Genomic DNA, 42046 nt, shown 5'->3' with positions numbered 1-42046 from the left:
CCATTAGAGAAATTTGCTCAGCTTGTTGATTATCATAAGACTTTTCAAACTGTCGCACCTCATGTTTGAATTCGCCCCATTTAAAATTAAAAGATCAAAAATAACACCAAAATTATGGAGAAAACTAAAATGCAGACTTTATCTTACGATATTGAAATTAAGGCTTCGAAGCAAAAAGTGTGGGAAATATTATGGCAAAAAGAAAGTTACCAAGCTTGGACCCAATTTTTTCTTGCAACTCGACCATACGATCAGACTAAAAAGTAGGCGGTAAAACCTATTTCTATGATGATAAGGGGGTGGCATGATTTCAACAATCGAACGTTTAGATGAGCCGAATGTGATTATTTTTAAACATATCGGGATGATTCAAGATGGAGAGGAAGATACTGAAAGTGACGATGTAAAATCTTGGGCAGGTGCATTAGAAAAGTACATGTTATTTGATTCTGATGACGTTACTCAACTCTATGTAGAAGTGGATATTCAACCCGAATATATTGAAATGATGAATCAAGGATTTGAAAAAGGGTTAGCTTTGATTAAACAACTCGCTGAGCAATAGAAATCATTTTAAGTACATATTTATTGCAAGATAAAAGTATTATTTTCGCTTTGAAATTGATAAATCTTTGCTTTTTTCACGATTGTGTGACTGAAATGGTGCGAAAATGGGCTTTGATCTGCTATTCTATGCCACTTCAATTTTACTTAAATCGAGGCAGAGATGACGCAACAAAACGCTCAATCGACTTCTGAACAAACACTTTCCGAAAACGATTTAATCGCACAGCGTCATGCCAAGTTAAAGCAAATCCAAGAGACTGCTAAACAAAGCGGTAAAAGTCCTTGGCCGAATACCTTTAAACGTGAGCACTATACAGGTGACTTACAGGAACAATTTAAAGATCAAGATAAAGCACAAATCGAAGGTGCTGAAAAAGTTTATGTAAAAGTCGCGGGTCGTGTCATGTTGAACCGTGGGTCATTTATTGTGATCCAAGATATGACAGGTCGTATCCAACTTTATGTAGATCGTAAAGGTTTGCCAGCAGACGTTTTAGAAACGATTAAAAGCTTAGATCTTGGCGATATTATTGCCGCTGAAGGTTATATCGGACGTTCTGGCAAAGGTGACTTATATGTACACCTTGAAGGATTTGAATTATTAACCAAATCACTTCGTCCGCTTCCAGATAAATTCCACGGTTTAACGGACACAGAAGCGAAATATCGCAAGCGTTATTTAGATTTGATCGTCAACGAAGAAACACGTAAGACTTTTGAAATTCGTGCCAAAGTGGTTGCAGGTATTCGTGCGTTCTTAACCAATGAACGTTTCATGGAAGTTGAAACACCAATGATGCATGTGATCCCGGGTGGTGCATCTGCAAAACCATTCGTAACACATCATAATGCATTGGATATGGAACTCTATTTGCGTATCGCGCCAGAGCTCTATTTAAAGCGCCTTGTAGTGGGTGGTTTTGAGCGTGTGTTTGAAATTAACCGTAACTTCCGTAATGAAGGGGTGTCAACACGTCATAACCCTGAATTTACCATGATCGAGTTTTATCAAGCCTACGCTGATTATAAAGACTTGATGGCATTGACTGAAAACATGCTTGAGAAATTGGCAGTCGACATTTTAGGTTCTACCGATGTGCCTTATGGTGATGAGGTGTATAGCTTCAAAGGTCCATTCAAGAAAATATCAATGTTTGACGCCATTCTTGAGCACAATCCAGACTTTACGCCAGAAAATGTAAATGATCGTGAGTTCTTGGCTAAATTTACTCAAGATGTGTTGAAAGAAAAAGTGAAGCCTGGTTTCGGTTTAGGCAAATTACAAACAATCGTGTTTGAAGAAACTGTTGAAACTAAACTTCGTCAACCAACATTCATTACAGAGTATCCAGCTGAAACCTCACCACTCGCTCGTCGTAATGATGATAATCCACACATTACCGATCGTTTTGAGTTCTTTATTGGTGGTCGTGAGTTAGCCAATGGTTTCTCTGAGTTAAACGATCCGATCGATCAAGCGGAACGTTTCCAAGCACAGGTTGAAGAAAAAGATGCTGGTGATGATGAAGCGATGCATTATGATGCAGACTTCATTGAAGCATTAGAATATGGTTTGCCACCTACAGCAGGTGAAGGAATTGGTATTGATCGTTTGGTTATGCTATTTGCCAATGCACCAAGTATTCGTGATGTATTGTTATTCCCACACATGCGCCGTAAAGATTAATTACTCACTTATTATTAATAAAAGGCCACTTTAAAAGTGGCTTTTTATTTTGTTGGTTAAGAAATGTAATTGTTTGGTTTGATGATTGAAAAAAAAGCATAAAAAAACGATGATGTGCTAATGAATAAATTTGAGAACAGTTAAGGTATGTTTGTAAAAAAATCGCTTTATATCGCATTATTTTCGGCTATTTCAGCTGCTACTTTCGCACAAGGGCTTGTATTGAATGATGCAAACTTACGCACTGACTTAAATTGGTTAAATCAGCAAGGTGTTATACAAATCAGTACTTCAACTTGGCCGTTGAGTGGTGATGAAATTCAACGAGCTTTGTCGCAAGCAAAAGTGGCAAATAATACACAGCAAAAAGTCATCAATTCTGTAAAGAGTGCACTTCAAGCCAATAATGAAACCGTAAAAGTTGGTTTGCATGCGGCTACTGATTTAAAAACTATTCCTCAAACATTTGGTGAGAATCAAAAATCACAATATCAAGCAGCTGTTGAATTTAATGCGGGTGGGGAAAGCTGGGATGCAAAACTACGTGTTAATGCGGAAAAAGATCCTTTAATTGATAATGGTCATGATGCCAATGTTGAAGGTTCATATATTGCAGGAAAGCTTTGGAATCAATGGTTAATTGCTGGCCAAATCCCTACTTATTGGGGTCCTGGACATGATGGAAGTTTGATTCGTGGTGATGCTAGTCGTCCTGTTTATGGGGTGACTGTTCAAAGAGCAAATCAAAATGCATTTGAATCAAAATGGTTATCATGGATTGGACCTTGGCAATATCAGGCTTTTGCAGGCCAGTTAGATGATTACAAAGCTGTACCTGATGCTAAATTAATTGGTTTACGTTTAACAGCTCGTCCATTTCCAGCATTAGAAATTGGTGCTTCACGTGCCATTCAATGGGGAGGTGATAGTCGACCTGAAAGTTTAAGCTCACTTTGGGATGCCATTACAGGAACAAAAGACAATGGCGATACTGGTAAAGAAGATCCTTCTAATCAGATTGCAGGATTTGATGGTCGGTTAATTTTACAACCTTTATTGAACGTTCCAGTCAGTTTGTATGGTCAGTTTATTGGTGAAGATGAAGCTGGTGGATTACCTGCAAAATATATGTACCTCGGTGGTGCAGATTTTTCTTCAATTTATAAAGATATGCCATATCAATTATATGCAGAATGGGCTGACACGCGTACCAATGGCGAGGTAAGACGTATTTCTTATGCCCATACTATTTATAAAGACGGCTATTACCAGCACGGTTTCCCATTAGGACATGCAATTGGTGGTGATGGGCAAACATATTCTGTTGGTGGCGATATTCGTTTTGATGTGATGAATCGTCTAAGTGGGCGTGTACTTTATGCCAAAGTGAATGAATCTAACTTGTTAATTAATGAGGCTTTCCCAAAACAAGACACCTTAAAAGGTTTAGATTTAACATGGACACATTATTTAAAGCCAACGATTCCATTGAAAATTAATGGTTGGGTGAGTGACTCTGATCTCAATGGTAATGATGGTGGTATTTCTGTTGGCGTTGAGATTCCATTGGAAAAAAATATGTTCCGTTTCTAGTCTTAACTAAATACATAAGAAGCCGAATTCGGCTTCTTTTTTGTTTAATTTAATTTCATGTTATTTTTAACAGTCCTTCTTCTCTTTCTGAGCTATGCATATCACAATTTTGCATATTGATATGAAAAAACAAGCTAAAGAAGCCGTTCTAAATTATTATAATGGATAAACTTTACTAGATTGCTCATTTGTCCACTAGTAAGAATATCGATATCACGAAAAATTGGAGTTGTTATGATACTCGTTCCTCCACACGGTCTTCCAAGTGGTGGTTTAATACCACTTATAGATTTTATGGGTAACATTGATAAGGGGGGATATGTACATGACTGAAAATAGATTAACTCACCTCAAGCAACTTGAGGCAGAAAGTATTCATATTATTCGTGAAGTTGCAGCTGAATTTGAAAATCCAGTGATGCTTTATTCAATTGGTAAAGATTCAGCAGTCATGTTACATCTTGCCTTGAAAGCATTTTATCCTGCTAAGCTTCCTTTTCCACTCCTGCATGTAGATACAGGCTGGAAGTTTAAAGACATGATCACATTCCGTGACAACATGGCAAAAACTCATGGCTTTGATTTGATCGTACATCAGAACAAAGAAGGTCGTGATGCAGGCATTAACCCGTTTGATCATGGTAGTTCAAAATATACCGACATCATGAAAACTCAGGGTTTAAAACAAGCATTAGATAAATATCAGTTTGATGCTGCGTTTGGTGGTGCACGTCGTGATGAAGAAAAATCACGTGCGAAAGAACGTGTTTATTCATTCCGTGATACGAAGCATCGTTGGGATCCAAAAAACCAACGTCCAGAACTTTGGAATCTTTACAATGGTAAAGTGAACAAAGGTGAGAGTATTCGTGTTTTCCCTTTATCTAACTGGACTGAGTTAGATATTTGGCAATATATTTACTTAGAAAATATTCAACTTGTTCCTCTTTACTTCTCGGCCGTACGCCCAGTTGTAGAGCGTAGCGGTACGTTAATCATGGTCGATGACGAGCGTATGCGTTTAAAGGAAGGTGAAGTTCCTCAAATGAAATCGGTACGTTTCCGTACACTTGGTTGTTACCCATTAACAGGTGCAGTTGAGTCTGAGGCGGATACATTGCCTGAAATTATCCAAGAAATGCTTTTGGCTACCAGTTCAGAGCGTCAGGGTCGTATGATTGACCATGATGAAGCTGGCTCAATGGAAAAGAAAAAGCAGGAAGGTTATTTCTAATTTCCTTAAGCAAGTCCCTCTGTTAAAAGAGGGATTTAGGGAAATTACAAAATTAGATTTCAAATTTTGTGGAGTTTTGAGCAATGTCTCATCAATCAGATCTTATTAGCCAAGATATTTTGGCATATTTAAAACAGCACGAAAATAAAGACCTTTTGCGCTTCTTGACTTGCGGTAACGTCGATGATGGTAAGTCAACGCTAATTGGTCGTTTACTTTATGATTCAAAGTTGATCTATGAAGATCAACTACAAGCAGTAACGCGTGATAGTAAAAAAGTAGGCACAACAGGAGATGCTCCTGACCTTGCTTTACTGGTTGATGGTTTACAAGCTGAACGTGAACAGGGGATTACGATTGATGTAGCTTATCGTTATTTCTCTACAGAAAAGCGTAAGTTCATCATTGCTGATACGCCAGGACATGAGCAATATACGCGTAACATGGCAACAGGTGCATCAACGGCTGATCTTGCGATTATCCTGATTGATGCGCGTTATGGTGTGCAAACGCAAACTCGCCGTCATACTTTTATTGCAAGTTTACTTGGTATTAAAAATATCGTTGTTGCGATCAATAAAATGGACTTGGTTGAGTTCTCAGAATCTCGTTTCAACGAAATTCAAGTTGAATATGATGCATTCTTAAGCCAGCTTGGTGAGCGTCGTCCAGAGAATATTTTATTCGTTCCGATTTCAGCATTGAATGGCGACAACGTTGTTAATCCATCTGCAAGTACGCCTTGGTACAAGGGTCAAACCTTGATGAGCATTCTTGAATCAGTGGAAATCAAGCGTGATTCAAACAAAAAAGAATTCCGTTTCCCCGTTCAGTATGTGAATCGTCCAAATCTTGATTTCCGTGGTTTTGCAGGTACGATTGCGCTGGGTGAAATCAATGTCGGTGATGAGATTGTTGCATTGCCATCAGGTAAAAAATCAACGGTGAAAGAAATTGTCACTTTTGATGGAAACCTTGAACAAGCAATTGCAGGTCAAGCGGTTACTTTAACGTTAAATGATGAAATTGATATTTCACGTGGTAATGTTTTAGTTCGTGCAGGTGAACAACCGCTTATTTCGCGTAGTGTTCGTGCATCTGTTGTATGGATGAATGAACATCCACTAGTGAAAGGTAAACTATATAACCTTAAAATCGGTACGCAAACTGTTCCTGCAAAAGTCAGTGCGATCAATTACCGTGTCAACGTAAATACACTTGAACATACTCAAGTTGAAGAGCTTGAGTTAAATGCAATTGCAGATCTTGTAATTGAGTTTGATGCTCCAGTGGTATTTGACCAATATCAAGACAGCCGTTATACGGGTTCATTGATCTTTATTGACCGCTTAAGCAACGTTACTGTTGGTGCGGGGATGATTGAAGCTGCAGTTGAATGGACAACGCATAGCAATCCTGTGACTGCGGAAGATCGTGCGGCTCGTTTAGGTCAGAAACCTGCAGTGATTGGTGTTTCTGCTCAGTTGATTGAACAGGCTCAGGCTTTGGAAAGTTTGTTGATTCAACAAGGTGTGGTTGCGATTGCAAAAGTTGGTTTAACGACTGAGCAAACTGTTTTATTGCGAGAAACAGGTGTAGTGGTGATCACGACAACTGTTGATGGTACAGATACCGATATTAATGCTGAAACAGTTGAAGAAGCAGCTGAAAAAATCGTGGAGTTAGTTCGTCTTTAATAGCTTGGACTGACTTCTAAAAGCCTGCTCATGCAGGCTTTTTTATTTTATAAATTCTAAATTTATATCTTTGAAGGTTTTTGATTCTTCGATTTAATTTAAAATAGTGATAAATATATCGGGCTGATATTTTTTTATTCTGTTTTGAAAGGTCTTTTATGAGACAATAGCTCTTTGAATTATTGTCTAAGGACTCCCATGACTGAGCAAACTCCTGAATATTTAAGCGATATCGAAATTTTAGACATTTTACAGTCTATGAAAAAAGATAAGCTTGATGCAGAAGCGAACGAAATCATCCGTAATGGGGGGAAGGCTGGGCGTCAAGAAGCACACAAGCAAGCCTTGGTTGCACTAAACACCAGTTTTGAAGATAAATTTGTAGAAGCAGTAACACTTGCATTAGGTTTAAATTCTGCACAAGCTAAAAAAATTCGTTATAAAAAAGATCGTATTCGTATTTTAAAAGTGCGAGGTATTGATTATCTTGCGATTGATGGAGCTGAAACAGCTCAAGTTCTGTCTCAGGTTGCTCAAGCAATTGTGCGTGAAGATTCCATAGTGACTCATGATCTGCATAACATCTTTCCATTTTGGAAAGAAGGATGGCCAATGGTTCAGTTTGATAATGCTTATAAAATTTTGGCGGAAGATATTGCCATTCATTATCAAGCTACATTAGATCAATTAATTTCACTATATGGTGGAAATTAAATTTTCTACGAAATCAAATAAATTATTATAAATAACAAGGATGTTAAATTTATGAGTTTGAATATAGAGATGCCACATGAGGCTCTAGACGCTTTAAGAGCAGGTCAGTTGATAGATGCAATCAAAATTACTCGTGAGAAAACAGGTCTTGGGTTGAAAGAATCCAAAGATTTGGTCGAACGATATTTAAAAGAGCATCCACAAGAACAAGCGCTAATTCAGAAACAGTTAGCCCAACGCAGTCATGGCGGAATCCAAATCTTTATTTTGATTTTCATCATATTGGTGATTTTGGTTTGGTTTTTGACCAGATAAATTAAGCCCTTTTAAGGGCTTAATTTTTATGAGTTATTCAGTTGTTGTTGAAGGTGGTTCATTTTCTAAGCTGGGAATAATTTGAGTGACCAGTAATTGATCGATTTTATAATGGTCAATATCAACTACCTCAAACTTAAAACCCGCATATTCTACTGCATCAGCTGGACGTGGAATTTTGCGTAAACGATACATAATGAAACCAGCAATCGTTTCATAATTTTCATTTTCAGGAAATTCTTCAATTTCCAATACATGTTTCACATCTTCAATTGGGGTGCTACCATCAATCAGCCATGAGTGATTATCACGCTTAATAATTTGTTGATCTTCTTCCATTGGTGTGACCCAATCACCCATCACAGTAATCATGATGTCGCTGAGTGTAATCACACCAACCACCAAGGCGTATTCATTAATAACGACCGCAAATTTTTCTTTGGTTGAACGGAAGCGATCTAGTAATTCTGAAAGTGTTAATGTGTCTGGAATAATAAGAACAGTACGGATTGTTGATTCATTCAGCTGAAGGAGGGATTGATTGTTTAAGATACGGACCAAAATATCTTTGGTATCAACATAACCAATGACTTGGTCAATTTGTTCATTACAAACTAAAAACTTGGAGTAGGGATATTCGGCTAATTTTTGGCGAATACTGTTCTCATTTTCTTTTAAAGTGAAATAAACCACATTTTCACGTGTGGTCATACTTGATGGTACTGTGCGTTCTTCGAGTTCAAAAACATTTTCAATGAAGTGGTGTTCTTGTTTTTGTAATACACCAGCTTGAGCTCCTGCATCCATAACCGCAGAAATATCATCAAACGTAATATTGTCATCACGAATGGTATTTACTTTAAATAACCGGAACAATAAGTTTGCAATTGCATTGATTCCCCAAGCTAAAGGCTTACAAATCTTGATAAAAACTTGAATCGGCTCAATAACGCGAATAGAAATTTTTTCTGGGGCGATCATTGCCAAACGTTTTGGCATTAGATCCGCGAACAAAATAAAAAGGGAAGTTACCAAAGTGAAAGATAAAGCAAAACCAATCGTTTCTAGCCAAGGGCCTACATAAAACTGTTTAAGCATTTCTACAAAAAATGGACGAAAAGCTGCTTCACCTAAAATACCGCCTAAGATAGCAACAGCATTTAAACCGATTTGTGAGGCTGCAAAAAAGTCCGCAGATTGTTCCTGTAAATCTAAAACTTTTTGTGCTCGAATTTCACCAGATTCAGCCAAAATTTTTAATTTAACTTTTCGTGCGCCAGCAAGTGCAATTTCAGTGAGCGAGAGAAAACCTGCCGCAGTTATGAGCAGAATAATGACAATAATATTTTGGAAGAGACTCACACATCACCTGTGGTTCATCGTTTATTATGAATATGTTGTAACATAAAAAAAGAAGAGAGGTAATTGGGTATTACCTCAGTATAACAATTTTGCTTATGAAACAAGCATATCCGTAGAGGAAATCATATTGTTACAAAGCAATATTTTAGTATTGTGAAAATTGTGAATTATTTAAAAGAAACTCACGATTTTCTTCTTCAATCATTTGGCGTGCAACAAAGAGAATAAGTTGTCTTAACCAACGATGTGCAGGATGATGGTGTAGCAATGGACACCAAGCCATTTTAAGCTCAAATTCTGGAATGTAAAATGGTGGGTCTTTAATAAGAAGACGAGGATTTTGTGCTTGCAAACGTGCCATACGTGTTGGTAATGTTGCAATCAGATCAACATTTTGTGCTAAAAGTGCAGGCATTTGATAGTGGCGAGTAAACACGGAAATTTTACGACGCTGACCAATTCGTTCCAAAGCTTGGTCAATCCAACCGAGTCCTGCTTGTTTGTCTGGATTTACGCCAAAGCCAACACCCATACCTGTTTTAGAAACCCAAATATGTTGAGCATCTAAATAGCTTTTAAGGTTGAGATGGGTTACAGCAGGGTGTTTATCATTTAAAATACAGCTAAAACTATCGCGCCATACCAAAACTTGATGGAAGCTTTGCGGGATTTCATTGAAGCGGTTAATGGCTAGATCAACTTTGCCTTGCTCCATATCTCGATAAGAGACATCACTTGGAGTTAAGAAGTCCAGTACAACATTTGGCGCTTCAGAGCGAAGTGCTTTTACAAGACGCGGTACAAGCGTTGCTTCAGCATAATCGGAAGTCATTATGCGAAAAACGCGCGTACTGGTATAAGGTCTAAATTCGGTACGTGGTTCGAGAATCATCGACAAATCTGATAATGCATCACGAATACGTGGTTGTAATTCGAGTGCACGCTCAGTTGGTGTCATGCCTTCAGAAGAACGAATGAGTAGAGGGTCGTTAAATAAATTACGTAAGCGACGTAAAATATTACTCATTGCGGGTTGAGTGACACCCAGTTGTTCTGCAGCACGTGTGACATTTTTTTCACGAAGAAGTACATCAAGATAAATTAATAAATTGAGATCAACCCGCTCCAGATTCATAAAAAAAATACCGAAAATAAAATTTTTGAATTGTGATGAATTATGACATAACTAAAGCCGTTTGTGTAACTTAAAACGAGATAAAAGGTATAGCAAATAGTTGAATGGTTTGGTCTTATTAAATTTGAATAAGCTTATAACAGATTCATTATCATGAGGAAATGATATTCAATATATAAAACACGATGGCCATTTCTGCATTTATTGGCTTTATTCATTCATATGTTTTGGTATTGGATAGTTGTTTTAAATGTATAGAAATAATACGAGTTAGATTGTTTAATGAATAATTTATGATGAATTTTATTTTTAAAAATATTTATATATCAAAGTCTTGGTTTATTTTTTTGAATATTCTATATCGTTTTATCTGTATATTTCATAAATAAATACTGAAAATTAACCAAGAATATTGGATTAATCTGTTTGCACAGACTAAGCTGTGCAATATGTTGATGAAGTGCTTAAAATCTAGACTATAAAAGCATGGTTTTTTGCGATCATTCGATGCCAATCCCTCTAAAGGAATATATCATGTCTACATATTTAACAGCGATTGATGCAATCCGCGAATTAAAAGCAAAATTCGGCGACACTTGGCGCGATATTAGCCCAGAAGATGCTGCTCGTATGCAAATGCAAAACCGTTTTAAAACTGGTTTAGATATTGCTAAATATACAGCTGCGATTATGCGTCGTGATATGGCTGCTTATGATGCTGACTCTAGCAAATATACTCAATCATTAGGTTGCTGGCACGGTTTCATCGCTCAACAAAAAATGATTGCGAACAAAAAATACTTCGGTACTACTGAACGTCGCTATATCTACCTTTCTGGTTGGATGGTTGCTGCACTTCGTTCAGAATTTGGTCCACTTCCTGACCAATCTATGCACGAAAAAACTTCTGTTCCTGCATTAATCGAAGAAATCTATACTTTCTTACGTCAAGCTGACGCGAAAGAATTAAACGATTTATTCCGTGCTCTTAAAAAAGCTCAAGAAGCTGGTGACACTGCTAAAGCTGCTGAAATCACTGCTCAAATCGATGGCTTCCAAACTCACGTTGTGCCAATTATTGCTGACATTGACGCTGGTTTCGGTAACGAAGAAGCGACTTACTTACTTGCTAAGAAAATGATCGAAGCTGGTGCTTGTGCGCTTCAAATCGAAAACCAAGTATCTGATGCGAAACAATGTGGTCACCAAGCTGGTAAAGTAACTGTTCCGCACGAAGACTTCATCGCTAAAATCCATGCATTACGTTATGCATTCTTAGAAATGGGTCTTGACGACGGTATCATCGTTGCACGTACTGACTCTGAAGGCGCTGACTTGACTCAAAAAATCCCAGTGGTTAAAGAGCCAGGCGACATCGCTTCTCAATACATCAGCTACTTAGACACAACTGAAATCGACATTTCAGAAGCTCAAGAAGACGAAATCCTGATCAAGCGTGATGGTAAACTTCACCGTCCTAAACGTCTTGCTTCTGGTCTATACCAGTTCCGTGAAGGCACTCAAATTGACCGCGTTGTACTTGACTGTGTAACTAGCTTACAGAACGGTGCTGACCTTCTTTGGATCGAAACTGCGACTCCAAACGTTGAAGAAATCGCTCACATGGTTAACCGTGTACGTGAAACAGTTCCAAATGCTAAGCTTGTTTATAACAACTCTCCATCTTTCAACTGGACATTAAACTTCCGTCAACAAGCTTACGACCGTTGGGTTGCTGAAGGTAAAGACGTTTCTGCTTACGACCGTGCTAAATTAATGAGCGCTGAGTACGATGCAACTGAATTAGCTGCTGATGCTGATGAGAAAGTACGTACATTCCAAGCAGATGCTTCTCGTGAAGCGGGTGTATTCCATCACTTGATCACTCTTCCGACTTACCACACTGCTGCTCTTTCTACTCATGAGCTTGCTCAAGGTTACTTCGGTTCTGAAGGTATGTTGGCTTATGTTGCTGGCGTACAACGTAAAGAAATCCGCGGTGGTATCGCTTGTGTTAAACACCAAGCAATGGCTGGTTCTGACATCGGTGATGATCACAAAGAAATCTTCTCTGGTGACAACGCTCTTAAAGCGCACGACGATGCTAAAAACACAATGAACCAATTCGCTGCTCACTAAGCCTCGATTGATTCAAAAAAACCCTGCTTAAGCAGGGTTTTTTATTTTAATCATAAAAAATGCTCGCAACAGCGAGCATTTAAAATTTAAAAAGATTATTCAGCTTCTTTTTTGAGTTGATATTTATCAGCCAAATCACCCGTAATTTCTTTACCATCCATATCTAATGCTTTTAAATAACCCTCAGCAACAAAATATTTACGGCTATCACCAGCTTTATCTAATTCAATAATAGATGAATTTTTGTTATCGAATTGGAAACTACCCTTGCTTTCAAATGGTTTGCCATCACCCTTACCAAGATACGTTTCTTTAATCTCATAAGTTTTATCTGAATTAAGTTCTAGTTCGGTTTTAATACCTTCACAATCTGCACAAGGGAGTATGCCTTTATATGTGCCATTCCAATCTAATGCATTTTCAGTAGTATGTGCAGTATCAGCTACAGTTGCTTCTGATACAGCTTCAGTTGTAGCTGGTGTTTGCTCTTCAACTTTTTTATTTTCAGTTTTACTACAAGCGGCTAATACAAGAGAAGCTAGAGAAATTGCAATAATTGACTTTTTCATTTGGTGTTAAACTCTTTTTTGAAAAATATTGTTATTTAAACTATGGGATTTTAAGAAGAAAGGGTAGTGACAGTATGTAAGGGTTATTTAACCTTTGGTAAATCTATAAATGGCAGAATTTAAATTTATTATTTAACCTACTTATTGCAAAGTATTAAAATTTTAGAAAACAGTAAATTTTAAATATAAAAAAGCCTTTATCGTTAGATAAAGGCTTTTTAAATTTTGGAGCGGGAAACGAGACTCGAACTCGCGACCCCAACCTTGGCAAGGTTATGCTCTACCAACTGAGCTATTCCCGCAATAGGACGCATTATAGAGAGTTTCATCCAACTGTCAACTCTCTATGTTACTGAGTGTTGAATTAATCAGCACGTCGCCAAATTGTGCCTTGGCGAGTATCTTCTAAAACGACACCTTGATCGAGTAAAGACTGACGAATGCTATCGGCTTTTGCAAAATCTTTAGCTTTTTTGGCATCAACACGTTGTTGAATAAAATCTTCAATTTCTACATCAGAGAGATTAAGCGCTTCTTGACCAATATCAGACTTTAAAAAATCTTCAACATCATATTGCACTAGACCAAGAATGTTCGTCAGATAACGTAGCGTTGAATAAAGAACAGTTGCTTGTTCAGCCTGTTCTTCTTTAACCGCACGATTTAATTCTTTATTGATTTCAAATAGTACTGCGATTGCTTCCGCAGTATTAAAATCATCACGCATTGCACTGTTGAAGCGTTCAACAAGATCTTGCGCTAAAGTTGCAACTGTTTTTTGACCATAAACTTGCTGATAAGCTTTAAATGAATGATAAAAACGACTTAGTGTGGTCTTTGCTTCTTTTAATGCAACATCAGAGAAATTGACAGGGCTACGATAATGAGATGAGACAATAAAGTAACGAATCACTTCGGGATGGAATTTTTCCATGACATCGCGAATGGTAAAGAAGTTGCCTAAAGATTTAGACATTTTCTCGCCATCAACATTGATAAAACCAACATGCATCCAATAATTGACATATTGTTCACCTGTTGATGCTTCACTTTGTGCGATTTCATTTTCATGGTGAGGGAACATGAGATCTGAACCACCACCATGAATATCGAAATGATTGCCTAAGCAGCAAGTCGACATTGCAGAGCATTCGATATGCCAACCTGGGCGACCATTGCCCCATGGTGAAGCCCATGCAGGTTCATTTTCTTTGGCATGTTTCCAAAGTACAAAGTCGAATGGGTGTTTCTTGTCTACTTCGACATCGACACGTTCTGATGCTCCTGCTTGCATGTCGTCCAATTTACGACCTGATAAGCGACCATATTTGTCAAATTTAGTCACTTCAAAATAGACATCACCATTGGCAGCGGGGTAGGCAGCGCCTTTATCAACCAGTGTATTGATCATATTTTGCATTTGATCAATATATTCAGTTGCTTTTGGTGCCTCGTCTGGTGCTGCACAGCCTAAATTAGCTGCATCTTCATTCATTGCATCAATAAAACGAGCCGTGAGTTGTTGGATGCTTTCGCCATTTTCATTGGCACGCGCAATAATTTTGTCATCAATATCCGTGATGTTACGAATATAGCGAACTTTCCAGCCTTGGCTGCGTAAGAAGCGGATGATGTAATCAAATGCAACCATAACTCGAGCGTGCCCAATATGACAGTAATCATAAACAGTCATACCACAGATATACATGTCGATTTGACCTTCTTGACGTGGGACAAATTCAACTTTTTTACGTTGCTCAGAATTATATAGAACAAAAGGTTGCATAAGGGTTTTCAAACACTCTACAAAAATCGTGATTCATCATAACGTATGCATTGTATTTCATAAAGTTATCAGGTGAAAAAAATGGAGGAGTGATTGCCTTTATAAATGCCTATTTTTTAGCAATATCGCATATTATGATTTTTTACTCTTGAGTTCATGATGAATAGCAATCTCAGATGTCTCATTCTTGCTTATCAAAGTGCAGTATGTGAGGTTCTAGCTCTTATGCAAGGATCTGGTATAAAGCAACCTATTACAAATATTGAATGGGCATGTATGGATATCCCTCAATTTGATAAATTGATAGAAGGTATTCCATATTTTAAACATGGTTTTGGCTGTAAGGTTAAATTACCTAGATGTGCCGTAGATTTTGATTTTGGAGAACAGGGGCAGATCAATGGTTTTGATTTATGGAGATTGCTTGATTTTGCTGGTTCAAGATTATTTGAATATGGATTTTCTAGCGAAGCTGCTTTAAAGCAATGTTTTGAAGATGAAGTGCAAGCAGGTCGTTTAGTCTATTCAGGGTATATACTTTATTACTTAGTAGATTCTAGCAATTAACATAAGTTCAATCTCTCTTCATTTTTGATGAAAACTACTACATTTAGAAACGTGCATATTTTTCAATTATGCTAGAATCAGTATCATTCTTTTGATTAAAATCATCTGCCTTCAGGTGGATAGCGTATTATTCTGGGGTCAAACTCATATGTCACAAGCCATAAATTTTCAAAAAAGCGCATTAGAGACCCTGCGAATTGAGCAACAAGCCTTAGAAGTTCTTGCAACACAAATTAATGAAAGTTTTGATCGTGCCTGTGAAATTCTTTTGCAGTGTAAAGGGCGTGTTGTTGTGACGGGTATGGGCAAATCAGGTCATATCGGTCGAAAAATGGCAGCCACACTTGCATCAACTGGGACACCATCATTTTTTATGCACCCAGGTGAAGCGGGGCATGGTGATTTGGGTATGTTGGTTCGAGGTGATGTATTAATCGCGATTTCAAATTCAGGCAAAAGTGATGAAATCATGATGCTCATGCCGTTAATCAAACATCTAGGTGTACCATTAATTACTATCAGTCGTGATGATAAAGGACCAATGCCACAGAATGCGGATGTTGCACTGACATTAGGTGAGGCAGATGAGGCTTGTCCTCTAGGTTTAGCACCAACATCTAGTACGACTGCAACACTTGTTTTAGGCGATGCATTAGCCGTCGCATTGTTGGAAGCGCGTGGTTTTACCGCAGATGATTTTGCTCGTTCCCATCCTGCGGGAGCATTAGGTAAACGCTTACTTTTGCATGTAAAACATTTGATGCATACAGGGACTGAATTACCCAAAGTTAAACCTGATACACCGATGAATAAGGTGCTCTATGAAATCTCAGATAAACGTTTGGGTCTTACCACGGTTGTTGATGAGAACGATATTTTATTAGGTATTTTTACTGATGGTGATTTACGCCGAATGATTGATCAGCAGCAAGGTTTTGATGTAAATCTCCCAGTTGCTGAAGTTATGACCAAAAATCCACTCACTATTTCTCAAGAAGCCCGTGCGGTGGAAGCATTGGAAAAAATGCATGAGAGAAAGATTAATCAATTTGTAGTTGTTGATCATGCCAATAAAGTGATTGGTGTGATTAGTATGCATGACCTTATTCAGGCAGGAGTAAATTAAGCCATGGCATCTTATGCTTTACAAGAACAAGCACGTCATTTACAAGCATTAGTGCTTGATGTGGATGGAATCTTAAGCGATGGCTTTGTAACCCTAACAAACTCAGGTGATGAACTTAAATCATTTGATATTCGTGATGGGTTAGGTATGAAATTGGTTCAACAAGCAGGAATGAAAGTGATTATTATCACTGGACGTAAGAGCAATATTGTTGAAAAAAGAATGACAGATTTAGGTGTTGATCTTATTTTTCAAGGGCGAGAAGATAAGGGTGTGGCATTACGTGAAGCTTGTGCTCAGTTAAATATTTTACCTGAAGATTGTTTATATATGGGCGATGACTGGCCTGATTTATCTGCATTTGCGATTGCTGGCATGAGTATTACTGTTCCCAATGGTCATGAGGAAGTTCGTCGTCGTGCAAGTTTAGTCACTCAAGCGATGGGTGGACGTGGCGCAGTTCGAGAAGTATGCGATATGCTCTTATGTTCAAAAGGCGTTTACCAAGAGCTACTTGCAAAATATTTAGCTGTACCACATTAATAGTAGCGTGAATTACCCAAAGGTCAGGTAACTCTGTTTATGGATACCAAGGTTTTATATGTTGTCGCTGTTTTGATTGCTGCTTTAAGTGGTGGCTATTATTATTACAGCGGCAAAGCAAAAAAGTTGGATGTTGATTCAGCGAAAAATATGACTTATTCAGCGCAGGGTGTTCACTTAACACAGACTGATGAGCAGGGTAATTTATACATTCGGGCTGAGGTGAAACAGTTGCAGCAAAATATGCAGCAGAAAACATCCCAACTTGATCAATTAAATGCCGTGATGTACAAGCAGGGTAAGGCTGATGCAACGTTTTATGCAAAACAAGCACAAGCCTATGACGATAATACAAAGATCATATTACAAGGCAATGTCGTTGCAACTAAATTGTCTGATCAGGGGAAAATGGAGTTTCATACTAATGAACTCACAGGATATCCAAAAACCAGAGAATTAGAGACAAAACACTCAGTCACTGTACAAACGCCAAGTTCTGAGTTTGTTAGTCAAGGTCTAAAGGCAAATTTGAATAATGGTCAATATGAATTCTACAAAATTCGAGGAAAGTATGCGCCAAGCTTTTAATTCTAAATTTCGTTTCACTTTCCTAAAACAGGTCACTTGTATTGCCGCTGTAGTATTTTCTTCGGCTTCAAGTTTTGCTTTGCCATCAGACCGTAGCCAACAGTTATCATTGGTTGCTGATCGTGCAACCTATAATGATAAAACGGGTGTAACAACCTATACGGGTAACGTAGTGATCGAGCAAGGCACGATGAAGCTTCAGGCTGATTCTATTATTGCGACATTGAATAGCAAAAAAGAAATACAAACGATTACAGCTAAAGGTCAGTTGGCAAAATTTCAGCAGCAAATAGATGCTAAAAAAGGTTTAGCGCGTGGTGAAGCGCAGACCATTGTTTATAATGCCGATACAGGAATTATTACTTTGACTGGTAAGGCTTATCTGTATCAAGATGGTTCTAGTATTCGTGGTAATAGTCTGAAATATAGTATGAATAAAGGTGATGTAGAGGCACAAGGTTCTTCATCAAATCGAGTTCAAATTATTATTCCGCCATCAAGTTCTAAAAGTTCTCCAGGGGCGCGTGATTAATGGATCAATCAGTACAGCAATCACAAACTTTATGTATTAAACACCTAGCTAAAAACTATAGTAAACGGTGGGTGGTAAAAGACGTTTCATTTACGATGCAAAGCGGTCAAATTGTCGGTTTACTTGGACCAAATGGTGCAGGTAAAACCACAAGTTTCTATATGGTTGTCGGACTTGTTCGGATGGATAAGGGTGAAATCCATTTAGATAATTTAGATTTATCTGATCTAGCGATGCATGAGCGGGCACGTAAAGGTATTGGATACTTACCACAGGAAGCATCAATTTTTAGAAAGCTCACAATTTCCGAAAATATCATGGCAATTTTGGAAACGCGTAAAGATCTAAATAAACAGCAAAGACAGCAACGTTTAACTGAATTATTGAATGATTTTAAAATTAATCATATTAAAGACTCGTTAGGAATGAGTGTATCTGGTGGTGAACGTCGTCGTGCTGAAATTGCTCGTGCGTTGGCAGCTGATCCCAAATTTATGCTATTAGATGAACCATTTGCAGGCGTCGATCCAATTTCTGTAGGTGATATTAAAGATATTATCCAGACATTAAAGAGTCGAGGAATTGGTGTTTTAATCACTGATCATAATGTAAGAGAAACCTTAGCAATTTGTGAAAAAGCTTATATTGTCAGTGAGGGTTCTGTGATAGCAGAAGGAACTCCGCAAGAAATTTTAGATAATGAGCAAGTACGTAAAGTGTATCTAGGTGATGACTTTGTTGTTTGAATCAAATTCAATCAAGAGATGAGAGAACCATTTATTGGTTCTTTTTTTATCTAAAATTATTATGAATAATAAATAGATACGTGATTAATGCATTTAAAACTAAAAGGTTTTAATTTTTAGATGATTGATTTTTAATTAATTTTTACTTTTATTTTATGCTGTTGTTTGCGCATTATTACGAAACTATTTTACAAAAAAAACAAACACTTAAGTGTGTCCGAATTAGCTGAAAGAGCATAGTTTTTTGTTGGAAAAAGTGAGTAGAATGATTGTGCTTTTAAACGATAATAATATGAAAAGAATATGAGCATAAATACAGATATATAGTCGTCAATAGTAGAACATGGAAAATATATGGAGATATTAAGTGGCTATTTTCTATAGTACTTTTATCGGTACCGATTACGCATGCTGAGACACTCCGTGAACAGTACCATACTTTAAAAAAACCTCGCTTAAAGTGAGGTTTTTTATTGTCTTGTGAAAAGTTATACTCTCTTTTTGGTTTGTATTTATGTTTTATGCCTTTCACTATCGCGAATACAGTTACTTTTGAAGAAGACATTAAAAAAAGTCGTTTCCAAGCGATTGCCGCAGTTGTTGAGAATGAGCAGCAAGTTAAAAATTTTCTAGAACACACCAAAGATACTTCAACTACACATCAATGCTGGGCATGGAAAATTGGACACCATGTACGCTTTAATGACGATGGCGAACCTTCTGGCACCGCAGGTCGCCCCATTCTTGCCACCATTGAAGGTAATGATTTAACCAATATCATTGTATTGGTCAATCGTTGGTATGGTGGTGTTAAGCTCGGTACAGGTGGTTTGGTCAGAGCGTATGGTGGATGTGCAGGTCAGTGTTTATTACTCGCTGAAAAAATTGAATTGATTGAGAAAAAACAGATTCAATTTGCCTGTTTATTTAATGAATGGGCAATTATCCAATATGAATTGATCCAACAACAGATTGAATATCAAGAACGTTACACTGAAACAGGTGTTCTTATTGAAGCACGATTACAAGTACATCAAATTGAGCCTTTAAGGCATAAGCTCCAAGATGTGACACGTGGACGTGAATCGCTTAAGGTGATAGAGGAACAAGAAGATGACAACTGATCCTTTATTAAAGTATCGAGAACAACATAAGCATCGTTTGAATTATATGCCTTGGTTGTACTGGTCACTTAAGCCTAAACATCGAGAATGGGCCGAAGCATGGCAAGCTGAATATCAAGCTTATTTGATGGAAATGGAAACAATAGAGATTGGCAAAAATTGTTTTATTTCCCCTTTAGCACATATTTTTGCTGAGCGTGGGCGCAAGATCACGATTGGAGATAATACTTTTATTGCGGCAGATTGTACCTTGCATGGGCCGTTGCAGATTGGTAGTGAAGTCGCGATCAATCACCACTGTCTTTTAGATGGTGGACGTGCAGGCATTAAGCTGCATGATCAGGTTCGAATAGCCGCTTATAGTCATTTGTATGCGTTTGATCATGGCATGGATTTAGACCGACCCATATACCAACAAGCTGTTACCTCCAAAGGAATTGAGATTGGGCGAGATGTATGGCTAGGGGCTCATGTTGGAATAAAAGATGGCGTGAAAATTGGACATCATGCGGTTGTGGGGATGAATAGTATGGTTACTAAAAATATAAAAGATTTTGCAATTGTGGCAGGTAATCCAGCTAGATTGATTCGTTATCGTACTGAATAAAATCAATTAAAAGCTCATGAGATTCTATACATAAATTTAACCCACCATACTTTGATCTGTGATAAGTTAAAAACAAGTACAAGACCTAAGGTGTTAAACCTAAAGAGAGGCGAACATGAACCGTGTCATTGCATGTATTGATTCTTCACCCTGTATCGAGGCTGTCGCTGAAGCAGCCGCATGGGTGGCGAAGCAAACGCAAAGAGAATTAGTACTGTTGCAAATTCTGGACTATTATCCAGCAAGCTATCATTTAGGTGAAATCAGCGGTGTCATTGGTTTTGAAAGTAATGCCATGCTGCTCAAGGAGCTGGCCGAGCTTGAGCAAAAGCAAAGTGAACTCGCACTCGACTACAGTAATAACTTGCTGAAACATATTTCTGAGCTGATCGAAAAACAATATGGTTTAACCAGTACCAAGATTCAGGAAAAAGGCGATTTTCTTGAACAGAGCTTTAATATTTTAAAAGAGAATGATGTTGTCATTATCGGGCGTGTGGGTGAACGGGCGGCCGAGAAGAATAAGCCAATTGGCAGTAACGTGGAAAACTTTATTCGTGGTGCAAACTGTACAGTGATTACAGTGGGAGAGCATTTTGAACCACCGAAACGTTTTATTTTCGCTTATGAGTATTCACCAACCTGTCAAAAAATGCTGCAACGTATAGCACAGAGTGATTTATTGAAAAAGTTACAATGTCATTTGCTTTATGTCGGTGATCATCCAGAAATGCTGGCAGAGCCAGAAAAATATTTAAAAGATGCGGGTTTAGATGTTATACCCATTTATAGATACGGGGATGTTGCCCAAAATATTCTTGAATATCAACGAGAACATGATATTCAACTCATTGTTTTAGGTGCTTTTAGCCATAGTAAAATTCATCAATTTTTCTTAGGCAGTATTACTACAACGATCTTCCGAAATGCCAATGTTCCCTTACTCGTAGCTAAGTGATTCATTTTCTTCCATATAGTTATCCGCAATTACTGTGGATAACTATATGGAAAAGCATTGTAGATAAATATAATCTATTGATATTGAATAAATAATTTTTTTAGATTGTTTTTTGATCTCTATTTTACGATTGCAATTGCAAAACCATCATGCCCTTTAGATCCTACTGTTTGTAGAGCAGTGCAAGAGAGCAGTTGAGGATGATCTTTTAATGCTGAGAATGCTTCACGAATGCCTTCAATACTCGGCTTCTTATTATTCTCATCTAAGATCGCACCTGCACGAATGACGTTATCAAGTACAATAATCGTACCTGAGTGAGAAAGCTTTAAGCTTAATTCAAAGTATTCACGATAACTTTGTTTATCGGCATCAATAAAAATTAGATCAAAGGGTTCACTGCCTTCAGCAATGAGTTGCTTCATAATATCTGCACCACGACCTTTCTTGAGCTCGATATTGGTTGGCATCTTGGCAAAATCGATATTTTCCTGAGCAATAATGACGTGAGTATCTCGACCTTCTACCGTGAGTAGATAGCCATCTTCAGGTAATGCTTTTGCAAGCCAAATAGTACTGTAGGCACCAAACGTTCCCAGTTCTAGTACCCGTTTGCATTGGTTCATCTGAATCAACATTTGCAAAAACATGCCTTGATTAGGCGCAACAGCCAAATGATTAGAAAACCCCTGAGTATCGGTATTGTCTAATGCATGTTGAAGTCTTGGGTCTGTGGGAATTAAATGTGAATTGATATAGTCATCAATGTCGGTCCACATCTGTTGCATAATCAAGTTTACCTATGAATCTGTTAGCTGCATTTTAAACATTTATGCTTAGAGTGCAATTTGATTACTGAATTAATCACTATCATTGAAATAAAAAAGAGACCGTTTAGATCTCTTATGGATTTAAATTATCGTTTATTAGAAGTTACACATTGAACTATTTCGGGTGAGGTCAGGCCCCCAAGTTCGATAACCTTGCGTATCGATATGAATTTGACCAGAGCTGTACAAGCCTATTCCAAGATTTAAACTCTGCCCATGCTGGATCCAAAATTGGCATAGTTTAAATTTGGTCTGTTCAATATATGCATAGTCTTGCGGTTGTGGAACCTCAGGCCCGATACGGAAGTCGATTGCTGAATTGAACAAATGCTTAGAAGAACCCGCACCACCTGCACATTGATTTAAAGGTAGATCGCGGTAAACAGAAGTGACTTCGAAATCAGTTAAAATCTTAGCAGCGATTAAATATTTAAAGACCCGTAAGGTTGAAAGTGAATTATTCCATAGCTCACGATTTGGTACCATATATTCTGAGCGACCACATTTTTGCCAGTCCCGTGCAGTACGCAGTAATTCAAAACTTGGAATAATATGCGCCACATTGTTGCGTGTTAAAAACTGCTCGTATTCGCGGACGCGCGCGTAATTTTCACCTTGATTGAGCCATTGGCGATAAGAGTTTGGTTCAACTTTATTTGGAATTGGGCGAGTAAAAGTAACTTGTTCTTGAGGAATGTAAATTCTTTTATCTTGATTTTGATTCACTTTAGTGGCTGAACTGACACAACCGACCATCATCACAGGGATGATACAAAATGATAAGAGACCCTGTAATTTATTTCGCATCATAAACAAGCAGTTCACAATCTATAAGTGATAGATGAATCATTTTAATGCAAAATAACGTACAAATAATGGTGCAATTGCAAAGAAATGTGTGATTCGAGTATAAAAAAAGACCAGTTAATACTGGTCTTTTCTATGATTATTTTTCTAAATATTGCAATTTATTTGGCTTGCCATTCCATTCTTCACGATCAGCAGGTTGTTCACCAATTTGAGTGATGTTATTACCTGCCCATTTTTCAGAGAGTTCAGCATTCAGCTCAATAAACGCTTCTTGACCTTCAGGTAGCTCATCTTCAGAGAAAATCGCATTTGCTGGACATTCAGGTTCACACAATGCACAGTCAATACATTCATCTGGATTGATGACAAGAAAGTTTGGACCTTCATAGAAGCAATCTACAGGGCAAACTTCAACACAGTCTTGATATTTACATTTAATACAGTTTTCGGTGACAACAAAGGTCATGGCGGCAGCTACCTAAAAAATATGGTTTTCATTTTGCATAGCGTATTTTAGGCAAAAAATACCGATAGAAACAATTCCTTTTATTGATATTTATTATTCGTATCAATGAAATGGGCTTATTTATATGACTTTTATTGATAATAAGTCTCAATAACTTAATGAATTGTCGAATTTCTCCTTGCATTACATGATGCAAAATGAGCGCACAAATATAATTCCGATCTTACAACTAGAGAAATCAGCTCTGACCTAGGGCCAAAGCTGATGATTTAATCTTAATTTTCGTGTGCTTGGCTAGATTTGAATAAGGCTTTGAGCTGATAAAGCTGTTCAAGTGCTTGACGTGGTGTTAGATCATCCACATCAATTTTATCTAACAATTCAAGCGCAGGGGATTGAGCTTCCACTTCAACAATTTTCTCAACAACTTGAGTTTCAATTTCATGCTCAAGTGAACTGAATAAATCATTTTGAACTGTATTTTGCAAATGTTGATGCTGTTGCTTTTCCAGAATTTTCAAACGTTTCTGTGCTTCTTTAATTACACTTGCTGGAATACCTGCCAGTTTTGCAACTTGTAAGCCGTGGCTTTGGCTTGCAGGACCGTGTTGTACTTTGTGCAATAAAATTAAATTACCATTCAGTTCTTGTGCTGTCACATGATAATTATCAATACCAACTTCACCACCCAGTTCGGTTAACTCAAAGTAGTGTGTTGCAAACAGACATAGACATTTCACACGCTTCGTCAAATCAAGTACACATGCCCAAGCTAAAGAGAGGCCATCATAAGTACTCGTACCACGACCAACTTCATCCATCAAAACCAAAGATTGACTTGTAGCATGATGTAAAATCTGTGAGGTTTCAGTCATTTCCACCATAAAAGTAGATTTACCTGTCGACAAATCATCCGCAGAACCGATACGGGTAAAGATTCGATCAATTGAACCCAGTTTTGCCGATTTTGCGGGAACGAAACTACCACAGTAAGCAAGTAAACTGATTAATGCAGTCTGACGCATAAATGTCGATTTACCGCCCATATTTGGACCCGTAATAATCGCCATACGGTGTTGTGGGTCTAGAGTCGTATCATTCGGTGTAAATGGTGCTTTATTTAAAGCTTCAACCACAGGATGGCGACCAGCTTGAATTTTGATGCTGGTTTCAGCCGTAAATTCAGGTCTTGTCCAATTATTTAATCTGGCTTGATGTGCAAAATTTGCCAGTACATCAATATGCGCAATTGCTGCGCTCATCATTTGTAATTGAGCAATATTTTGGCGAAGCTCATCTAATAAGGATTCAAACAAAAGCTTTTCACGGGCAAGCGCGCGTGATTCACTTGAAAGGACTTTATCTTCAAAGCTCTTGAGCTCTGGAGTGATATAACGCTCGGCATTTTTTAAGGTTTGACGGCGAATATAATCGGCAGGTGCCTGCTCGGCCTGAACGCGTGTCAACTCAATATAGTAACCACTGACACGATTATAACCAATTTTAAGTGTATTGATTCCAGTACGTTGGCGTTCTTTAATTTCTAAATCAATTAAAAATTGCCCTGCATGATCGCGAATTTTACGTAATTCATCCAGTTCATCATCATAACCTTCAGCAATCACATTACCATCGCGTAATAATACTGGCGGATTTTCAACAATTGCCGCCATTAAATGTTGATGTAGACTTTTGAAATCACCTAATTGATTATCCAACTGATTTAATAATTGAGATTGTTGGTTTTTTAGCACAGGCGCTAAAGCATGCCGTAAAAATGGAATTTGTGCACATGCTTGACGCAGTTGAACTAAATCGCGTGGACGTGCACTGCCCAAAGCAACACGACTCAATACACGTTCGATATCACCAATTTCTTTGAGCACTAAACGTACAGGAGATTCATGGTAGCCTTTTAATAATTGCTCTGAGGCATCTAAGCGAGCATCTAATATGGCAGTATCACGAATCGGTTGCATAAGCGTTCGACTGAGTAAACGCCCACCCATTGCGGTTTGGCAGTCATTAATCAGTTGGAATAAAGATGTGCCATGTTCAAATAACGGATCAATAATTTCTAAATTACGCCGTGTAATTGGATCAAGTGCAATAAAGTCAGTGCTTTGCTCAATTTGAATAGAACGAATATGTGGTAAAGCCGTTTTTTGTGTTTCTTTGGCATAATGAATTAATGCTGCGGCTGCGGCTTTTGCCAAAGGGAGTGGATCTAGACCAAAGCCTGATAAAGTTGAAACTGAGAACTGGTCACACAAAGTTTTTTGTGCATTATTTAAATTAAAATCAACATTTGGACGTTTAGTAATTGGGCAGTCTAAATTCTTTTTAATTTGTTCAATAATATTTTGATCGATCAGATCTTCATCAATGAGAATCTCGCTAGGCATTAAACGAGCTAGCTCAATCGCCAATTGTTCTGGCTTATAATTTTGTTGTTGAACTTTAAAAATACCCGCACTCAAATCAAGTAATGCAAACCCAATTTGATTTTGTTGAATACATAAAGCAACCAGATTTGAAGACTGATAACTGCTAAGTAATGCATCATCAGTCAAAGTACCTGGTGTTAGAATACGAACTACTTTACGTTCCATAGGTGCTTTACCGCGAGAACCTGCGTTCTCGCCTTCACCAACTTGCTCACAAATTGCAACTGTGCGACCAGATTTAACTAAGCGGGCAAGGTAGCCTTCGGCTGAATGATAAGGCACACCAGCCATTGGAATCGGTTGCCCACTCGCTTTACCGCGATGAGTCAGCGTAATGCCGAGTAGTTTGGCTGCTAAATGCGCATCTTCAAAGAATAGTTCATAAAAGTCACCCATACGATAGAACAGCAATGCATGTTGATAGTCTGTTTTGACTTTGAGATATTGCTGCATCATAGGTGTGTGGTTTGAAAGGTCTGCTATGCTATTATTATCATTCATTATTGTTAAGTCCTTTATTTTCAATGTATTTAATAGTGTTTAACATAAACAGAATATCCGAAGGTGTAGGAGAAAATCTAAGCAAATACAGCCTAAGCCAAAACATTAGTGTAGGTTGTTTTAGTTTAAACTAGCCATCATTCCTGATCAATAATTGGAAAATGGACAGCTTGAAAGGATAACAAATAATTCAATCTTCTTGTGAGGTTTAAAATGGTCGGCTCGATAGATCAACAAACGACAATAAAAAAAGCACTTTCAGCAAAAGCCATTGAGAAGATGAAAGTGGGTGATCCTGATAAATCTGATATCGGGGAATATGTGGGGCTGCGGGTGCATTGCGGCAAAACGGGAACGAAGACCTTTTTCTATCGTTATCGTAGTCCTGTGGATGATTCGATCAAACAATATAAGATCGGAAATTTCCCTCAAGTTACATTGGCGGAAGCAAGAATAGAGCTCATTCGTTTAAAAGCTGAAAGGAATCAGGGGATCTGTCCCAAACATAAAAAAGAGCAGGAAAAGCTCCAGCAACAGATTGAACAAGAGCTTGCAAAAAAAGATATGTCTCAACTCACTGTACAGCAAATGATAGAGATGTATTTGATTGAGGTGATTGAAGATCACTGGATTACTGACCCTCGAACAGGGGAAAGGAAGAAGGTCTTGGGGGTAAGAAAGCCCAAAGGTCAATCTGAAACACGACGAACCTTGTATGGCGATGCAGTACGGGTTTTGGGTAATCGTATTGCTTTGGAAGTAACTCGAAAAGATGTGGTTGCTTTAACCAAAGAGATTATTGATCGTGGTTCTAATGTGCAGGCTGGACGTGTATTGTCCGAGTTGACATTGGCTTATGAATACGCCATTGGTCTAGAGCGATTTCCTGCCAATTTTGCCAATCCTGCCTTATTAGCCAAAATGAGTATTAAGCAGTCAAGACTGAAAGTAACCTGTAAAAAAGGCACACGAGTTTTAAATGATCAGGAATTAAAACGTGTATTTGCTTGGTTGCCAACATCAGGCTTTACAACACATCAAAAACATATCCTTTATTTAACGCTATGGACAGGTTGCCGTACTGGAGAATTGTGTGATGCTGAATGGCGGGATTTTGATTTGGATCAAGGTATATGGCATCTAAAAGCTTCAAAAAATAGCACTGAGCGTTATGTTCAATTATCAACCCAATGCGTTAATTTATTATACACATTCTACAAACCTGATCAGAAATATTTATTCGCTTCGAGTCGAACAGGGCTTCCTATTCAGCAAAAGTCTTTAAGTGAAATGAAATGGCAATTAAAGAATCCAGAGAAAGTTCAAACGAAATATCGTCCTGAGCAACTTTGGTTAGAAAATATGGATGATTGGAATCCACATGATTTACGTCGAACAGTAAGAACGGGTTTATCCAGATTAGGATGTCCTACAGATATTGCAGAAGCAGTTTTGGGACATTCCAAAAAAGGAATTGAGGGAACTTATAATCTGCATAATTATGAAGCCGAATGTGCGGAATGGTTGCAGAAGTGGGCGGATCATATGGAGAAGCTAATTTAAGTAATAAAAAATTGATGAGATAAATCCGTCTTAATTGGCGGATTTTTTATATCTTAAATTTGAATAAATTACACTAATTTGAAAGAATAAATTTGAAATTTATAGCTTTAAGTTAAATTAATAAAGAAAATTTTTTTTGAATCTTTTTATTAGTTTTTATTTGAATTTTTTAGAAGATTTTATGGTTCTAAACTTGTATTTTAATTATATATCATTAATATAAAAACAAAGATTTATCCACTTTATTTTTTATAAAAAGTTGAAATGATATGAAAAAAGATAATTTCTATAAAATTCTTGAATTGTTATATGAAAATATAAAAATCATTGATGCTGAAAATGGACAATCTTTAGAAATTGTAAATGCTTTGCATGTCTATCGACTGGTAGAGGAAGTAATCCCTAGACTTTTAAAAGGTTATGATCTGGAGCAAGGCTGGGTCGTCAGTGATACCAATAAAGTACAAGTCAACCGCCTGATTACTGCGCTGAAGAAAGTACAAACTTTTCCTAGACCACATTGGAAAGATATAAATCGTAAGACATTTTCCGAACTGGGGCAGTTTCTGGAATTTGTAGAATCTATCCAATACAAACGAACAATTAAAAGAAAATATAGCGATATTGTTCTAGTCGATGAATCTTCTAGGGGCTGGACATTGAATGAGGAAGATCATGCTGAGATGTTTGTAAAGGCATATCTGGACTACCGCTATAAAAAGCAAAGAGAGCAATCACCCTCTGATCAAGAGCAAGATGCGATAACTCAGTTGTGGAGCGCATACCAAGATGATGCACTTGAACTAAAGGCTTTAGATATAAAAGCAGATATTTCTTCACAATTGGCAAAGGCAGGGATGCTATTTATTATGGCAACTAAAATTGTCATTAGAAAAAATGATAAACGATCCTCACAATTTGACGAGATGATTGCTGATAAAGCTAATTTATTGAATGTTCTTGGTGGTGATCAAAATATCATCAGAACATTTTATAAACCATTCCTAGAGACCAAGGAAACCCTTGCGTATTATGCGGTATTTTTTATCCAGTCAGTATTCCATCTGGATGAGACTTTCTTTATTGGAAAGATCACTAATGTACTTAAGGAATACGTTACTCAAACTTTTAAACTTTCAGTGAATATTCATGTTCAGAATCTAAATCCTGTTTTGAGTAAAAATCTTATACCTAAACCCCAAAAAAGAGATTTTCTATTGGTTGATAGCGTAGAAGAAAGTTGGGAATTCGTTGAGCAGACGTTGCTTGAGTTTTTATATCAATTGGAAAGGTTGGGGAAATTTAGAGCAAGAACAGAACCTTTGGAATATGCAACTGAGCTTGCTTTTTATGCTGTTCGTAACAAGCTTCGTGCTATTGAATTAAAAGCAGGTACTTTCCTCATTGAGCCTGAATTAACCTATTTCCATGCTAATCAGATTCAAGAGCATATTCCTCATCTTTTGTTTTTTTCTACAGGACAGCGTTCAAAGTATATTTGGGACATGATGCACTTGTCTAATCATGCAAGAGAATATATTGCAAGAATTGCCGTTATTTATCAGGAAAATTTTGCCGTATGGAAAATGCAAAAATATCTTGATTTGGCGATGTATATTGAAATTTTCATGATGACATTGATGGAAAGTGCGCCTAATGCCTTTTATTCTTTTGCATCAAGTGTGCGTGAGACATTGAATCGAGGTGTGGAAAATCGTATTAGCCGACAACTTTTACAATTTGCTGTGATTTTCAGGAATCAGTATCAACTCAATCTATTACAGCAGAAGCTTGAAACTAGGATCATTTCACGTACATCGAAATACTTTTTTCATATCTATGCAGAACAATTACAAAGTCAGGGTAGCAGTACAGTTGTACTTGAAAGTATTTTAGCTGCTAATCTCAACGAAAGGGATGTTCAGAAAAGTTTGGATGAGCTTCTAGTCCAGTATAGGTTTAATCAGCCTTTATTTTTTAAACCTGAGGTCCGTCAGAAGCCAGCAAAAATTCTCGGTGAAAAAAAGCGGATCAGACTTTATGCCCAAATCGTTGAGCCATCTTCCATACAAAGTATAATTTCACCAATCCATCTTGCTAAAAATTCTGCTGCATCTAGGTTGTTAGCTACGAGGCATTCTGTCCAACAGCAGGAAAATCAACCTATCCAGACCTTAGTACAGAACGACAACGTTCCTTATAAACTGATACATATTCAGCGGCATATCACTCGGTTAGGAAGAGTTGAGAAAATATTAAAACAGGCAATGAAAACTGACGTGGTGATCATACGTTGTTTATTTTATTGTGATGTCAATAAAGCAATGGATTATGCCTATTTTTCTAAAATATTTTCTACCATGTTGCAGGACAATAAAAAAAGAAAACCGATCTCTGATATGGCAGCGTATCTTGGTTATTGGGAGGGACGCAAGAGGACAAGCCAAAACCAGATTACCGATTATGCAGCGAATGTGGTACTGATGTTTAAATCACAGGCATTGCTGGAATATCCTGATTTATTTGCTCAACTGGAGCGTAACTGGCGTTCAGCTTGTCAGAAAATAGAAAGGGATTGTGATCCTGAGATCAGAATACAAGGCAGAGTGGATAAATTACAGATAGCTCAGACATTGCCAGAACTCCAATGTCATCAGTTGTTGGTGGAAACCACCCAAAAAATATTAGCCAGAAATATCGTGAATTATCTTGCCAGTTATATGGTTTATCAGGATTTGTTGGATGATGAGATTTATCAACAATTACCAAAATGGTTGATCAAGAAAACAAGTACAACCAACAAGCCGAAAGCAAAAAAATCGGCAATGAAAAAATTATTACTTTAGCTTCCATTTCGACCTATAAAATCATGCCAATCGGTATGATTTTAGCTGTTTGCTATAGAAGTAGAGAAAATTGATTTTAAGTCTTTTGATGGTCATATTTATGCAAGATTTTTGCTAGGATTATTATTTAATTATATTATTATTTATGAATAACTTAAATCTATATACCATCTTCATATCCAAGATGATGATGGATGATCATTGGAAGAGTAATCAATCAATTGATCTAAATTATAAAAATACAGAACCAACACTCCTATGGAATTTACCATAGGAGTATCCAAATGAACCAAGCACAGACCCTACTTGATATTGAAAAATTTATGTCATCAGTTTGTAGACGAGATTATCACTGGGAAGACTTTGCACCCGATTATGATCAGTGGCTGGACGATGCAAGGGCTATCTATGATGAAGAGCTTGAATACAGTCCCTTGATTCAAGCCTATTTTGATTTAATGTCTGAACGGATTGATTGGGAAGATCAAGATATATTTGAGGATGATCAAGCATTTCGATCCTTTCAACGTCATCTCAAATACCAGCAGCAATATTTTATAGAAGATTTGGCAAATCAAAGTGATGACTATCACAACCGTTTGGATGATTATTTTGCCAGCCTTGTTGACCGTCATCGTAAATTATTATTGGTCAGGGTCGATTTATCCTATCGCTTTGAGCGTAGTCCCTGTATCCAACAGTTTGGCAACAACATCAGGAAGTTACTTAGTCGTATCCAAAACAAGGATACGATATTTAAAGATCAAGTTGGCTATGCCTATCGACTGGAACAGGGTGGCAAGAGCAAAGGCTATCATTGTCATTTACTGGTGATCTACAACGGTTCTGAGCGTTGCCGTGATGCTTATCTGGGACAATCTATCGGTGAGCTATGGCAGGATAAGATCACTCAGGGTAACGGTCTATTCTATAACTGCAATCAAAAAGAGCATAAACGCTATTACGAGGATGAAGGGACATGGGGTTTAGGTTTGGTGGAACGGCGTAATAAAACAGCAGTTACCAATGCCTATCACACCATTCATTACTTGACTCGCCATAAGCCTGACCAGTATTTAAGGGTAAAACTCAGTCGTAGAATGAATGTATTTCAAACTGGGCAGACTAGATGGAAAGAATAAGACTTAATATTTTGATCATTGATTGATCATGCCTTTGGGCAGTTTATTACAGAGTCGTGTCTCTTATGGTTCTAACCCATAGGAGACATATATGAACCACATCAATTGTAATGAAACCCTTTTTCAGATCGAAGATTTAATGCTGAATATTTGTTTAAACCGATACTATTGGCGAGATGCGATTGTTGAACTGCAAAGAAACCGAGAAGCAGCAACCACTATTTATGATCCAGAACTTGAATATTCACCGATGTTACAAGGCTATTTTGACTTGATGTCGATTAGTCACGCATCAGATTCGGGTAGAACAATAAACCCACGTAGATCACCATTACAATCCAGAACGGCTTTTCAGAATTTCTGTGATGGACTCATGGATGAGCAGGATCATTTCATTCTAAAGCATAAACGACAACGTAAGCGTAACTACACCGCCATCAAAAATTACATTGAAGACCTATTGGATAGTGATTGTGAGTTTCAAGTGATACATGGAAACTTTAATAAACTGAACTATGAGGCTCAGGGTGTTTATCAGTTTCATCAAACCCTGACAGAATTTCGTAGTCGAATCTTGAAACGTGATACCTGTTGCGAAGATCTACTGGATTATTCGTGGGTGATTGAGCAAGACCGAGAAGAAGGTTTGATTTGTCGTTATATTTTCATCTATGTTGGATCATCTGACATAGAGCTTGATAATTACGCTATAGATCGTACGGATAAGAATTATGAGTCAATCGAAGAAGAAAACCTCTTAAACATTATCCACACGTTATCAAACCACGATGTTGAAGATCAGTATTTACGGGCAAGGGTTAAAGGGATGCGTTGCTTTGGATAAATGTTGATTCCAAAAAATTGAATCTACACACTATAAACATGAATGTTTATTTCATATATTCATTTTTTGGCTTGAGTCATGTGGGGATGTTGGGTCAATTCATCTCATGGGGTGCAGTAAAAAAATACGGTATGCCGATTTGTATTGAGGAAGACCCCTCTCAACTACATTACTGGGAGTACCCACATGACCAATCTCGTTGAATACCAATATCGTATCCTGAACATCAAAGCAGTGATTGAGATTACTGCACTGAGTCGTTCAACCATCTATGAAATGATCAATCCGAAATCGAACTATTACGATGCCAATTTTCCCAAGCCGATTCATTTAACCCAGAATCGGGTTGGCTGGGTATCGCAGGAAATCTATGATTGGCTTGAATCTAAAATCGCCCAACGATCAGAGACACACTGAGCAACCCTGATACGGCTACATGGTTGAATCGCAACGAACTGGCATGATCCCAAAAAATCACAGATATATATCATTAACATGAAGATTGAATGTTTATTTTACCCCCTTACATTCAAAAATACAGGCTTACCCATCGGTAAGCCTTTTTTCATTTAATGAGGTTTATCTGATGAATATTACATGTCCATATTGCTATTCAGTCAATGTTAGCCGTACCACCGCACAGCCATCAGGCAATAACAGTTTTTCATCTATGGCAGGTGCAGGCATTGGTGCAAGCCTTGCCAAAAGGTTACCTACACCATTTTCACCATTATTGGGTGGTTTAGCTGGTGCAGTGGTCGGTGGCTTGATTGATAGTCTGGTTCAACCCTCACAGCCACAACAATCTACCGCTTATTTTCATTGCAACAATTGCCAGTGCAATTTCAACTAAGGATGGGAGAAACTATCATGGCACATCAACTTGAACAAATGGCATATGTCGGTGAAACGCCGTGGCATGGTCTGGGTAATCAACTTACGCAGGATCAGTCGATTGAGGTCTGGGCAAAACAGGCAGGTATGGACTGGCGGATTGAATCATCCGATGTCAGTTACATGGCAAAAAATGAACGTGGACAAAGCATTATTTTGCCGTATGAGGAACAACGGGTTTTATACCGTTCTGATACCCATGCACCTTTATCGGTGGTCAGCCAACGCTTTCAGGAAGTCCAGCCCAAAGAAATTCTGGAGTTTTATCGTGACCTAACTGAGCAATCAGGCTTTGAACTGGAAACCGCAGGCGTTCTTAAAGGTGGTAAAAAGTTCTGGGCTTTGGCACGTACAGGACAGACTACAGCTTTAAAGGGCAAGGATGTCAGTAATGGCTATATCTTATTGGCAACGGCATGTGACGGCACACTTGCCACAACCGCACAATTTACCTCTATCCGTGTGGTGTGTAATAACACGTTGGCGATTGCCTTACGTGGACAGAATACCAGTGCAGGTGTGGTTAAAGTTCCTCACAGTACCAAGTTCGATGCGGAAAAGGTCAAACAGCAACTCGGTATTTCCGTTCGTGCATGGGATGAGCATATGTATGAAATGAAACAACTGAGTCAGCGTCAAGTGACCCAACAGGAAGCGGCAGCCTATTTTGATGCAGTGTTTAATAATACCAGTCTCAGTGTTGCTGAACAGGACGATAGCATTATCCAGTTCTATCGCAATGTGGCAAATGAAGCCAATACGACCAATAAAACCGAACCGAATGGACGAGCCATGTCCAAAGTCATGGATATGTTTAACGGTCAGGGACGAGGTGCAGAACTCAGTTCAGCCAAAGGTACAGCCTATGGCTTGCTGTGTAGTATCACGGAATTTATTGACCACGAACGTCGAGCCATGAGTACAGATCACCGACTGGATTCAGCATGGTTTGGTACAGGTGCAGCCATGAAACAGCGAGGACTGGAACAGGCACTCAGAATGGTGATCTAACTTTGGTCGGATTTAAAGCCAGTCAAATTAGCCTAAGCAAAATACCCATTGCTTAAATCCTCTATTTCCATTTTCCACTACCCAAAAACTCCCTTTTGCCACATCGCCCTGATGTGGCTTTTTTTATGCCGCAATTTTAATTTTTACAGACATGGAGTATCTAATGAACCATATTGCTGAACCACCACAAACCAGTTATTCCACATCCTATTTACCATTACCGCAACACTCAACTAAAACACATCGTAATCATGCCAAACGCCTTGCCAAAACCAAAGGTATGAGCCGTGAACAATGGCTACAGGTCAGAAAACAGGGGATTGGCAGTAGTGATGCCGCAGCAGCCTGTGGGCTTAATCCTCACATGAGCATGCTGGAACTATGGATGATCAAGACAGGTCGGATGCAGACCCAGCCAGATCAACCGACTAAAAATAGCTATTCACCCTTATACTGGGGCAATCAGCTTGAACCTCTGATTGCCAACTATTACCAACACAAGACAGGTCATAAGGTGCGTAAGGTCAATGCAGTGTTACAGCATCCTGATCCTGACAAACACTTTATGTTAGCCAATCTGGACTATGCCGTTGTGGGCAGTGATGAAGTGCAGGTATTGGAATGTAAATCTGTCGGTGAATGGGGTACAAAACTGTGGCGTGATGGTGTGCCTTTATACGTGATTATTCAGGTGCAACACCAACTGGCAGTGACAGGCAAACAGGCAGCCCATATTTGTGCCTTGATCTGTGGACATGAAGCCAAAATCTTTAAGGTCGAACGCAATGAAATTGTGATCAACCGAATCATGGCTTCTGAGCGGATATTCTGGAACTGTGTGGAAAGTGACACACCACCCAGTGTCGATGCCAGTGAATCAGCCGCCAAAGCCCTGCAATTGCTTTACCCACAACACATCCCTTTGCAGACCGTTGATTTCTCTACCTTAGAGGGTGTCGATCAACTCTTTACTGACCTGCTACATGAGGAACAACAACTGGCACAGCACCAGACCAAGTATGACTATCTCAAGCATCGGATTCAAGCGTTAATGAAAGATGCCGAGAAAGCCATATTCACTCAAGGCACAGTGACATGGAAAAAATCAAAGGACAGTGTGGTACTGGATCAAAAGGCATTATTACAGGCACAGCCTGAACTCCTGCAACAGTATCCACAACCCCGTCAGGGCAGCAGACGGTTTAATGTTTATTCTGCAACGGTATAAATAGTTGTCATCATCTACCACCATCACCCACCACATCAAACAATTTTATTTTCCCAAATTTTAAATTTGTGCAAAGCCACCCCGTTTGCCCTTTCTTCAGTCATGAAGAAAGGGCGGTGGAGCAGCTTTGCATGAAACACTTGAACATCGCACTACAATTTCTCCCATGACCGAATATTCAACAGGTTTTTTTATTTCATCAATCTTGAGGTGAGGGAGCGGTGCATTCAATAGATTTGGGGAATCCGTAAACAAATGCAAAAAAGGATAATCACCATGATTAAAGGTTTAGCAATTACCCCACCTGTATTGGGGCGTATCAGCATTGGCAAGATCGTTGAAAAGAATGGCAAACGTCTGCCTGAAAAGGATGACCAGTTTACCATTACTAGCCAAATCCAGACTAAGGATGGCTGGGTCAAACATCCACTGGATGAACAGCTTAGGGCAAAGGCACAAAACCAAAAACTGAGAATAATTCCAGTGCGAATGATCTTTAATGATCCTGAACTGAATCTTCGGGCAGAGTACAGTTTATTTGATCGACAAACAGGACGTTTAATTTGCTCAGGCAATGGCGAAACCTGTCAGCGACTCGGACAGAACGGCATTGAGCAGCATCCATGCCCATCACCTGATCTATGCCCACTGGCACAAGGTGGACTCTGTAAACCTTATGGCAGATTGTATGTCAATCTGGATGAATCGGATGAGTTTGGGACATTTATTTTTAGAACCACAGGCTTTAACAGTATTCGGACATTGGCGGCACGGCTGAGTTATTACCATGCGGCATCGGGTAATCTACTGTCATGCTTGCCCTTGCAACTGACTTTAAGAGGAAAAAGCACCACCCAAAGCTATCGTACCCCGATCTACTATGTGGACTTAACTTTACGAGATGGCGTGAATTTACAGGAAGCGATTGTCTCAGCCAAGCAGATTGATGAACAAAGCAAGGCAGCAGGATTTTATCAGGAGGCTTTGGATTTCGTGGCACGGCAGGGCTATGGCAATGCGAGTTTTGAGGTAGGCGGTGATGAGAGGCTGGATATTGTGGAGGAGTTTTATAGTGACCAGCAAAATGCTGTTGAGGTACAGCCTGACGCAGCGTCCGTTCATCATGGAATGGATGATGTCACAGGCATAAAACAGGGGCTTCAGCAAAGTGTAAGGGCTGTAAATTAGGTCAAGGCCATTGGCAGAAAAATACAGAACTCGGGTTTGTATTGAGAGAAACACCTCTCGATCACAAACTGGGAGTAATAACATCATGTCAACTATTGAATATCAATATCAGGTTCTTAATATCACTGCTGTGATTGGAATTACGGCTTTAAGTCGTTCAACCATCTACGCTCTCATTAATCCCAAATCTGATTACTACGACCCAAGTTTTCCTAAACCTCTCCATTTGACAAAAAATCGGATTGGTTGGTTGTCACAGGAAATCAACGATTGGCTGGAGTTAAAAATCGCTCAGCGAGAAGAGTAAGGGGAAAATGATCCCCTTATTTTTTGTCTTAAATAGATTGGGTTGAGGAAGTTAATAGAGTATTTAAGCTGACAAATAACTTAGATAAATCAAATCTGATTGCTCTGGCTTGGATGTGGCATTACAGCTATAAAAAATTTCCCCATCAAACTTTTCCCCTAAGTGTTCAATAATGATCTCAGTTAAATCCTTAATTTTATCAAGTGAGAATGAAGATTGGTGCAGATTGAAATTGAGTATCACCGTACCGTCTTTCCCAATCGGGCTAAATAACGGTTTCACATTTTCATTCATTAACTGTTGTTCTTGTAACGAATGAATATTGATATAGCGTTGTCCTTTTTCAAAAGCATCCGACTGGTAAAGATCTGCTGGTTCGAGAAATAATTCTGTTGAGAAATAGGTTTTAATCAATGCATTAAAAACCTTTTCCAATGCCTGCTGATGGTCTTCATTGGATGCTTGCTGATAAATAATAGTATTAGATAAATGCTCTGGTAAAGGTGTTAGATTATTTTTGGCTGTAATCACGATGCTATGTTCACAGCCAATCGGAATTGCGGTTAATTCTGCCAAATCATCTACAACGATGGCAGTAACTTTATCTGCATCGGAAAATGGCAGTTCAGATAATGATTTCTGAATAATAGAAAAAGGGCGTAATTTCTCTGTTGTTGGATCAAAGAATTCGAGATAAAGATCAATATTGGAATAAATGTGAATCATCTGGAGTAATGAGTTATTTTGTGTTTGCATGAAATTAGCTCAATGAAAATGTTATTAGAGAACATGATTGAGCTTATCAAATTTTGGGGGCAGAAAAACCCAGCCAAGTTTTGACTAGGTCATAGTTTGTCGCAGTGTTTAATCAATTAAATCAATATTTTTTTAGGATTTAACCACAGGGTAAAAGGGTTTACCCCAAGTTTTGTCATTGGGATGATTCAGCATTACCTGTAGCATTTCAGGGATAATTGTAAACAGAATGGTGCAGGCATCTTTAAGCTGACTACGATTGACAGTACTGTTGAATGTCGAACCACCGTGAATAATCTGGTTACGCAAAGTATAGAGGTGATTAAAAACAGCGACCAAAATTTCAGGCGTATCTTTTTGGCTGAGTGCATTTAGGGCTTTTTGTTTATTACGTTCAAAACTTTCTAGCCATTCAGTTTCTGTAATTAATCCATTGTGATAATCCCAAAATTGCTGAAACGTAAATTTATTGTTCAGAATAATACGAATACTGCCTGAAAAGGTATTCCACACCGAATCATAAATATGGTGCTGTTGATCTAAATGGCAAATCCGATAAATAAATTGTACGAATAGTCCTTTATCTACACTACGAATACCTGCGCCTAAATCCTTGGCATAAGCTGCATTAAAGGCAATCCATAAAAAGATAAATTGAGAATCAAAATCCTGCGCCTGTTGTGCTTGTTCAGCTTGTTGTAACCAACTGAGGGAACGATGAATGCGTAAACGGAAATCTTCATTAAACTGTTCTTTGCTCTGTTTAAATTGGTGCTGGATTTCCTGTAATAGCATGATTTTTATTCCCATTCTAAAGTCTGTTTTAGTCTAACGTAGTTTACTCCAACTGGCAAAACGATGGATGGAATTACAGAGCTGCTCTAAGCCACCACCAGCATATCCAACCTGAATACCATGATAACGTGTCCCATCTTTTTTGGATTTTTCGACTATCGTTCGGATATGAGAAGAAGCTGACCATTGTCCATCACTGACAATCATGACATCTGCTTTTTTCCATTGTTCTTGATCAAGTCTTTGAATGGCATGTTCTACAGTTTCAATGTCAGTTCCACCGCTAAATGAACAACCTAAAAACTCCAATAAGCCTTGAATGCCTGATTGGTTAAGTTTGAGTTCATATTCAATCTTGTCACCACGGCCACTAAATGCAAATAAGTAGCAAGGTCGTTTTTCAGCATGGGCAGTTTTGGCTGCCTGTAGGGTGAGGGCTTTTGCGACCAGTTCAGGTTCGCCACTCATTGAGCCAGAAGTATCCAACACCACTAAAATAGGTCCTCGATCAAAACGTGGGCGAGGTTTTTGGACTTCAACTTGTTCATTGATTTCTGCCCAAGTTTTACTAATCTCTGTGCCTTGCACCCGATAACTAAGCAGGGCTTGTTCATAGCGACGTGCATGCCATAGCATCTTTAATTGTGGATGTCCAAGGAATAAAGCCTCCTGTGGCAGCATGCGGGCAATATTGCCACTGCGTTCAATTCCAGACATTTCTTCAGGAATATAATGAACAACTTTTTCCTGTATTTCTTCAACAACACGAGAAATACTTTCAAAAAAACTTTCGAGTACTTCATCATTAGCAATACTTTCTTGCAAACGACCTAATGAATCCACAATCTTTTTAAATTCACTGATACGTTTGAGCAATTCCTGTAAACGTTCGATATGTCGCCAGTTTTGATGTTTTAAAATGCCTTTGGTGAGATTAACATCTCGACCCAACATATTGCTTAAATCGCCAAACACATCATCCAATTTTTTCCAAGCCTGAACTTTGTCATTCCATGCTTCATTGATTACAAGCTCACCTGGAAAATTAAAATGATCTGTAAAATCAGTATCATCAATTGGTTGATTTATACGTTTCAGGTTTTTAAATTTTTCTCGTTGTTGCGCTTGCCATTCTGCAAGTTGTTGCTGATATTCATATTGAACTAGATGCCATGTTTGCATGACATCCTGTAAAAGCTGTACTGTTAATTCATGCTGATCTTTCATAAAACGAGCAACATCTGCTTGCTTGAGCTGTTTTTCAACGTTCTCTGAAATATAAGAGGGTAGCCAATCAGGTTTTGGCGGCAGTTCTCCAGCCATGAGGTATTTATACCATTGCTGCATGGTACGGCTACGTTGTTCCAGAGTACCCACTGTTGAACAAATGACATGCTCCAATAATTCCTGTGGGCAGTCATCCAAAAACGCATATTGGTCTTCGAGATAATCGGCAGCAATGGTTTCAGCCATCATCACAATCCTTAAACTTATAAATGATCTTGATATGTCAATTTCAAAACTTGCAAGCGATCTTCTAAATCCTGGACTTGTTCAAGACTCGCCTGTAAGGTTTCAGTTGCAGGCTCAATAAAGTCGGTATCAATCCATAAATGACCACCATTTTGACTTTGTAGGTCTTTTAGATTTTTGGTGAGTTGTAGTTTCATTAAAGCTATATGCTTGAGATGATTTTCAACTTCTTCTGATTTTTGTTTATACCAGTGGGGTGTAGGTGCAGATTTTTTAGGTTCAGATTTAGGTTGAACGGGTTCTGGTTTTTCTTGAGGGGTAAATTGTTGTGATGCAGCTACTGATGCTGATGCTGATGCTAGTGTTTTTAATATTGATTCCCACTGATACATGATATTTCTCCTATTGTGTTAAAAATTCGCCAATAATTTCATCATTTTGGATAAGATGAGTTTCAGTCTTGAATTTCTTGGTTATTTTTCCATTTGTAGGGGCACGAATAACTTCGGTCTTAAAACCAGTAGTTTCAATACCTATACGAAGTTCACAAAGGATTTCATCTTGATTGCATAAAACATTTTCGGCTTTAAACCATCTATTAATCACACCTGCTTTAATTGTTTTAGGAACTTTTAATTCATAAATATCTACTTGAGTATTTGATTGTGTGGATTTCGGTAACTTACCAACCTCTTTCTCTAAAACTTCAACCACTTTGACCAAGTTATCTACATTAATTACAGCCTTGCCACAATACTGCTCATACATTTCTGCAACCAATTCAACCTGTTCAGGTTTTTCCCAAATACAATGTTGAACCAGCCAGCAATCCCAAATTGAAACAGTACTTTGACCATTGGTAAAGGCAGAGACTTTTAGCATATGAACAATCTTACGCCAACGACGATCAGAGACCTGAATCTGATTTTCATGGCACCATTTTCTTAACTCAACCAGAAAATTCACCACTTCGGCAGATAGCTCAATGTGATTGGCATTGTTTTGAATAAATTGTACTTCTTCAAGACTAAGCTGTTCGACATTTAAATCCTGATCATTATTTTTTAAAGTCAGGAGTTGTTTAAAACCTTGCCGACTGACAGGCGCAACATATTGACGAAACAAGAATCGGTCAAATAATGCACTCAATTCTTCACTTTCAGGCAGTTCATTGCTTGCACCGACAACGGAAAGTAGAGGAGATTTTTCCCGAATAATCCCATTATCAAATTCACGTTCATTTAATAAAGTGAGCAGAGCATTGAGAATGGCACTATTGGGGCAGAGTAAAACTTGAAGTGCGACATAAACCACCTAATTAATTTAAAGGGTTTATGGAGTATATAAAATTGTCAT

Annotated in this window: 39 protein-coding genes, 1 tRNA gene and 1 pseudogene; 27 read left to right on the top strand and 14 right to left on the bottom strand. The window is 38.2% G+C overall.

Annotated features, from left to right (window positions below):
- Window positions 1-129 precede the first annotated feature (129 nt).
- The 7 genes and pseudogenes from NO346_RS09495 (at window position 130) to NO346_RS09465 (ending at window position 7807) form a co-directional block, all read left to right on the top strand.
- Window positions 130-565 (top strand): annotated as a pseudogene (locus tag NO346_RS09495) (SRPBCC domain-containing protein).
- A 162-nt stretch (window positions 566-727) separates the two neighbouring features.
- Window positions 728-2254: a lysine--tRNA ligase gene (lysS, locus tag NO346_RS09490; RefSeq protein WP_087543896.1), complete on the top strand. Its 1527-nt coding sequence runs from the start codon at window positions 728-730 to the stop codon at window positions 2252-2254.
- 147 nt (window positions 2255-2401) lie between these two features.
- Entirely contained in the window at window positions 2402-3847 is a 1446-nt protein-coding gene (locus tag NO346_RS09485) for a capsule assembly Wzi family protein (RefSeq protein ID WP_256415023.1), read from the top strand.
- Window positions 3848-4172: 325 nt separating this feature from the next.
- Window positions 4173-5081 (top strand): sulfate adenylyltransferase subunit CysD, encoded by a 909-nt coding sequence (gene cysD / locus NO346_RS09480; RefSeq protein WP_004663051.1) that lies wholly within the window; start codon window positions 4173-4175, stop codon window positions 5079-5081.
- An 83-nt stretch (window positions 5082-5164) separates the two neighbouring features.
- Window positions 5165-6778, top strand: coding sequence for a sulfate adenylyltransferase subunit CysN (gene cysN, locus NO346_RS09475; RefSeq protein ID WP_256415022.1), 1614 nt, complete (start codon window positions 5165-5167; stop codon window positions 6776-6778).
- A 198-nt stretch (window positions 6779-6976) separates the two neighbouring features.
- Window positions 6977-7492 carry a hypothetical protein gene (locus NO346_RS09470; protein ID WP_256415021.1) on the top strand — a complete coding sequence of 172 codons (516 nt, stop codon included), beginning with the start codon at window positions 6977-6979 and terminating at the stop codon, window positions 7490-7492.
- Between the two features lie 51 nt (window positions 7493-7543).
- Window positions 7544-7807, top strand: coding sequence for a ribosomal protein L7/L12 (locus tag NO346_RS09465; protein WP_256415020.1), 264 nt, complete (start codon window positions 7544-7546; stop codon window positions 7805-7807).
- A gap of 33 nt (window positions 7808-7840) precedes the next feature.
- On the opposite strand, the gene NO346_RS09460 is transcribed toward NO346_RS09465, so the two are convergent.
- On the bottom strand, window positions 7841-9169 hold the full coding sequence (locus NO346_RS09460) for a hemolysin family protein (RefSeq protein ID WP_005157561.1): 1329 nt from the start codon (window positions 9167-9169) through the stop codon (window positions 7841-7843).
- Window positions 9170-9314: 145 nt separating this feature from the next.
- Window positions 9315-10304 carry a LysR family transcriptional regulator gene (locus NO346_RS09455; protein WP_004663040.1) on the bottom strand — a complete coding sequence of 330 codons (990 nt, stop codon included), beginning with the start codon at window positions 10302-10304 and terminating at the stop codon, window positions 9315-9317.
- Between the two features lie 534 nt (window positions 10305-10838).
- Here NO346_RS09455 and NO346_RS09450 point away from each other — a divergent pair.
- On the top strand, window positions 10839-12443 hold the full coding sequence (locus NO346_RS09450) for an isocitrate lyase (protein WP_087546758.1): 1605 nt from the start codon (window positions 10839-10841) through the stop codon (window positions 12441-12443).
- Window positions 12444-12538: 95 nt separating this feature from the next.
- Here NO346_RS09450 and NO346_RS09445 read toward each other — a convergent pair whose 3' ends face one another.
- The 3 genes from NO346_RS09445 to cysS form a co-directional block, all read right to left on the bottom strand.
- Window positions 12539-13012, bottom strand: a complete 474-nt coding sequence (locus tag NO346_RS09445) for a copper resistance protein NlpE (protein ID WP_256415019.1) — start codon at window positions 13010-13012, stop codon at window positions 12539-12541.
- A 226-nt stretch (window positions 13013-13238) separates the two neighbouring features.
- Window positions 13239-13314: transfer RNA gene (locus NO346_RS09440), tRNA-Gly, on the bottom strand.
- A gap of 62 nt (window positions 13315-13376) precedes the next feature.
- Window positions 13377-14798, bottom strand: a complete 1422-nt coding sequence (gene cysS, locus NO346_RS09435) for a cysteine--tRNA ligase (RefSeq protein ID WP_256415018.1) — start codon at window positions 14796-14798, stop codon at window positions 13377-13379.
- A gap of 156 nt (window positions 14799-14954) precedes the next feature.
- Here cysS and NO346_RS09430 point away from each other — a divergent pair, with 156 nt between their 5' ends.
- The 9 genes from NO346_RS09430 to NO346_RS09390 all read left to right on the top strand — a co-directional run bounded on the left by NO346_RS09430 (window position 14955) and on the right by NO346_RS09390 (window position 21589).
- Window positions 14955-15365, top strand: coding sequence for a hypothetical protein (locus NO346_RS09430; RefSeq protein WP_371924547.1), 411 nt, complete (start codon window positions 14955-14957; stop codon window positions 15363-15365).
- A 148-nt stretch (window positions 15366-15513) separates the two neighbouring features.
- Entirely contained in the window at window positions 15514-16491 is a 978-nt protein-coding gene (locus tag NO346_RS09425; protein WP_256415016.1) for an SIS domain-containing protein, read from the top strand.
- Window positions 16492-16494: 3 nt separating this feature from the next.
- Window positions 16495-17034 (top strand): HAD family hydrolase, encoded by a 540-nt coding sequence (locus NO346_RS09420; RefSeq protein ID WP_256415015.1) that lies wholly within the window; start codon window positions 16495-16497, stop codon window positions 17032-17034.
- Window positions 17035-17073: 39 nt separating this feature from the next.
- Window positions 17074-17622, top strand: coding sequence for an LPS export ABC transporter periplasmic protein LptC (gene lptC / locus NO346_RS09415; RefSeq protein WP_256415014.1), 549 nt, complete (start codon window positions 17074-17076; stop codon window positions 17620-17622).
- Window positions 17606-18154: a lipopolysaccharide transport periplasmic protein LptA gene (lptA, locus tag NO346_RS09410; protein WP_005157541.1), complete on the top strand. Its 549-nt coding sequence runs from the start codon at window positions 17606-17608 to the stop codon at window positions 18152-18154. The genes lptC and lptA overlap by 17 nt, the downstream gene beginning before the upstream one ends.
- On the top strand, window positions 18154-18900 hold the full coding sequence (lptB, locus tag NO346_RS09405) for an LPS export ABC transporter ATP-binding protein (protein ID WP_004663024.1): 747 nt from the start codon (window positions 18154-18156) through the stop codon (window positions 18898-18900). The genes lptA and lptB overlap by 1 nt, the downstream gene beginning before the upstream one ends.
- 521 nt (window positions 18901-19421) lie before the next feature.
- Complete coding sequence (locus tag NO346_RS09400) at window positions 19422-20024, top strand: YigZ family protein (RefSeq protein WP_256415013.1); 603 nt, start codon at window positions 19422-19424, stop codon at window positions 20022-20024.
- Window positions 20014-20631, top strand: coding sequence for a DapH/DapD/GlmU-related protein (locus tag NO346_RS09395; protein WP_256415012.1), 618 nt, complete (start codon window positions 20014-20016; stop codon window positions 20629-20631). The genes NO346_RS09400 and NO346_RS09395 overlap by 11 nt, the downstream gene beginning before the upstream one ends.
- Before the next feature lie 115 nt (window positions 20632-20746).
- The gene (locus NO346_RS09390) at window positions 20747-21589 is read left to right on the top strand and encodes a universal stress protein (RefSeq protein ID WP_256415011.1); all 843 of its coding nucleotides are present in this window, start codon (window positions 20747-20749) and stop codon (window positions 21587-21589) included.
- Window positions 21590-21708: 119 nt separating this feature from the next.
- Here the strand turns inward: NO346_RS09390 and NO346_RS09385 are convergent, their stop codons facing one another.
- From NO346_RS09385 to mutS, 4 genes are all read right to left on the bottom strand, one after another.
- Entirely contained in the window at window positions 21709-22377 is a 669-nt protein-coding gene (locus NO346_RS09385; RefSeq protein ID WP_005157533.1) for an O-methyltransferase, read from the bottom strand.
- A 138-nt stretch (window positions 22378-22515) separates the two neighbouring features.
- Complete coding sequence (locus tag NO346_RS09380) at window positions 22516-23229, bottom strand: D-Ala-D-Ala carboxypeptidase family metallohydrolase (protein ID WP_087543920.1); 714 nt, start codon at window positions 23227-23229, stop codon at window positions 22516-22518.
- A gap of 136 nt (window positions 23230-23365) precedes the next feature.
- A complete protein-coding gene (fdxA, locus tag NO346_RS09375; protein ID WP_004663008.1) occupies window positions 23366-23695 on the bottom strand; it encodes a ferredoxin FdxA in 330 nt (109 codons plus the stop codon).
- Between the two features lie 275 nt (window positions 23696-23970).
- Window positions 23971-26643 (bottom strand): DNA mismatch repair protein MutS, encoded by a 2673-nt coding sequence (gene mutS, locus NO346_RS09370; RefSeq protein WP_256415010.1) that lies wholly within the window; start codon window positions 26641-26643, stop codon window positions 23971-23973.
- Between the two features lie 213 nt (window positions 26644-26856).
- Here mutS and NO346_RS09365 point away from each other — a divergent pair, with 213 nt between their 5' ends.
- From NO346_RS09365 to NO346_RS09320, 10 genes are all read left to right on the top strand, one after another.
- A complete protein-coding gene (locus tag NO346_RS09365; protein ID WP_256415009.1) occupies window positions 26857-28206 on the top strand; it encodes a site-specific integrase in 1350 nt (449 codons plus the stop codon).
- 269 nt (window positions 28207-28475) lie between these two features.
- Window positions 28476-31052 (top strand): hypothetical protein, encoded by a 2577-nt coding sequence (locus NO346_RS09360; RefSeq protein ID WP_256415008.1) that lies wholly within the window; start codon window positions 28476-28478, stop codon window positions 31050-31052.
- A gap of 284 nt (window positions 31053-31336) precedes the next feature.
- Window positions 31337-32194, top strand: a complete 858-nt coding sequence (locus NO346_RS09355; protein WP_256415007.1) for an inovirus-type Gp2 protein — start codon at window positions 31337-31339, stop codon at window positions 32192-32194.
- Between the two features lie 91 nt (window positions 32195-32285).
- A complete protein-coding gene (locus NO346_RS09350; protein WP_256415006.1) occupies window positions 32286-33038 on the top strand; it encodes a hypothetical protein in 753 nt (250 codons plus the stop codon).
- A 186-nt stretch (window positions 33039-33224) separates the two neighbouring features.
- Complete coding sequence (locus NO346_RS09345; protein WP_019384628.1) at window positions 33225-33455, top strand: AlpA family transcriptional regulator; 231 nt, start codon at window positions 33225-33227, stop codon at window positions 33453-33455.
- Window positions 33456-33624: 169 nt separating this feature from the next.
- Complete coding sequence (locus tag NO346_RS09340; RefSeq protein WP_256415005.1) at window positions 33625-33891, top strand: hypothetical protein; 267 nt, start codon at window positions 33625-33627, stop codon at window positions 33889-33891.
- 17 nt (window positions 33892-33908) lie between these two features.
- Window positions 33909-34943, top strand: a complete 1035-nt coding sequence (locus tag NO346_RS09335; RefSeq protein WP_256415004.1) for a DUF932 domain-containing protein — start codon at window positions 33909-33911, stop codon at window positions 34941-34943.
- A gap of 163 nt (window positions 34944-35106) precedes the next feature.
- The gene (locus tag NO346_RS09330; protein WP_256415003.1) at window positions 35107-36171 is read left to right on the top strand and encodes a YqaJ viral recombinase family protein; all 1065 of its coding nucleotides are present in this window, start codon (window positions 35107-35109) and stop codon (window positions 36169-36171) included.
- A gap of 276 nt (window positions 36172-36447) precedes the next feature.
- The gene (locus NO346_RS09325; RefSeq protein ID WP_256415002.1) at window positions 36448-37359 is read left to right on the top strand and encodes a hydrolase or metal-binding protein; all 912 of its coding nucleotides are present in this window, start codon (window positions 36448-36450) and stop codon (window positions 37357-37359) included.
- Between the two features lie 85 nt (window positions 37360-37444).
- Entirely contained in the window at window positions 37445-37666 is a 222-nt protein-coding gene (locus NO346_RS09320; protein ID WP_019384633.1) for an AlpA family transcriptional regulator, read from the top strand.
- Window positions 37667-37729: 63 nt separating this feature from the next.
- On the opposite strand, the gene NO346_RS09315 is transcribed toward NO346_RS09320, so the two are convergent.
- The 5 genes from NO346_RS09315 to NO346_RS09295 form a co-directional block, all read right to left on the bottom strand.
- Complete coding sequence (locus NO346_RS09315; RefSeq protein ID WP_256415001.1) at window positions 37730-38422, bottom strand: hypothetical protein; 693 nt, start codon at window positions 38420-38422, stop codon at window positions 37730-37732.
- A gap of 132 nt (window positions 38423-38554) precedes the next feature.
- Window positions 38555-39217, bottom strand: coding sequence for a HEPN domain-containing protein (locus NO346_RS09310; RefSeq protein ID WP_256415000.1), 663 nt, complete (start codon window positions 39215-39217; stop codon window positions 38555-38557).
- Between the two features lie 33 nt (window positions 39218-39250).
- Window positions 39251-40690, bottom strand: coding sequence for a VWA domain-containing protein (locus NO346_RS09305; protein ID WP_256414999.1), 1440 nt, complete (start codon window positions 40688-40690; stop codon window positions 39251-39253).
- 17 nt (window positions 40691-40707) lie between these two features.
- A complete protein-coding gene (locus tag NO346_RS09300; RefSeq protein WP_256414998.1) occupies window positions 40708-41082 on the bottom strand; it encodes a hypothetical protein in 375 nt (124 codons plus the stop codon).
- 10 nt (window positions 41083-41092) lie between these two features.
- Complete coding sequence (locus NO346_RS09295) at window positions 41093-42004, bottom strand: hypothetical protein (RefSeq protein WP_256414997.1); 912 nt, start codon at window positions 42002-42004, stop codon at window positions 41093-41095.
- Between the last annotated feature and the right edge of the window lie 42 nt (window positions 42005-42046).

The organism is Acinetobacter sp. 5862 (assembly GCF_024494585.1).
Classification (GTDB): Bacteria; Pseudomonadota; Gammaproteobacteria; order Pseudomonadales; family Moraxellaceae; genus Acinetobacter.
Note: the sequence above shows the minus strand (reverse complement) of the source record. Positions and strands in the feature narration are given on the sequence as shown.

What these genes read in the sequence shown, in the direction of transcription:
- lysS (WP_087543896.1), top strand. Translation starts at nt 728, where the DNA reads ATGACGCAACAAAACGCTCAATCGACTTCTGAACAAACACTTTCCGAA.
- NO346_RS09485 (WP_256415023.1), top strand. Translation starts at nt 2,402, where the DNA reads ATGTTTGTAAAAAAATCGCTTTATATCGCATTATTTTCGGCTATTTCA.
- cysD (WP_004663051.1), top strand. Translation starts at nt 4,173, where the DNA reads ATGACTGAAAATAGATTAACTCACCTCAAGCAACTTGAGGCAGAAAGT.
- cysN (WP_256415022.1), top strand. Translation starts at nt 5,165, where the DNA reads ATGTCTCATCAATCAGATCTTATTAGCCAAGATATTTTGGCATATTTA.
- NO346_RS09470 (WP_256415021.1), top strand. Translation starts at nt 6,977, where the DNA reads ATGACTGAGCAAACTCCTGAATATTTAAGCGATATCGAAATTTTAGAC.
- NO346_RS09465 (WP_256415020.1), top strand. Translation starts at nt 7,544, where the DNA reads ATGAGTTTGAATATAGAGATGCCACATGAGGCTCTAGACGCTTTAAGA.
- NO346_RS09455 (WP_004663040.1), bottom strand. Translation starts at nt 10,304, where the DNA reads ATGAATCTGGAGCGGGTTGATCTCAATTTATTAATTTATCTTGATGTA.
- NO346_RS09450 (WP_087546758.1), top strand. Translation starts at nt 10,839, where the DNA reads ATGTCTACATATTTAACAGCGATTGATGCAATCCGCGAATTAAAAGCA.
- NO346_RS09445 (WP_256415019.1), bottom strand. Translation starts at nt 13,012, where the DNA reads ATGAAAAAGTCAATTATTGCAATTTCTCTAGCTTCTCTTGTATTAGCC.
- cysS (WP_256415018.1), bottom strand. Translation starts at nt 14,798, where the DNA reads ATGCAACCTTTTGTTCTATATAATTCTGAGCAACGTAAAAAAGTTGAA.
- NO346_RS09430 (WP_371924547.1), top strand. Translation starts at nt 14,955, where the DNA reads ATGATGAATAGCAATCTCAGATGTCTCATTCTTGCTTATCAAAGTGCA.
- NO346_RS09425 (WP_256415016.1), top strand. Translation starts at nt 15,514, where the DNA reads ATGTCACAAGCCATAAATTTTCAAAAAAGCGCATTAGAGACCCTGCGA.
- NO346_RS09420 (WP_256415015.1), top strand. Translation starts at nt 16,495, where the DNA reads ATGGCATCTTATGCTTTACAAGAACAAGCACGTCATTTACAAGCATTA.
- lptC (WP_256415014.1), top strand. Translation starts at nt 17,074, where the DNA reads ATGGATACCAAGGTTTTATATGTTGTCGCTGTTTTGATTGCTGCTTTA.
- lptA (WP_005157541.1), top strand. Translation starts at nt 17,606, where the DNA reads ATGCGCCAAGCTTTTAATTCTAAATTTCGTTTCACTTTCCTAAAACAG.
- lptB (WP_004663024.1), top strand. Translation starts at nt 18,154, where the DNA reads ATGGATCAATCAGTACAGCAATCACAAACTTTATGTATTAAACACCTA.
- NO346_RS09400 (WP_256415013.1), top strand. Translation starts at nt 19,422, where the DNA reads ATGCCTTTCACTATCGCGAATACAGTTACTTTTGAAGAAGACATTAAA.
- NO346_RS09395 (WP_256415012.1), top strand. Translation starts at nt 20,014, where the DNA reads ATGACAACTGATCCTTTATTAAAGTATCGAGAACAACATAAGCATCGT.
- NO346_RS09390 (WP_256415011.1), top strand. Translation starts at nt 20,747, where the DNA reads ATGAACCGTGTCATTGCATGTATTGATTCTTCACCCTGTATCGAGGCT.
- NO346_RS09385 (WP_005157533.1), bottom strand. Translation starts at nt 22,377, where the DNA reads ATGCAACAGATGTGGACCGACATTGATGACTATATCAATTCACATTTA.
- NO346_RS09380 (WP_087543920.1), bottom strand. Translation starts at nt 23,229, where the DNA reads ATGATGCGAAATAAATTACAGGGTCTCTTATCATTTTGTATCATCCCT.
- fdxA (WP_004663008.1), bottom strand. Translation starts at nt 23,695, where the DNA reads ATGACCTTTGTTGTCACCGAAAACTGTATTAAATGTAAATATCAAGAC.
- mutS (WP_256415010.1), bottom strand. Translation starts at nt 26,643, where the DNA reads ATGAATGATAATAATAGCATAGCAGACCTTTCAAACCACACACCTATG.
- NO346_RS09365 (WP_256415009.1), top strand. Translation starts at nt 26,857, where the DNA reads ATGGTCGGCTCGATAGATCAACAAACGACAATAAAAAAAGCACTTTCA.
- NO346_RS09360 (WP_256415008.1), top strand. Translation starts at nt 28,476, where the DNA reads ATGAAAAAAGATAATTTCTATAAAATTCTTGAATTGTTATATGAAAAT.
- NO346_RS09355 (WP_256415007.1), top strand. Translation starts at nt 31,337, where the DNA reads ATGAACCAAGCACAGACCCTACTTGATATTGAAAAATTTATGTCATCA.
- NO346_RS09350 (WP_256415006.1), top strand. Translation starts at nt 32,286, where the DNA reads ATGAACCACATCAATTGTAATGAAACCCTTTTTCAGATCGAAGATTTA.
- NO346_RS09345 (WP_019384628.1), top strand. Translation starts at nt 33,225, where the DNA reads ATGACCAATCTCGTTGAATACCAATATCGTATCCTGAACATCAAAGCA.
- NO346_RS09340 (WP_256415005.1), top strand. Translation starts at nt 33,625, where the DNA reads ATGAATATTACATGTCCATATTGCTATTCAGTCAATGTTAGCCGTACC.
- NO346_RS09335 (WP_256415004.1), top strand. Translation starts at nt 33,909, where the DNA reads ATGGCACATCAACTTGAACAAATGGCATATGTCGGTGAAACGCCGTGG.
- NO346_RS09330 (WP_256415003.1), top strand. Translation starts at nt 35,107, where the DNA reads ATGAACCATATTGCTGAACCACCACAAACCAGTTATTCCACATCCTAT.
- NO346_RS09325 (WP_256415002.1), top strand. Translation starts at nt 36,448, where the DNA reads ATGATTAAAGGTTTAGCAATTACCCCACCTGTATTGGGGCGTATCAGC.
- NO346_RS09320 (WP_019384633.1), top strand. Translation starts at nt 37,445, where the DNA reads ATGTCAACTATTGAATATCAATATCAGGTTCTTAATATCACTGCTGTG.
- NO346_RS09315 (WP_256415001.1), bottom strand. Translation starts at nt 38,422, where the DNA reads ATGCAAACACAAAATAACTCATTACTCCAGATGATTCACATTTATTCC.
- NO346_RS09310 (WP_256415000.1), bottom strand. Translation starts at nt 39,217, where the DNA reads ATGCTATTACAGGAAATCCAGCACCAATTTAAACAGAGCAAAGAACAG.
- NO346_RS09305 (WP_256414999.1), bottom strand. Translation starts at nt 40,690, where the DNA reads ATGGCTGAAACCATTGCTGCCGATTATCTCGAAGACCAATATGCGTTT.
- NO346_RS09300 (WP_256414998.1), bottom strand. Translation starts at nt 41,082, where the DNA reads ATGTATCAGTGGGAATCAATATTAAAAACACTAGCATCAGCATCAGCA.